Annotated in this window: 47 protein-coding genes and 1 pseudogene (1 of these 48 running past the window's edge); 19 read left to right on the forward strand and 29 right to left on the reverse strand. The window is 70.3% G+C overall.

Going from position 1 to position 57,671, the window contains the following annotated elements; translation table 11 throughout:
• Positions 1 to 88: 88 nt before the first annotated feature.
• The 3 genes from gltX to AB0D59_RS36550 form a co-directional block, all read right to left on the reverse strand.
• A complete protein-coding gene (gene gltX / locus AB0D59_RS36540; RefSeq protein WP_362574893.1) occupies positions 89 to 1,573 on the reverse strand; it encodes a glutamate--tRNA ligase in 1,485 nt (494 codons plus the stop codon).
• Positions 1,566 to 2,351 carry a fumarylacetoacetate hydrolase family protein gene (locus tag AB0D59_RS36545; RefSeq protein ID WP_362574895.1) on the reverse strand — a complete coding sequence of 262 codons (786 nt, stop codon included), beginning with the start codon at positions 2,349 to 2,351 and terminating at the stop codon, positions 1,566 to 1,568. The genes gltX and AB0D59_RS36545 overlap by 8 nt, the downstream gene beginning before the upstream one ends.
• Positions 2,352 to 2,491: 140 nt before the next feature.
• Complete coding sequence (locus AB0D59_RS36550; RefSeq protein WP_362574897.1) at positions 2,492 to 2,680, reverse strand: hypothetical protein; 189 nt, start codon at positions 2,678 to 2,680, stop codon at positions 2,492 to 2,494.
• Positions 2,681 to 3,252: 572 nt separating this feature from the next.
• Between AB0D59_RS36550 and AB0D59_RS36555 the strand changes: the two genes are divergently transcribed.
• The 9 genes from AB0D59_RS36555 (at position 3,253) to AB0D59_RS36595 (ending at position 14,661) form a co-directional block, all read left to right on the forward strand.
• On the forward strand, positions 3,253 to 7,320 hold the full coding sequence (locus AB0D59_RS36555; protein WP_362574899.1) for a nitrate- and nitrite sensing domain-containing protein: 4,068 nt from the start codon (positions 3,253 to 3,255) through the stop codon (positions 7,318 to 7,320).
• A 9-nt stretch (positions 7,321 to 7,329) separates the two neighbouring features.
• Positions 7,330 to 7,743 (forward strand): roadblock/LC7 domain-containing protein, encoded by a 414-nt coding sequence (locus tag AB0D59_RS36560; protein WP_005479910.1) that lies wholly within the window; start codon positions 7,330 to 7,332, stop codon positions 7,741 to 7,743.
• Between the two features lie 110 nt (positions 7,744 to 7,853).
• Complete coding sequence (locus AB0D59_RS36565) at positions 7,854 to 8,252, forward strand: DUF742 domain-containing protein (RefSeq protein WP_019058642.1); 399 nt, start codon at positions 7,854 to 7,856, stop codon at positions 8,250 to 8,252.
• Positions 8,233 to 8,808: an ATP/GTP-binding protein gene (locus AB0D59_RS36570; RefSeq protein WP_046729249.1), complete on the forward strand. Its 576-nt coding sequence runs from the start codon at positions 8,233 to 8,235 to the stop codon at positions 8,806 to 8,808. Before AB0D59_RS36565 ends, AB0D59_RS36570 begins: the two co-directional genes overlap by 20 nt.
• A 381-nt stretch (positions 8,809 to 9,189) precedes the next feature.
• Complete coding sequence (locus AB0D59_RS36575) at positions 9,190 to 12,471, forward strand: nitrate- and nitrite sensing domain-containing protein (protein ID WP_362574902.1); 3,282 nt, start codon at positions 9,190 to 9,192, stop codon at positions 12,469 to 12,471.
• Positions 12,472 to 12,481: 10 nt separating this feature from the next.
• Positions 12,482 to 12,895 (forward strand): roadblock/LC7 domain-containing protein, encoded by a 414-nt coding sequence (locus AB0D59_RS36580; protein ID WP_033321188.1) that lies wholly within the window; start codon positions 12,482 to 12,484, stop codon positions 12,893 to 12,895.
• Positions 12,896 to 12,991: 96 nt separating this feature from the next.
• Entirely contained in the window at positions 12,992 to 13,561 is a 570-nt protein-coding gene (locus AB0D59_RS36585) for a DUF742 domain-containing protein (protein WP_362574904.1), read from the forward strand.
• Positions 13,542 to 14,123: an ATP/GTP-binding protein gene (locus AB0D59_RS36590; protein ID WP_046729246.1), complete on the forward strand. Its 582-nt coding sequence runs from the start codon at positions 13,542 to 13,544 to the stop codon at positions 14,121 to 14,123. The genes AB0D59_RS36585 and AB0D59_RS36590 overlap by 20 nt, the downstream gene beginning before the upstream one ends.
• Positions 14,124 to 14,313: 190 nt before the next feature.
• Entirely contained in the window at positions 14,314 to 14,661 is a 348-nt protein-coding gene (locus tag AB0D59_RS36595; RefSeq protein WP_362574906.1) for a hypothetical protein, read from the forward strand.
• A gap of 68 nt (positions 14,662 to 14,729) precedes the next feature.
• On the opposite strand, the gene AB0D59_RS36600 is transcribed toward AB0D59_RS36595, so the two are convergent.
• Positions 14,730 to 14,927, reverse strand: a complete 198-nt coding sequence (locus AB0D59_RS36600; RefSeq protein ID WP_089098553.1) for an acyl-CoA carboxylase subunit epsilon — start codon at positions 14,925 to 14,927, stop codon at positions 14,730 to 14,732.
• Positions 14,928 to 14,961: 34 nt separating this feature from the next.
• Positions 14,962 to 16,557 (reverse strand): acyl-CoA carboxylase subunit beta, encoded by a 1,596-nt coding sequence (locus AB0D59_RS36605; RefSeq protein ID WP_362574908.1) that lies wholly within the window; start codon positions 16,555 to 16,557, stop codon positions 14,962 to 14,964.
• Between the two features lie 483 nt (positions 16,558 to 17,040).
• Between AB0D59_RS36605 and AB0D59_RS36610 the strand changes: the two genes are divergently transcribed.
• Positions 17,041 to 17,634, forward strand: coding sequence for a YceI family protein (locus AB0D59_RS36610; protein WP_362574910.1), 594 nt, complete (start codon positions 17,041 to 17,043; stop codon positions 17,632 to 17,634).
• Positions 17,635 to 17,741: 107 nt separating this feature from the next.
• On the opposite strand, the gene AB0D59_RS36615 is transcribed toward AB0D59_RS36610, so the two are convergent.
• Entirely contained in the window at positions 17,742 to 18,425 is a 684-nt protein-coding gene (locus AB0D59_RS36615) for a DUF899 family protein (protein ID WP_362574912.1), read from the reverse strand.
• 198 nt (positions 18,426 to 18,623) lie between these two features.
• Here AB0D59_RS36615 and AB0D59_RS36620 point away from each other — a divergent pair.
• Positions 18,624 to 18,743, forward strand: a pseudogene (locus AB0D59_RS36620) (AraC family transcriptional regulator); the annotation flags it as partial.
• Positions 18,744 to 18,948: 205 nt separating this feature from the next.
• Positions 18,949 to 19,731, forward strand: coding sequence for a serine protease (locus AB0D59_RS36625; protein ID WP_362574914.1), 783 nt, complete (start codon positions 18,949 to 18,951; stop codon positions 19,729 to 19,731).
• Positions 19,732 to 19,854: 123 nt separating this feature from the next.
• Here AB0D59_RS36625 and AB0D59_RS36630 read toward each other — a convergent pair whose 3' ends face one another.
• Positions 19,855 to 21,219: a hypothetical protein gene (locus AB0D59_RS36630; RefSeq protein ID WP_362574916.1), complete on the reverse strand. Its 1,365-nt coding sequence runs from the start codon at positions 21,217 to 21,219 to the stop codon at positions 19,855 to 19,857.
• A 41-nt stretch (positions 21,220 to 21,260) separates the two neighbouring features.
• Entirely contained in the window at positions 21,261 to 24,275 is a 3,015-nt protein-coding gene (locus AB0D59_RS36635) for a glycoside hydrolase family 3 N-terminal domain-containing protein (RefSeq protein ID WP_362574918.1), read from the reverse strand.
• Positions 24,276 to 24,401: 126 nt separating this feature from the next.
• On the opposite strand from AB0D59_RS36635, the gene AB0D59_RS36640 reads away from it, so the two are divergent.
• A complete protein-coding gene (locus AB0D59_RS36640) occupies positions 24,402 to 26,267 on the forward strand; it encodes a ricin-type beta-trefoil lectin domain protein (RefSeq protein WP_362574920.1) in 1,866 nt (621 codons plus the stop codon).
• An 80-nt stretch (positions 26,268 to 26,347) separates the two neighbouring features.
• Here AB0D59_RS36640 and cimA read toward each other — a convergent pair whose 3' ends face one another.
• From cimA to AB0D59_RS36655, 3 genes are all read right to left on the reverse strand, one after another.
• A complete protein-coding gene (cimA, locus tag AB0D59_RS36645) occupies positions 26,348 to 27,958 on the reverse strand; it encodes a citramalate synthase (protein WP_362574922.1) in 1,611 nt (536 codons plus the stop codon).
• 283 nt (positions 27,959 to 28,241) lie between these two features.
• The gene (locus AB0D59_RS36650; RefSeq protein ID WP_362574924.1) at positions 28,242 to 29,543 is read right to left on the reverse strand and encodes an MFS transporter; all 1,302 of its coding nucleotides are present in this window, start codon (positions 29,541 to 29,543) and stop codon (positions 28,242 to 28,244) included.
• Between the two features lie 37 nt (positions 29,544 to 29,580).
• Positions 29,581 to 30,102: a hypothetical protein gene (locus AB0D59_RS36655; RefSeq protein ID WP_362574926.1), complete on the reverse strand. Its 522-nt coding sequence runs from the start codon at positions 30,100 to 30,102 to the stop codon at positions 29,581 to 29,583.
• Between AB0D59_RS36655 and AB0D59_RS36660 the strand changes: the two genes are divergently transcribed.
• Positions 30,089 to 30,259: a hypothetical protein gene (locus tag AB0D59_RS36660; protein WP_362574928.1), complete on the forward strand. Its 171-nt coding sequence runs from the start codon at positions 30,089 to 30,091 to the stop codon at positions 30,257 to 30,259. The two genes, AB0D59_RS36655 and AB0D59_RS36660, sit on opposite strands and share 14 nt — an antisense overlap.
• 577 nt (positions 30,260 to 30,836) lie before the next feature.
• Here the strand turns inward: AB0D59_RS36660 and AB0D59_RS36665 are convergent.
• Genes AB0D59_RS36665 through ureA form a run of 4 tightly spaced genes read right to left on the reverse strand, consistent with a single transcriptional unit; the run spans position 30,837 to position 34,922 of the window.
• Entirely contained in the window at positions 30,837 to 31,436 is a 600-nt protein-coding gene (locus AB0D59_RS36665; protein ID WP_362574929.1) for a TetR/AcrR family transcriptional regulator, read from the reverse strand.
• Between the two features lie 18 nt (positions 31,437 to 31,454).
• The gene (locus AB0D59_RS36670; RefSeq protein WP_362574931.1) at positions 31,455 to 32,489 is read right to left on the reverse strand and encodes an agmatine deiminase family protein; all 1,035 of its coding nucleotides are present in this window, start codon (positions 32,487 to 32,489) and stop codon (positions 31,455 to 31,457) included.
• A gap of 25 nt (positions 32,490 to 32,514) precedes the next feature.
• Positions 32,515 to 34,227, reverse strand: a complete 1,713-nt coding sequence (locus AB0D59_RS36675; RefSeq protein WP_362574933.1) for an urease subunit alpha — start codon at positions 34,225 to 34,227, stop codon at positions 32,515 to 32,517.
• Positions 34,224 to 34,922: an urease subunit gamma gene (gene ureA / locus AB0D59_RS36680; RefSeq protein ID WP_362574935.1), complete on the reverse strand. Its 699-nt coding sequence runs from the start codon at positions 34,920 to 34,922 to the stop codon at positions 34,224 to 34,226. Before ureA ends, AB0D59_RS36675 begins: the two co-directional genes overlap by 4 nt.
• 247 nt (positions 34,923 to 35,169) lie before the next feature.
• Between ureA and AB0D59_RS36685 the strand changes: the two genes are divergently transcribed.
• Complete coding sequence (locus tag AB0D59_RS36685; protein WP_362574937.1) at positions 35,170 to 36,612, forward strand: cytosine permease; 1,443 nt, start codon at positions 35,170 to 35,172, stop codon at positions 36,610 to 36,612.
• Here the strand turns inward: AB0D59_RS36685 and AB0D59_RS36690 are convergent.
• The 4 genes from AB0D59_RS36690 to AB0D59_RS36705 all read right to left on the reverse strand — a co-directional run bounded on the left by AB0D59_RS36690 (position 36,560) and on the right by AB0D59_RS36705 (position 41,554).
• A complete protein-coding gene (locus AB0D59_RS36690; protein ID WP_362574939.1) occupies positions 36,560 to 37,861 on the reverse strand; it encodes a lysine 2,3-aminomutase in 1,302 nt (433 codons plus the stop codon). The two genes, AB0D59_RS36685 and AB0D59_RS36690, sit on opposite strands and share 53 nt — an antisense overlap.
• A 15-nt stretch (positions 37,862 to 37,876) precedes the next feature.
• Positions 37,877 to 38,950, reverse strand: a complete 1,074-nt coding sequence (locus tag AB0D59_RS36695) for a hypothetical protein (protein ID WP_362574941.1) — start codon at positions 38,948 to 38,950, stop codon at positions 37,877 to 37,879.
• Between the two features lie 81 nt (positions 38,951 to 39,031).
• Entirely contained in the window at positions 39,032 to 40,120 is a 1,089-nt protein-coding gene (locus AB0D59_RS36700) for a branched-chain amino acid aminotransferase (protein WP_362574943.1), read from the reverse strand.
• Positions 40,121 to 40,483: 363 nt separating this feature from the next.
• Complete coding sequence (locus AB0D59_RS36705; RefSeq protein ID WP_362574945.1) at positions 40,484 to 41,554, reverse strand: 3-isopropylmalate dehydrogenase; 1,071 nt, start codon at positions 41,552 to 41,554, stop codon at positions 40,484 to 40,486.
• Between the two features lie 132 nt (positions 41,555 to 41,686).
• Here AB0D59_RS36705 and AB0D59_RS36710 point away from each other — a divergent pair, with 132 nt between their 5' ends.
• Positions 41,687 to 43,279 (forward strand): metallophosphoesterase family protein, encoded by a 1,593-nt coding sequence (locus AB0D59_RS36710; RefSeq protein ID WP_362574947.1) that lies wholly within the window; start codon positions 41,687 to 41,689, stop codon positions 43,277 to 43,279.
• Between the two features lie 126 nt (positions 43,280 to 43,405).
• On the opposite strand, the gene AB0D59_RS36715 is transcribed toward AB0D59_RS36710, so the two are convergent.
• The 4 genes from AB0D59_RS36715 to AB0D59_RS36730 form a co-directional block, all read right to left on the reverse strand.
• Positions 43,406 to 43,537, reverse strand: a complete 132-nt coding sequence (locus AB0D59_RS36715; protein ID WP_089098576.1) for a hypothetical protein — start codon at positions 43,535 to 43,537, stop codon at positions 43,406 to 43,408.
• A 303-nt stretch (positions 43,538 to 43,840) separates the two neighbouring features.
• Positions 43,841 to 44,380 (reverse strand): GNAT family N-acetyltransferase, encoded by a 540-nt coding sequence (locus tag AB0D59_RS36720; protein ID WP_362574949.1) that lies wholly within the window; start codon positions 44,378 to 44,380, stop codon positions 43,841 to 43,843.
• A gap of 105 nt (positions 44,381 to 44,485) precedes the next feature.
• A complete protein-coding gene (gene pruA / locus AB0D59_RS36725) occupies positions 44,486 to 46,117 on the reverse strand; it encodes an L-glutamate gamma-semialdehyde dehydrogenase (protein WP_362574951.1) in 1,632 nt (543 codons plus the stop codon).
• Between the two features lie 251 nt (positions 46,118 to 46,368).
• Positions 46,369 to 47,295: a proline dehydrogenase family protein gene (locus AB0D59_RS36730; RefSeq protein ID WP_362574953.1), complete on the reverse strand. Its 927-nt coding sequence runs from the start codon at positions 47,293 to 47,295 to the stop codon at positions 46,369 to 46,371.
• A gap of 181 nt (positions 47,296 to 47,476) precedes the next feature.
• Here AB0D59_RS36730 and AB0D59_RS36735 point away from each other — a divergent pair, with 181 nt between their 5' ends.
• Entirely contained in the window at positions 47,477 to 48,736 is a 1,260-nt protein-coding gene (locus tag AB0D59_RS36735) for a helix-turn-helix domain-containing protein (RefSeq protein WP_362574955.1), read from the forward strand.
• 8 nt (positions 48,737 to 48,744) lie between these two features.
• Here the strand turns inward: AB0D59_RS36735 and AB0D59_RS36740 are convergent, their stop codons facing one another.
• Positions 48,745 to 49,812 (reverse strand): hypothetical protein, encoded by a 1,068-nt coding sequence (locus AB0D59_RS36740; RefSeq protein ID WP_362574957.1) that lies wholly within the window; start codon positions 49,810 to 49,812, stop codon positions 48,745 to 48,747.
• Positions 49,813 to 50,059: 247 nt separating this feature from the next.
• On the opposite strand from AB0D59_RS36740, the gene AB0D59_RS36745 reads away from it, so the two are divergent.
• Positions 50,060 to 50,575 carry a hypothetical protein gene (locus AB0D59_RS36745; protein ID WP_362574959.1) on the forward strand — a complete coding sequence of 172 codons (516 nt, stop codon included), beginning with the start codon at positions 50,060 to 50,062 and terminating at the stop codon, positions 50,573 to 50,575.
• A 7-nt stretch (positions 50,576 to 50,582) separates the two neighbouring features.
• Here AB0D59_RS36745 and AB0D59_RS36750 read toward each other — a convergent pair whose 3' ends face one another.
• Complete coding sequence (locus AB0D59_RS36750; RefSeq protein ID WP_362574961.1) at positions 50,583 to 51,158, reverse strand: TetR/AcrR family transcriptional regulator; 576 nt, start codon at positions 51,156 to 51,158, stop codon at positions 50,583 to 50,585.
• 98 nt (positions 51,159 to 51,256) lie between these two features.
• Here AB0D59_RS36750 and AB0D59_RS36755 point away from each other — a divergent pair, with 98 nt between their 5' ends.
• Complete coding sequence (locus AB0D59_RS36755) at positions 51,257 to 52,768, forward strand: MFS transporter (RefSeq protein ID WP_362574963.1); 1,512 nt, start codon at positions 51,257 to 51,259, stop codon at positions 52,766 to 52,768.
• A gap of 108 nt (positions 52,769 to 52,876) precedes the next feature.
• On the opposite strand, the gene serA is transcribed toward AB0D59_RS36755, so the two are convergent.
• From serA to AB0D59_RS36775, 4 genes are all read right to left on the reverse strand, one after another.
• The gene (serA, locus tag AB0D59_RS36760; RefSeq protein ID WP_362574965.1) at positions 52,877 to 54,466 is read right to left on the reverse strand and encodes a phosphoglycerate dehydrogenase; all 1,590 of its coding nucleotides are present in this window, start codon (positions 54,464 to 54,466) and stop codon (positions 52,877 to 52,879) included.
• A 228-nt stretch (positions 54,467 to 54,694) separates the two neighbouring features.
• Positions 54,695 to 55,693, reverse strand: a complete 999-nt coding sequence (ilvC, locus tag AB0D59_RS36765) for a ketol-acid reductoisomerase (RefSeq protein WP_362574967.1) — start codon at positions 55,691 to 55,693, stop codon at positions 54,695 to 54,697.
• Between the two features lie 119 nt (positions 55,694 to 55,812).
• A complete protein-coding gene (ilvN, locus tag AB0D59_RS36770; protein ID WP_123973946.1) occupies positions 55,813 to 56,337 on the reverse strand; it encodes an acetolactate synthase small subunit in 525 nt (174 codons plus the stop codon).
• Between the two features lie 21 nt (positions 56,338 to 56,358).
• A protein-coding gene (locus tag AB0D59_RS36775) for an acetolactate synthase large subunit (RefSeq protein ID WP_362574970.1) crosses the window boundary here: on the reverse strand, positions 56,359 to 57,671 show its 3' portion. The gene runs 538 nt beyond the window's last position; only the last 1,313 of its 1,851 coding nucleotides appear in the window; its start codon lies beyond the right edge, outside the window; its stop codon occupies positions 56,359 to 56,361.

Consider the following 57,671-nt stretch of genomic DNA (forward strand, 5'->3'; position numbering starts at 1 on the left):
ACGGGGCGCACGCCAACGCCGCGGGGACCACCGCCCCCACGCGGGGCGCCCCCCGCACCTCCGGGGTCCCGCCCCTCGTGCGTGGGTGTTACGCCGCCAGCTTCGCCAGGGCCGCGTCGATCCTGGCCAGCGTCTTCTCCTTGCCCAGGATCTCCAGGGACTCGAAGAGCGGCAGGCCGACGGTACGGCCGGTGACCGCCACCCGGACCGGGGCCTGGGCCTTGCCGAGCTTGAGGCCGTGGGCCTCACCGGCGGCCAGGACGGCCTCCTTCAGGGACTCCGGAGAGGTCCAGTCGGCCGACTCCAGCTTCTCCCGGGCCGTGGCCAGCAGGGCGTCGCTGCCCTCCTTCATCGCCTTCGTCCACGACGCCTCGTCGAAGACCGGCTCGGGCAGGAACAGGAAGTCGACGTTTTCGGTGATCTCCGACAGGACCTTCAGGCGGGTCTGGGCGTGCGGGGCGATCGCGTGCCACTTGGACTCGTCGAAGTCCGCCGGGGCCCAGGGGGCGAAGGGGGCCTTGAGCCAGGGGGCGCAGCGCTCCGTGAAGTCCTTCACCTCCAGCAGGCGGATGTGGTCGGCGTTGATCGCCTCGCACTTCTTGAGGTCGAAGCGGGCCGGATTGGGGTTCACGTCGGAGATCTCGAAGGCGGCCACCATCTCGTCGATCGAGAAGATGTCCTGGTCCGCGGAGAGCGACCAGCCCAGCAGGGAGAGGTAGTTGAGCAGTCCCTCGGGCAGGAAGCCGCGCTCCCGGTAGAGGTTCAGGGACGCCTGCGGGTCGCGCTTGGAGAGCTTCTTGTTGCCCTCGCCCATGACGTAGGGGAGGTGGCCGAAGGCCGGGATCTGCTGGGCGATGCCGAGCTCGGTCAGCGCCTTGTAGAGGGCGATCTGGCGCGGGGTGGAGGAGAGCAGGTCCTCGCCGCGCAGGACGTGCGTGATCTCCATCAGGGCGTCGTCGACCGGGTTGACCAGCGTGTACAGCGGGGCGCCGTTCGCGCGCACGATGCCGTAGTCCGGCACGTTGTCCGGGGTGAAGGTCAGCTCGCCGCGGACCAGGTCCGTGAAGGTGATCGTCTCGTCGGGCATTCGGAAGCGGACGATCGGGGTGCGGCCCTGGGCCCGATACGCCTCGACCTGCTCCGCGGTGAGGTCGCGGCAGTGGCCGTCGTAGCCGGACGGTTTGCCGGCCGCGCGGGCGGCCTCGCGGCGGGTGTCCAGCTCCTCCTGGGAGCAGTAGCAGTGGTAGGCGTGGCCGGCGTCGAGCAGCTTCTGGGCGACGTCCTTGTACAGGTCCATGCGCTGCGACTGGCGGTACGGCGCGTGCGGGCCGCCGACCTCAGGGCCCTCGTCCCAGTCGAAGCCCAGCCAGCGCATCGCGTCGAGCAGCTGGTTGTACGACTCCTCCGAGTCGCGGGCCGCGTCGGTGTCCTCGATGCGGAAGACCAGCGTGCCCTGGTGATGCCGGGCGAAGGCCCAGTTGAACAGGGCGGTGCGGACCAGGCCCACATGGGGGTTACCGGTGGGCGAGGGACAGAAACGGACGCGGACGGGGGAGCCGGGTGCGCTAGCCACGCTTGACAACCTTGTTGGTGAGAGTGCCGATGCCTTCGATGGTGACGGCGACCTCGTCGCCGACGTTGAGGGGGCCTACCCCTGCCGGGGTGCCGGTGAGGATCACGTCGCCGGGGAGCAGCGTCATGGCCTCGGTGATGTTGACGATCAGGTCCGCGATGGGATGGATCATCTCGCTGGTACGGCCGAGCTGGCGTTGTTCGCCGTTGACCGTGAGCTGGATCGTCAGGTCGGACGCGGTGGCGAGGTCCAGGTCCGTCTCCACCCAGGGGCCGAGCGGGCAGGCGGTGTCGAAGCCCTTGGCCCGGGCCCACTGCTTCTCGCGCTTCTGGACGTCGCGGGCCGTGACGTCGTTGGCGCAGGTGTAGCCGAGGATGACGTCCTGGACGCGCTCGCGCGGGACCTCGCGGCACATGCGGCCGATGACCACGGCCAGTTCGGCCTCGTGGTGGAGGTCCTGGGAGAACGAGGGGTACTGGATCTCGTCGCCGGAGCCGATCACCGAGGTGGACGGCTTGAAGAAGGCGAAGGGGGCGTCCGGGACCTCGTTGCCCAGCTCCCTCGCGTGCTCCGCGTAGTTGCGGCCGTAGGCGACGACCTTGTTGGGGAGCACCGGCGGGAGCAGCCGCACCTTGTTCAGCGGGACCTTCGTGCCGGAGAGCTCGAAGTCCGTGAACGGAATGCCCTTGATGATGTCGAGGACGAGTTCGTCCTGCTTGTCGCCCTCGACGGCGCCGAAGGCGACGTTCCCGTCGATGGAGAACCTGGCGATGCGCACGGGATCCTTGCGCCCCTCACTGAGCCGGCTGGAGTCTGACGCTCCAGGCTAACGCGGTAAGGGGTGGCCGCCGTGAAAACAACCCGGTGACCGGGTGAGCGAGTGAACGGCGGCCATGACCCGTGCTGACCGCTACGCGGCTACTCGGTGACCGAGGTCGTGGCCGGGATCTCCATGAGAATGGTGCGCCGCGGGTTGGCGGTCTGGGCGGGGAGGTCGAGGGAGTGCTCGGGGAGCTCGGGGGTCTGCAGTTCCTCGGCATCCTTGAGGTGGGCGAGGGTGGTGCGCCGGGGGTTGGCTATGTTGCGGAACATCATCGTCGTCTTCACGGTTGCAGTGGACCCCGTCGTGTGTGGGTTGGCAGAGACTTCCCTCTTGTAAAGCGCCAGGCTAAACATCGAATTCCCGGCGGAAGCCGCCAAGTAGCTGTGATCCCCGTGTGAGTTTGCTCACGAAGCCGAGTCCAAAACGGTCATTTCAGGCTGACAAGTCACCGCAATGAAACGGACATTGGCGAACTGAAGCTGTCATTCCGCTCCTGATCATGGCGACTGGGACACGCCCCCCGCGCCTGTGACTGGCAGGGATACGTCCTTTATGTACGCGATCGACTTCGACATCTCGTAACGTGTCACTCACACGCTGTCACGGAGGTCACAGCTCGGCTCACGGCCCTTGTTGGAGATCCTGCACTGTGCTGGAATTCCACGGACCGCCGCGGGATCGAGCCGGCGCGCAGGGGCGCAACGCAGCGCCGGGTGGCGGCGAGACAGGGGGAACCAGCGCCGGTCACACTCACGACCAACAGGGGGCGCGCATTCAGGGCGCTCCCCCCTATCAACGCCGACACCGTGTCTCTCCGTTCAGCGGAGGGGCGCCTGGTCCAGAGGTTGCGACGCTAGTGCAGGGACGTTTCAAGAGGGATGGCAGCGCTCCGGCGGAGCCGGAGGCGCACGGCGGGACCGACCGCGGTTCCTCGCCCCAGCACGCCCAGAACCCGGGCCCGGCCCAGGTCGGCGGTGACGGCGGTGAGCGCTCCGGGCGCCCCGCCGTGTCGGCGTCTTCGGCGTCTTCGGGACCTTCGGGCCCCCAGCCGAACGCCGCGCCGGCACCCACGGTCAAGCCCGCCAAGGGCCCGTCCAACCCCGGCTCGCGCATAGCCCTGCGCAACTGGCGCATCTCCACGCGCCTGGTGTCGCTGCTCGCGCTCCCCGTGGTGGCGGCGACGACGCTGGGCGCGGTGCGCATCAACCAGTCGCTCGACGACATCCAGCAGCTCGACAACATAAAGCTGCTGACGGACATGACCAAGCAGGCGACCGAGCTGGCCGTCGCGCTCCAGAACGAGCGCGACGACACGGCCGGTCCGCTGGCGCACGGTCAGTCGACGAGCAGCCTCGCGATCAAGGACCAGGAGGCGCAGACCGACCGCGCCCGCGACAACTTCCTCAACGCCTCCGAGGAAATCGACACCGCGAGCAAGGACGGTCAGCTCCAGGGCGTCCGGGACAGCCTCGTCGGTCTGGCCGGCCAGCTGGACGACCTGGCGAAGATCCGCAAGGACGCCTATCAGCAGAAGGAGAACTCGACCCAGACGGTCGAGTCCTACCACCGGCTGATCACCCAGCTGATCGACCTCTCCCAGGACATGGCGCAGGCCTCCAGCAACCCGGAGATGATCCAGCGCACCCGCGCCCTGGCGGCGTTCTCCACCGCCAAGGAGTACGCGTCCGTGCAGCGCGCCGTCATCGCCGCGGCTCTGCCCGCCAACAACACGACCGCCGGCGACCTCTCCGAGAACGACCGCCTGTACGGCGAGTCCGCCCAGGAGAGCGAGACCTCCGAGCTGACGATCTTCCGGAAGATCTACGCCGGCAACGCCGCGACCCTGCTGGAGCCGATCGAGGGGAAGAACCCCACGATCGAGGCCGCCGACACCTACGCCAAGCGTGCGCTCGGCGCCGCGAACGGTCTCAACGAGCTGAGCAAGCGGTCGTACCTCGACTGGGTGGACGACAGCTCGACCAAGATCGAGCAGATGAACAAGATCGAGCACTCACTGCTCGAGGACATGGAGCAGAAGGCCCGCGAGCTGCGGTCCTCCTCCGAGCAGGAAGCCATCCTCTCCGGTGCGCTGATCCTGCTCGTCCTCGGTGTGTCGCTGGTCGGCGCCTTCATCGTGGCCCGCTCCATGATCCGCTCGCTGCGCCGCCTCCAGGAGACCGCCACCAAGGTCGCCCAGGACCGGCTGCCCGAGCTGGTCAAGCAGCTGTCCGAGTCCGACCCGCAGGACGTCGACACGTCCGTGGAGTCGGTCGGTGTGCACTCCCGGGACGAGATCGGCCAGGTGGCCGCGGCCTTCGACGACGTGCACCGCGAGGCGGTCCGCCTCGCCGCCGAGCAGGCCCTGCTGCGGGGCAACGTCAACGCGATGTTCACCAACCTCTCGCGTCGCTCCCAGGGCCTCATCCAGCGCCAGCTCTCGCTCATCTCCGAACTGGAGTCCCGCGAGGCCGACCCGGACCAGCTGTCCTCGCTCTTCAAGCTCGACCACCTCGCGACGCGTATGCGCCGTAACGGTGAGAACCTCCTCGTCCTCGCCGGTGAAGAGCCCGGTCGCCGCTGGACCCGCCCGGTCCCGCTGGTCGACGTGCTCCGCGCCGCCGCCTCCGAGGTGGAGCAGTACGAGCGCATCGAACTGGCCGCCGTGCCGACCACCGAAGTGGCCGGCCGCGTGGTCAACGACCTCGTGCACCTGCTCGCCGAGCTGCTCGAGAACGCCACCTCGTTCTCCTCGCCGCAGACCAAGGTCAAGGTCACCGGTCACGCGCTGCCCGACGGCCGCGTCCTGATCGAGATCCACGACACCGGTATCGGCCTCTCCCCCGAGGACCTCGCGGCGATCAACGAGCGGCTCGCCTCGCCGCCCACCGTGGACGTGTCCGTCTCCCGCCGCATGGGCCTCTTCGTGGTCGGTCGGCTGTCGCAGCGGCACGGCATCCGCATCCAGCTGCGCCCGTCCGACTCCGGTGGTACGACCGCGCTGGTCATGCTTCCCGTCGACGTGGCCCAGGGCGGCAAGAAGCCCGCTCCCGGCAAGCCCGGCGCCCCGGCGTCGTCCGGCGGTCCGGCCGCCGCACAGGCAGCGGCCGGTGCGGCCGCGGCCCGGCGCGGCGGCCAGGGCGGTGCCGGCGGTTCGCTCGGCGCGGGTGCCCCCGCCGCGGCCCTCGGCGGCGGTGCCGCCGGTGCACGCGGTGGCGCCCTCGGTGCCGGCGGCCCCTCCGGCGGCGGCCTGCTCGGCGCCGGTGCGGCTCCGCGCGGCCAGGTCGGCGCGGGCCAGGGTCCCCGGGCCGCGCTGCCCGGCGCGGGCCCCAACGGCGGCGGCCGTCCCGGTGCCCCGGGCGGCCCGCGCGGCCAGCAGGGTCCGGCGGCTCCCCCGCAGGGCCGGCCCAACGGCGGCGGCGGTGCCTTCGGCGACCAGGACGCGTTCGGCAACCGGCAGGACTCCTTCGGCGGTCAGGACGCCTTCGGCAACCGGCCCCCGGTCCCGCCGCAGCGCTCCGCCTCCCCCTCCGACCAGGGCCGTCAGCCCCAGCTGCCGCCGCGCGGTGGCCCGCGGGCCGAGCTGCCCGGCGGCAACCCACAGCAGGGCAGGCCCAGCTGGAGCGACGACAACGCCCAGCCGCCGCTCTCCCGTGCCTCGCTGGACACCCCGCGCGGCCACGACGAGCAGGACCCGGCCCACACCGCGCCGATGCCCCGCATCGACGACCGGCAGGACCTGGGCGCCACCTCGCAGATGCCGGCGATCCCGCAGGGGCCGTCGTCCACCGGCGAGTTCCCGCGCCCGGACTTCAACCTGCCGAACGGCTCGCAGAACACGGGATCCTTCCCGCGCCCCGGCGCGAACGGACCGCAGAACACCGGCTCCTTCCCCCGCCCCGGCGCGAACGGACCGCAGAGCACGGGGTCCTTCCCCCGCCCGGGCATGAACGGACCGCAGGACACAGGTTCCTTCCCCCGTCCCAACGTGAACGGCTCCCAGGACACCGGTTCCTTCCCCCGCCCCGGCGCGAACGGACCGCAGGACACGGGCTCCTTCCCCCGCCCCAACGTGAACGGCCAGCAGGACTCGGGGCAGTTCGTCCGCTCCGATGTCTTCGGCGGGTCGGGCGGACCGCAGGGCGGCTCCCAGAACACCGGGCAGTTCGCCGCCCCGCAGGGCTACGACAACGGCTCCACCGGCCAGTTCGCCGCACCGTCCTACGACGGCGGCTCCACCGGCCAGCACTCCCTGCCCGGCCGCCAGAACGGCTACGCGGCCAACGGCCAGAACGGCAACGGGCAGTACGGCAACGGCCAGAACGGCTCGGGCCAGTTCGAGCGGCCGGGGACCAACGGCCGCGGCATGGAGTTCGGCGCGCCGCAGCGTCCGCCGGTCCCGCCCGCGCCGCCGGCCCGCCAGGAGCCCGAGGCGCTGCCGCCGGCCAGCGGTCCCGGTGACGGTCGTACCCCGCTGTACGACACGCTGGAGACCAACTGGTTCCACGGCGGCCAGCAGGAGCAGCAGCACCCGCAGAGCAACGGCCACGGAAACGGCTCGGCGCCGCTCCCGCCCGTTCCTGCCCAGCCGCCGGCCCCGGCCGCCGCGGCCCCCCAGCGTCCCGCCCAGGCAGCCTGGCGCACCTCCCCGAACGACGATCTCGTCCGGCAGGCGGAGCGTGTACGGCAGCCGGCGGCGGGCGGTGTCACCACCTCCGGTCTGCCGCGCCGGGTGCCCAGGGCGAACCTCGTCCCGGGCACGGCTCAGCAGCAACAGCACCACACCGGTCCGCAGGTCTCGCGTGCGCCTGATGACGTCCGCGGCCGGCTGACCAATCTCCGTCGGGGTATCGCGCAGGGACGGCAGGCCGGCACCGGCCCGCAGACCGGCAGCTTCCCGAGCCCCACTCACCAGCAGGAGCGTTAGTTGAGTCCGATGAGCCAGGCGGCACAGAACCTGAACTGGTTGATCACCAACTTCGTGGACAACACCCCCGGTGTGTCCCACACCGTCGTCGTATCCGCCGACGGTCTCCTTCTGGCGATGTCCGAAGGCTTCCCTCGTGACCGTGCAGACCAGCTGGCGGCCGTCGCGTCCGGACTCACCTCGCTGACGGCCGGGGCGTCCCGGATCTTCGAGGGCGGCGACGTCGCACAGACGGTCGTCGAGATGGAACGCGGCTTTCTTTTCCTGATGTCCGTCTCGGACGGGTCGTCCCTCGCGGTCCTGGCCCACCCCGAGTGCGACATCGGCCTCGTCGGCTACGAGATGGCACTCCTGGTCGACCGCGCGGGCGCGGTGCTCACGCCCGACCTGCGCGCCGAACTGCAAGGCAGTCTGCTCCACTGACCGCCAGGATCCAACCCGCCTCACCAAATCACCGTCCGGCCGCCACAATCCCCCCACCGGCCACGTCCGACGGCACGACTGACCGACTTGCTGTCCCGCCCGGAGGAACGATGACCCCGCCCACCGCCTCTCATGATCCGTACGCGGAGCCGTACGGGGACGAGGGCGACCAGCCGCTGGTACGTCCTTACGCGATGACCGGCGGCCGGACACGGCCGCGCTATCAGCTCGCCATCGAGGCGCTGATCAGCACGACGGCCGACCCGGCAGCGCTCATGGGGCTGCTCCCGGAGCACCAGCGCATCTGCCACCTGTGCCGTGAGGTGAAGTCGGTGGCCGAGGTCTCGGCGCTGCTCGCCATGCCGCTCGGTGTGGCCCGGATCCTGGTGGCCGACCTCGCCGAGGCCGGCCTGGTCGCCATCCACCAGCCGGGCGGCGACGAGAACAACGGTGGCGCACCTGACGTGACGCTGCTCGAAAGGGTGCTCAGTGGACTTCGCAAGCTCTGACGGAGGTCGGGCCACCACCTCCGCGAAGATCGTGGTGGCGGGCGGCTTCGGCGTCGGCAAGACCACGTTCGTGGGAGCGGTCTCCGAGATCAACCCGCTGCGCACGGAGGCCGTGATGACGTCCGCCTCGGCGGGCATCGACGACCTGACCCACACCGGGGACAAGACCACCACCACGGTGGCGATGGACTTCGGCCGCATCACGCTCGACCAGGACCTGATCCTGTACCTGTTCGGTACGCCGGGCCAGGACCGCTTCTGGTTCATGTGGGACGACCTGGTGCGAGGCGCGATCGGCGCCGTCGTCCTGGTGGACACCCGCCGGCTCGCCGACTGCTTTCCGGCGGTGGACTATTTCGAGAACAGCGGTCTGCCGTTCGTCATAGCGCTCAACGGCTTCGACGGACACCAGCCCTACACGCCCGAAGAGGTGCGCGAGGCGCTGCAGATCGGCCCGGACGCGCCGATCATCACCACGGACGCCCGGCACCGCGCCGACGCCAAGAGTGCGCTGATCACGCTGGTGGAGCACGCTCTCATGGCACGGCTGCGGTAGCACCCAAGTCGTTCATCGTGTACGGCAGTTGTCGTACGGAAACCGGAGCCGACTGTGGCCTTTGACACGGTCGGCTCCGGTGTTCATAACGTTTCGGCAGAGGAATCCGGTGGTATCGCCACGCGTCGCGGTCGCGCGGTACCGCTGCGCTCACATCAGCCCCGCCTTTTGGCGGGGCTCGCTCTTTATGACCGTTTTATCTGGGCCTTACAAGACCGCACTCCACCGCTTTCCGCTGTTTGGAAGTGCGCAGGCCCCCGTGCTGGAATGCCTGAACTGCCCAATAGTCAAAGACGTACTGAGTAGTGGTCGATGACACACCGGGCTCTGAGAGACTGCGGCACGACGACAGGTGCCCGCCGCCGAGAGGTTGTTGGTCGAGTGAGGCGAAGCAAGAACGGTCCCGAGCCGTCGGCACGGGGCAACTTCACCCCGCCGCCGCGCGCTGCGGCGCCTACCCCTGTGCCAGCCGCGGAACCACCGGCCGCGCCCGCGAAGAGCGGCGGCCGTTTCTCCCCGCGCAACTGGCGAGTGCCGACCAGGCTGAACGCGATTCTGCTCATACCCGTGGTCGTCGGCCTGGTCATGGGCGGCATCCAGGTGAAGAGCTCCATCGACACCTGGAACGAGGCCCGGGACGCGGAGAACACCGCGCGCCTGGTCCGCGCCTCCCTCAGCTACGCCGACGCCCTGTACAACGAGCGTGACGTCACCGCGGCACCGCTGCTCCTGAACAAGGACAAGTCCACCGTCACCGCGGCGCGCGCCGCGACCGACAAGGCCGCCGACGCCTTCGACGCGGCCGCGCAGAACATGCCGCAGAAGGCCGGCCTGGAGCGCCGCCTGAAGCTGTTCCGCGAGGCCGAGCCCAAACTCACAACCCTGCGTGCCGCGGCGTACACCACCAAGCTCACCGGCGTGAAGACGGAAGAGGGCTACACCCAGGTCGCCCACCCGCTGATGGAGTTCGCCAACGAGCTCGGTCTGGGCACCGGAAACATCACCTCCTACGGCCGTACGGTCTACGCCATCTCGCTCACCAAGGCGGCCCTGTCGCTGGAGCGGTCGATCGGCATGCACCTGCTGATCAAGCCCGGCCCGGACGCCGGCAACCTGGCCTCCCAGCGGGTCGCCCTCTCGTCGTACGCCTACCTCGAAGGCATCGCCGTCGAGGAGTACATCGGCGGTGGCACCGAGACGGACGCGCAGAAGCTCGCCGGTCTCCAGCAGAAGATCAAGAGCGACGGCGCGGCGATGGTCCAGCAGGCGAAGGCCAAGGACCCGAACTACGTGGCCCCGCCGTCCAAGGACAACGCGATGGTCTCGGCGCTGGCGACGCTGCAGGACACCGACCCGAGCACCCGCCAGGCGCTGGCGGCCGGGGGCGTCACCGCCGACAACTGGTGGGCGGTCAACACCCTCAAGTACAACGCCTACCGCACGATCGAGTCGGACATGGCCGACAAGGCGGTGAGCGAGGCCTCCGGCATCGCCGACGACGCGAAGACCTCCGCGTTCATCACCGGTGCCGCGGTCGTGGTCGCCCTGCTCGCGGCGTTCATCCTGGCCGGCATGGTGGCCCGCCAGATGTCCCGCTCGATGCGCCAGCTGCGCAACGCCGCCTTCGGCATCGCCGAGCAGCGCCTGCCGATGCTGGTCGACCAGCTCTCCCGCACCGACCCCGGCCGGGTCGACACCCGGGTGGCGCCGATCCCGATCACCACGACCGACGAGATCGGCGAAGTCGCCCGCGCCTTCGACCAGGTCCACCGCGAGGCCGTCCGGCTCGCCGCCGAGCAGGCCCTGCTGCGGGGCAACATCAACGCGATCTTTACCAACCTGTCGCGCCGCAACCAGTCGCTGATCGAGGGCCAGCTGACCCTGATCACCGACCTGGAGAACAACGAGGCCGACCCGGACCAGCTGGAGAACCTCTTCCGCCTGGACCACCTCGCGACCCGTATGCGCCGCAACGGCGAGAACCTCCTGGTCCTCGCCGGCGAGGAGCCCGGCCGCCGCTGGGACCAGCCGGTCCCGCTGGTGGACGTGCTGCGCGCCGCCTCCTCCGAGGTGGAGCAGTACGAGCGCGTCGAGTTGTCCGGCGTCCCGGAGGCCGAGATCCACGGCCGCGCGGTCACCGACCTCGTGCACCTGCTGGCCGAGCTCCTGGAGAACGCCACCACGTTCTCCTCCCCGCAGACCAAGGTCCGCGTCACCGCGACCCGTCTCCCCGACGGCCGCATCATGATCGAGATCCACGACAAGGGCATCGGCCTCACCGCCGAGGACTTCGCGGACATCAACCACAAGCTGGCCAACCCGCCGACCGTGGACGCCGCGATCTCCCAGCGCATGGGCCTCTTCGTGGTCGGCCGACTCTCCGACCGGCACGGCATCCGGGTCCAGCTGCGCCCCTCCGGCGAGCAGGCAGGCACCACCTCGCTGGTCATGCTGCCGGACGCCATCACCCACGGTGGTGGCGGCGAACAGCCGCTGGATCGCGAGGAGTTCACCGTCTCGCAGATCATCCCGGAGCAGCAGTTCCAGGCTGAGAGCTTCACCCCGCAGCAGCAACTCCAGCCGATGCGTACGGCGGCCGAGCTCGGCTTCGACGACAGCCGCTACGTGGAGGTGCCCGACGACATCCGCGATCTGGATCCCGTCGGCCGCTCCCTGATGCGCGAGGAGCGCCGTGCGGCCCTGGAGGCCCAGGCGCAGCCCGGACAGGCAGCGCAGTTCCCGCAGAGCCCGCAGGAGACCGCGGAGATCCCGGCGTACGCCGACGAGTTCGACCGGGGCCAGCAGGGCTACGACACCAGCGGTACGGGCTTCCAGGAGCAGCCCGCGGGCTTCGACGCCGGGCAGCAGTACCAGGAGCGGTCGCAGAGCGCGTACGACGAGCAGTACTACGCGCCGAACGGCGGCCTGCCGCGGAACGACACGTTCTCGCCGGACGCCTTCGCCGGAAACGGCGGCGGCTACCCGGAGCCCGCGTATCCGGAACCGGTCCAGGAAGAGCCCGCGGCACCGCCCGCCGCCGCCTCCGACTCGTTCCAGGGGTTCGGGGAACAGCCCTACCAGGACGACTGGCCGCAGCAGGGCCAGCAGCAGGACAGTTACCAGAACGGTTACCCGGCCCAGTACGCTCCGGAAGCGGAGCCGGCGCAGGCCGGTGACGTGGACGAGCGGAACCACGTAGGCTTCGACCGTCCGGGAGCGGCCCCCTCCGCCGGCCACAAGCTGACCGATGCCGGGCTGCCACGCCGGGGCTCCGGTGGTCCGGGCGGCCCGAACGGCGCGGGTCCCGCGCAGCAGGCTTCGGCCGCGGCTTCGGCTCCGGGGCCCTCGGCTCCTGAGTCCAACGGCGACAGCAGCTGGCGTTCGGCGAACGACGCGCGCTGGCAGCAGGCCTCGCAGCTGCGCAAGCCCAAGGCGGGCGGGGTCACCTCCTCCGGCCTGCCGAGGCGGGTGCCCAAGGCCAACCTGGTCGAGGGTGCCGCCGAGACCACCCCTCAGGGAGGCCCACAGGTCTCCCGCGCCCCGGAGGACGTCCGGGGCAGGCTGAGCAACCTGCGCAGGGGCGTCCAGCGCGGACGCAGCGCAGGCAGTGAAACGAACGGCCAGGGCTTCGGTCCTGACAGCACCTACAACCAGGAGCGTTAGTGTGAGCCCGATGAGCCAGGCGGCACAGAACCTGAACTGGTTGATCACCAACTTCGTGGACAACACCCCGGGGGTGTCCCACACGGTGGTGGTCTCCGCCGACGGACTCCTTCTGGCGATGTCCGAAGGCTTCCCCCGCGACCGCGCCGACCAGCTCGCGGCCGTCGCCTCCGGTCTGACGTCTCTGACGGCAGGCGCCTCCCGGATTTTCGAGGGCGGCAGCGTGAATCAGACGGTTGTGGAGATGGAGCGGGGGTTCCTGTTCATCATGTCCATTTCCGATGGGTCCTCGTTGGCCGTCCTGGCCCACCCGGAGGCCGACATCGGTCTGGTTGGGTACGAGATGGCCCTTTTGGTGGACCGAGCGGGCACGGTTCTTACCCCGGATCTGCGTGCGGAACTCCAGGGAAGCCTTCTCAACTAACAGTCAGACGGTGCGTTTTCGCGTCCCGGGGCCGTAAGGTTTCGGGACGCGGCTCCACAGGGATAGGTGCCCGGCACGGTCGGAGGAGGAGAGAAAGTGGCAACACCCCCAGGCGGTTCGAACAACGGCAACTGGTCGTACGGTCCTGCGCAGGGCCAGGGCGACGGTTCCGCGAACCGGTACAACTTCCCCTCCACGCCGAGCCACCGGCAGCCGTACGCACCGCAGGGCCCCGGCCCGTCGCCGTACGACCAGCCGCCGGCGCCGCGCATCCAGCCGGTACAGCCGCAGCGCCGTCCCGAGCCGGCGCCGGCCTCGGGGTCGCACAACCCCTTGGTGCGTCCGTACGCCATGACCGGCGGCCGGACCCGCCCGCGGTACCAGCTCGCCATCGAGGCGCTGGTGCACACCACCGCGCAGCCGCACCAGATGCAGGGCCAGCTGCCCGAGCATCAGCGGATCTGCAACCTCTGCCGGGAGATCAAGTCGGTGGCCGAAGTCTCGGCCCTCCTGTCGATCCCTCTCGGCGTGGCCAGGATCCTCGTCGCCGACTTGGCGGAGGCGGGCCTGGTCGCCATCCATCAGCCCGGCGGCGACGAGAACGCCGGTGGCCAGCCAGACGTGACACTGCTCGAAAGGGTGCTCAGTGGACTTCGCAAGCTCTAGCGGCGGTCCTTCCCGCTCCACCACCTCCGCGAAGATTGTGGTGGCGGGCGGCTTCGGCGTGGGCAAGACCACGTTCGTCGGTGCCGTCTCGGAGATCAACCCGCTGCGCACAGAGGCCGTGATGACGTCCGCGTCTGCCGGCATCGACGACCTCACCCACACCGGGGACAAGACGACCACCACGGTCGCCATGGACTTCGGCCGCATCACCCTGGACCAGGACCTGATCCTGTACCTGTTCGGCACGCCGGGCCAGGACCGCTTCTGGTTCATGTGGGACGACCTGGTGCGAGGCGCGATCGGCGCCATCGTCCTCGTGGACACCCGCCGTCTCGCCGACTGCTTCCCCGCGGTCGACTACTTCGAGAACTCGGGTCTCCCCTTCGTCATCGCCCTCAACGGCTTCGACGGCAACCAGCCGTACAACCCGGAAGAGGTCCGCGAGGCGCTTCAGATCGGCCCCGACACCCCGATCATCACGACGGACGCCCGCCACCGCGCGGACGCCAAGTCGGCCCTGATCACCCTGGTCGAGCACGCGCTCATGGCCCGCCTGCGCTAGCGGTCAGCCGCACGAGGGGCTCTTTCCCACCGGAAGGGGCCCCTTTGTCATACCCCGCCGACACACTGGCCGGGTCGGAGGGGGACTTGGGGATGAGTGCCGAGGCAGCGGCGTTACGACTGGGGACGACCGTGGCCCGCTCGGCGGCCCGGACCTGGCTGGGCGGCAAGCGGCGGGAGCAGGACGCCGCATGGACATGGCCGAGTTGATACGGCTGCGGGTGCCGGGCCTGCGTCTGCGACGCGGCGTCGAGCGGCAGTTCGGGGAGATGGCGGACGCGGTGTTCGACCGCCTCGCGCCGTTCCTGGACCGGGAGTTCGCGGGTCTGACGGAGTCCGGCCGGGAGGCCGTGGTCAACGGCGTGTGCGACACGTTCGCCGCCGCCGACCTGTCCGACGAGGCGATCCTGGTCACGGCGTGGATGGCTCTCGCACCGTTCCCACCACCGGCCCTTACCAGGCTCACCCTCCAGAAATGTGTCCTCCCCGACGATCCGAGCGCCCTGAATTTCCCCGGCGTGGAGGTCGACATCAGTTGACGGGCACACCACGGCCCCGCCCTCCTCAAGGGAGAAGCGGGGCCGTGGTGAAACGTCGTGCCGAGGTCTCAGTGCCAGCTGTGCGGCGCTCGGAAGCCGTTTTCGCGTTCCAGGCGGCGCCAGCCGGCCTTCGCGCGGCCTCGGTGGGTCTGCTCGGTGTCGGCGGTCGGCCGGGCGGCCGCGCGAGCCAGGAGGACCGCCGTTATGGCGGCGACTTCCTCCGGGTCCGCGTTGCCCTTCTCCACGCGAATGTCAGGGACGTTCATGGATTCAGTCTCCGTGAGAGAGGTTTCCGCAGGATTACTGCGGGGGGTTGCCGTGCTTACGCGACGGCAGGTCGGCGTGCTTGGTGTGCAGCATCGCCAGCGACTTGGCGAGCACCTCGCGGGTCTCGGCCGGGTCGATGACGTCGTCGACCAGGCCGCGCTCGGCCGCGTAGTAGGGGTGCATGAGCTCGGCCTTGTACTCCTTGACCATCTTCTGCCGCATGGCCTCGGGGTCCTCGGCCGCGGCGATCTGCCGACGGAAGATCACGTTGGCCGCGCCCTCCGCGCCCATGACCGCGATCTCGTTCGTCGGCCAGGCGTACGTCAGGTCGGCACCGATCGACTGGGAGTCCATGACGATGTAGGCACCTCCGTACGCCTTGCGCAGGATCAGTGAGATCCGGGGCACGGTCGCGTTGCAGTAGGCGTAGAGGAGCTTCGCGCCGTGGCGGATGATCCCGCCGTGTTCCTGGTCGACACCGGGGAGGAAGCCCGGTACGTCCAGGAAGGTGACGATCGGAACATTGAAAGCGTCACACATCTGAACAAAGCGCGCAGCTTTTTCGCTCGCCTCGATGTCCAGGACGCCTGCCAGCACCTGCGGCTGGTTGGCGATGATGCCCACGACCTGGCCGTCGATCCGGGCCATCGCGCAGATGATGTTCCGCGCCCAGCGCTCGTGGACCTCCAGGTACTCGCCGTCGTCGACGATCTCCTCGATCACCTTGGTCATGTCGTACGGCCGGTTGCCGTCGGCCGGGACCAGGTCCAGGAGGACGTCACTGCGGCGGTCCACGGGGTCCGTGGAGTCGACCCGGGGCGGGTTCTCGCGGTTGTTCTGCGGGAGCAGCGAGAGGAGGTAGCGGACCTCCGCGATGCAGGTCTCCTCGTCGTCGTACGCGAAGTGGCAGACGCCGGAGGTCTCGGCGTGCACGTCGGCGCCGCCGAGGCCGTTCTGGGTGATCTCCTCGCCGGTGACCGCCTTGACGACGTCCGGGCCGGTGATGAACATCTGCGAGGTCTCGCGGACCATGAAGACGAAGTCCGTGAGGGCGGGGCTGTAGGCCGCGCCGCCGGCGCAGGGGCCGAGCATGACCGAGATCTGCGGGATGACACCGGACGCCTTGGTGTTGCGCTGGAAGATGCCGCCGTAGCCGGCGAGGGCGGAGACGCCCTCCTGGATACGGGCGCCGGCGCCGTCGTTCAGGGAGACCAGCGGGGCGCCGGCCGCGATGGCCATGTCCATGATCTTGTGGATCTTCGTGGCGTGCGCCTCGCCCAGCGCGCCGCCGAAGATCCGGAAGTCATGGGCGTACACGAAGACCGTACGGCCCTCGACCGTGCCCCAGCCGGTGATGACGCCGTCGGTGTAGGGCTTCTTGGCCTCAAGGCCGAAGCCGACCGCGCGGTGCCGGCGCAGCTGCTCGACCTCCTGGAAGGAATCCGGGTCCAGGAGCAGCTCGATACGCTCCCGGGCCGTCAGCTTGCCCTTGGCATGCTGCGCCTCGGTCGCCTTCTCGCTGGGCCCCGCCACGGCAGCCGCACGGATCTCGTGCAGCTCGGCGACCCGCCCGCGCGCGTCCGTCGGCTCGCCGGTGGGCTCACCCGTGGTCTCTTCCAAAACGGTCATGTAGCGACCTTACGAAGGACACCAAGGATTACGAGACGTCGACTCCGTACAGTCTCCGACCCGTTTTCCTGGAACCACTGAACAGAACCAGAGCGACATGCAGCCGTTCCGACTGCTCAGAGGGCTGTGGCGTTGTAGGGGTGCCACAAAGGCAACGCCTGAGACGCGCCTCACATTCATGGGTGGCCCATACCACCCCTGGAGTGACGGAGCCCTCCGACCGGCGGTCCCGCGCCCGCTCCCGCTCCACTCCCTTCCGAGCCTAACCGCACCCTCGCCACACCCTCCCGCCATGTCGCGATCCGGAACAGTCGGCATTACGGTGCGTAATGAGTGCGACACGCGAACGGTTGATGTTGAAGGTTGTACGGAATAGGGCTACGGTGGGCGCCGTTGAGTTCGTTGAACGTTAAACATCAACGGTCCGCGCCTTCGGCATCCACCGCTCGTAGGCCGCGACCCGTCCCCCTCAAGGAGCACGTCATGGGTATCTTCGGCCGCAAGAACGACGACACCGCCACCGCCGCCGGCGCCGACACGGCCACGCTGACCGGCGAATACACGATCGACCCGGCGCACACCACGCTCGGCTTCGTGGCCCGCCACGCGATGGTCACCAACGTCAAGGGCAGCTTCCAGCAGTTCGAGGGTTCGCTGCACCTGGACGGCGCGGACCCGGCGAAGTCCACCGCCTCCCTCGACATCACGATGGGCAGCATCACCACGGGCAGCCCGGACCGTGACGGTCACCTGAAGTCGGCGGACTTCTTCAAGACGGACGAGTTCCCGACGATGACCTTCCGCTCCACCAAGGCGGAGGCCCTCGGCGGCGACGACTACCGCATCACCGGCGACCTCACGATCCTCGGTGTCTCCAAGCCGGTCACCATCGACCTGGAGTTCAACGGCGCGGCCAAGGACCCGTTCGGCAACGAGCGCGTCGGCTTCGAGGGCAAGGCCGAGATCAAGCGCTCCGACTGGGGCGTGACCTGGAACGCGGCGCTGGAGACCGGCGGCGTCCTGGTCTCCGACAAGATTAAGCTGAACTTCGACATCTCCGCGATCAAGAACGCGTGAGCCCACGGCGCCGGACCGCCGGCCCCGATCACGCCCGCTGAGCGCCCGCCCTCGACTCCCCTGAGGGCGGGCGCTCGGCCGTGTCCGGACGTCCTGCGTGCTGTGCCCTAGTAGTCGACGGTCGGGTACCAGTCGCCACGCCCTTGCGGGGTGAGGTCGAGGAGGTGCCAGACGGGCGTCAGCAGGTCGATGCCGCGCTCCTGGATGTCGTCGGCCATGCGCGGATGGGCGGAGTAGGTGTGGCGGACCGTGCCGTCGCCCGCACGGGTGAAGACGGAGACCGTGGAGTCCTGCGCGCCGTCCTCGTCCTCACTGCCCAGGTCGTACTTGAACGTGCTGTCACCACAGCTGAGCAGCCGCAGCCGGTGCCAGCCGCGGTCGCGGGCGTACTGACGGAGGGTGGGCGGGTCGGCGGCCGCGGCGATGACGAAGTCCGCGTTCCGGGCCACGTGGTGGGCGATGCCGTTGTAGCCGTCGATCCACATCGTGCACATCGGGCAGGCGCTGGTCTGGAGCTTGCCGTACATGAAGTGATAGACGATCAGCGGGCGTTCGGGGCCGGAGAACAGCTCGCTCAACGCGACCTCGCGGACCGGGGTGTCACCGGCGCCCAGGTCGGCGGGCCCTTCGAGGAAGACGTAGTCGTCGACGGCCGGCCCCGGCGGGAGCGCCCGCCGCAGCGCCGCGACCTCCTCCCGGCGCCGCATCAGCTCGATCTCGGCCAGCCGCAGCTCCTCGCGGGCACCGACATACTCCCCGGACTCCCCGGCAAGCCTCGTCCGCCGCACCATCGCGTCCTCCTGGAGTGGGGTCCCCCGTGGCGGTCCTTCGAGTCTTCGAGTCTAGGACGGCGCCCTCGATCGCTCCCCTTGTAGGGCCGCAACGGGCAGAGTCACAGCTCAGCGGCGATCACATCGGCTTTCGACACGCCACGACTCACGGGACTGTGATCGGGGCCGACCACGGAGGCGGAACCCCCTCATCCGCCTCGCTGTCTTCTGGGTGCCTCCCCCGCCGACCTCGACGGCGGCGCCGTGCCCTTGGGTGACCCGTGGGGCCGGGAGGCGTCCCGGATCCGCGAGCAACTCGGCGATCTCCCGTCGTGGCGGTTGCCGCTCACACGGCTGGGGGCACGGTCCTCGTAGATGTGGCCGGATCGCACCCCTTGTGTGAGCACTTACAGCGTTCCCATAATCCAGCAACAGAATTTGACGAGCTCATGCCATCACGTGGCCATTCCTTTACGGTTCCCGTGACGCCCTTTGTTGGCATGCACACGTCAAGCACGTCACACCCCCCACGGAAGGCATCACGTTGAAGAAGCTCCTCAAGGCGCTCAGAAGATGCGCGGTCGCCGGTGCGGCCGCCATCGCGGTCGTCAGCCTTCAGCCCGTCTCCCCCGCGCAGGCCGCCCCGCAGCCCGTCGTCGGCGGAACCCGGGCCACGCAGGGCGAGTTCCCGTTCATGGTCCGGCTCTCCATGGGCTGCGGCGGCGCGCTCTACACCCAGCAGATCGTGCTCACCGCCGCGCACTGTGTGAGCGGCACCGGCGCCAACACCAGCATCACGGCCACCGCCGGTGTCGTGGACCTCCAGTCGACCACCGGCCGGGTCCAGGTCAAGTCCACCTACGTCTACCGGGCCCCCGGCTACAACGGCAACGGCAAGGACTGGGCGCTCATCAAGCTCGCCTCGCCCATCAACCTGCAGACGCTGCCCATCGCCACCACCACGACGTACAACACCGGCACCTTCACCATCGCCGGCTGGGGCTCGGCCACCGAGGGCGGCGCCCAGCAGCGCTACCTCCTCAAGGCGACCGTGCCGTTCGTCAGCGACGCCACCTGCCGCTCCTACAGCGGCTACAGCGGCCTGGTCGCGACCGACGAGATCTGCGCCGGCTACGCGACGGGCGGTGTCGACACCTGCCAGGGCGACTCCGGTGGACCCATGTTCCGCAAGGACAACGCCGGCGCGTGGATCCAGGTCGGCATAGTCAGCTGGGGCATCGGCTGCGCCCGGGCCAACGCCCCCGGTGTCTACTCCGAGGTCTCGACCTTCGCCTCCGCGATCGCCGCAGCGGCGGCAACACTCTGAATCCCGCCTCGTACGCCTCGTACGCCTCGTAAAACAGCCACGACTCGTAGAACAGCCACGCCTCGTAGAACAGCCACGGGCACGGGTCCGGCGCCGCCACGCGCCGGGCTCGTGCCCCGTACGTCAGAAACCGCCGCCGAAGTCGCCGCTGTCCCCGCCGCCACCGCCGCCGCCGAAGTCCCCTCCCCCGCCGAAGTCCCCGAAGTCGCCCGGGTCGAAGTCCGCGCCCGACATGTCGCCGCCCTGGTAGCCGCCGGTGTTGAAGTCGCCGTAGCCGGTGCCGTAGTCGGCCGCGTAGGCGGGGGCTGACATCCAGCCGCCCAGGGCCGTGCCGATGAGGAGGCCGGGGAGGATGCCGCCGCCGAAGTAGCCGCCCGCCCAGGGGCCGTAGGCCGGGCCCGCGTCCCAATAGGGGCGGCGGCCGTGGTCGGTGTCGACCTCGCGGATCGCCGGGTCGCGGCCGTCGGCCAGCCGGGTGGCGTCGGCCGCGCAGACCGGGACCTCGCGGGGCGAGCCGCCGGCCGGGGTCCAGGTGGCGTCCGTGGCCGAGGGACCGTGCCGCGGGTCGAAGAAGCACGGCGGCCGGCGTTCCGGGAGCGGACGGCCCTCACGACGGGCGGCCAGCAGCGCCAGCGAGAAACGGCCGTCCTCCAGCGCCTGGGTGACCGCGCGCACGTCCTCCGGTCCCCGGGCGTCGGCCATGTACTGCTTCGCCTGCTCATAGGCGTTCAGCGCGCGCTCGTAGTCCGCGCGCATGGCGTCGTCGGCGCCCTGCTCGGCCGGGTGGAAGTCGAGCCGGTCCAGTTCCTCGCCGAAGGCGGTGATGTCCTCGTCCACGACCACCCGGAGCCGGTCCAGGGCGGCCCGCTGCTCCTCCTGGTGGCGTCGGCGGTTGCGGCGGACCAGCGCGTAGGCGCCCGCTCCGCCGGCCACGATCACCGCGCCGATCGTGATCAGCGCCGTACTGGAGACCCCGGAGCCGTCCGCGCTGCCGCCGCCCCAGCTCGAGGGTGCCTTGCCGCCCAGGTTGGTCAGGGCGCGGTCGGTGAAGTCGGTCAACTGGGTCGCCGCGCTCTCGCCCTGCACGCTGGTGACCAGGTTCTGCACGGCCGTCCGGGGCAGCACCGAGGAGTCGGCGCGGGCGTCGAAGCGGTCGCCGAGCCGGACCGCGTACAGGCCGGTGATGCCGGTGGCGGTGCGCAGGTTCGTGAAGAGGTCCTGGGTGGGGTAGCCGGCCGGCAGGACCGCGATGAACAGGGGTTTGTTCGCGTCCTTGATCTGCCGGGCCAGGGTGTCGGCCTCGGCCGTGGACAGCTGGGCGGCGGCCGCCGGGTCGACGTACACCGGGCTCTTGCGCAGGGCGTCGGCGATCGTCGAGACACCGGTGGCCGCCGTGGCCTGCGGAGCGAACGCCGTGAGGGCGATCACCAGCAGGGCCAGCAGCAGGCCTGGGAGGCTTCGGGTCCAGGTCCGTAGCACGGCCTTCATGTTTCGCAATTTACCCGAAGCCTCCCATAACCAGTCATTTCTTATGCTGCTTTGTACGCCTCCGTCAGCTTCTCCACCGCCGCCGCGTACTTGCCGGTCAGCAGCAGATGGTCGGCGTCGGCGAAGGGCTTCGACACGGCTGCCGTGATCGACTGTCCGATCTCAGCCTGCACCAGCAGCCGCGCCTTGGTGACGAGTTTCCGGCCGGCCGAGGCGGCGCCCGCCCGCTCCGCGGCCTTCGCCGCGACGCCGAGCGCCCGCAGGGTGGCCTCGCCGCCCTTCGACGGCTTGGTCAGGGTCGTCAGACCCCAGCCGTAGGGGTACTGCGGGTCGTACGAGGCGTCGCCCACGTTGATCGGCAGCTGGGCCTCGGACTTCGGCCAGGTGACCGGCAGCTGGCCGGTGAAGGCCTCCTTGCCGTAGAGCACGTCGGCCACGCCGTCGCCCTCCGTGCCCGGCAGCCAGGACGCCACCAGGGCGTCGATCTCGCCGAGCCGGTCGCCGATCAGCTGCGGGCGCCCGGAGACGATCAGCACCGCGCACTTCATGGCCGCGCACACCTTGTCCACGGCGGCCTGGTCGGCGGGGGTCAGTGCCAGGTCGTTGCCGTTGCCGACGTCTCCGACGCCCTCGGCGTACGGGGTCTCGCCGACGACGACCACACCCACGTCGTAGCCGCTGGTCGGCGCCGAGGCGTCCTTGGAGTAGGTGACGTCTCCCCCGGCGTTCTTCATGCCCTGGAGGATGGTCGTGCCCGTGGTGTGGGTGCCGGAGGCGCCCTGCCAGGTGATGGTCCAGCCACCGGTCTGGTTGCCGAGGTCGTCGGCGTTGGACCCGGCGACGTACACCTTCTGCGACTTCTTCAGGGGCAGGACGCTGTCCGAGTTCTTCAGCAGGACCTGCGACTCGGCGGCCGCCTGGCGGGCCACCGCCCGGTGCTTGGCGGAGCCGATCTTCGAGGCGCCCGAGGTGTCGGCGTACGGGTGCTCGAAGAGGCCCAGCCTGAACTTCTGGGTGAGGATGCGGGAGACCGCGTCGTCGATGCGCTGCTCGCTGACGCCGCCTGCCTGCACCTGGTCGGTCAGGGTCTTGGTGAAGTCCTGGTAGCTGTAGGGGACCATCATCATGTCGACGCCGGCGTTGACCGCCGTGCTGACGTGGGCGGCGTAGTCACCGGGGAGCTGGTCGATGGCGTTCCAGTCGCTGATCACGAAGCCGTCGAAGCCCATCCGGCCCTTGAGCACGCCGTTGATCATGTCGGCGCGGGCGTGCATCTTCACCGGTCCCTGGCCGTCGCCGAGGATGTCGAGCGAGGAGTACGAGGGCATGACCGTGCCGATGCCCCGGTCGACCGCGGTCTGGTACGGCGCCAGGTGGATCGCCTCCAGCTGCTCCCGGGTGACCTTGGTGACACCCTGGTCGATGGTGTACGACCCGGTCGTGGACGAGCCGTACTCGGTGCCGCCGTCGCCGACGAAGTGCTTGGCGGTGGCCAGGACCTTGTCGTCGTCCTTCAGGTCGCGTCCGTCGGCCCGGCCCTGGAGGCCCTGGATCATGGTCTCCATGGACTTCACCAGGGCGGGGTCCTCGCCGAAGGACTCGTAGGAGCGGCCCCAGCGCTCGTCGCGGCTGACGCAGAGGCAGGGGGCGAAGTCCCAGGGGATGCCGGTCGAGCGGACCTCGGCGGCCGTCACCGCGCCGGTGTCCTCGGCGAGCCCGGGATCGCGGGTCGCGCCGATACCGATGTTGTGCGGCATGATCGTGGCGCCGGCCAGGTTGTTGTGGCCGTGCACCGCGTCGACGCCGTAGATCAGCGGGATCTGGAACCTGGTCGCCTGCGCCCGGAGCTGGAAGCCGTCGATCATCTTCGCCCAGGCCGCGGCGGTGTTGGGCGTGGGCGTGGAGCCGCCGCCGGAGAGCAGCGAGCCGAGGTCGTAGGCGGCGACGTCACCGCCGTTGCCCACGGCTCCGCGCTCGGCCTGGGTCATCTGGCCCACCTTCTCCGCCAGGGACATCCGGGAGAGGAGGTCGGCGACCCGCTTCTTCACGGGCAACTTACTGTCCAGGTACGGCAGTCCGTGGGCGTCGACGACGACCTGCGGGGTCTCGGCGGGGGCCTTGGCGCCGGTGACGGTGAGCTTCAGCGGGATGGTCTCGGCCGATTCGCCGGACCGGTCCTTCAGCGTGCGCACCTGGATGGTCCGGGTGGCCCCGGAGACCGTGCCGGCCGGGAAGGTGAGGGTGCCGGAGACCGGGGTGTAGTCCTTGCCGGAGGCGGCTGTTCCGGTCGTGGCCGTCTCGTACGCGACGGTCACGGGCTCGTCGAGCGGGGCGGAGCCGGTGGTGCCGACGGAGACCTTCACCGCGGCCGTGCGGCCCTCCTGCACCGGGTAGACGGCCGCGTCCGTGGTGACGGAGGCGCGCAGGGCCTGGTCGGCCTTGCCGTACAACTCCACGTCGTCCATGGCGAACCGGCCCTGGAGCCCGGCGGGCAGGGTGATCGCGTAGCCCCACATCTGGGTCAGGCCGAGGACGTGGTCGATACCGCCGACCGGCTGGTAGTCCGTGCGGTAGACGAAGTCGCCGAAGGGGATCTCGATCTGCTTCCAGCCGGTGAAGTCGTCGGTGAAGGACGTCGTCCACAGCTCGGAGGCCTCGCCGCCCGCGCCGCCGTCCTTGATCTCGAAGGCGATCTTCTTGCCGTTGTCCTGGCCGTCCCACCAGAAGCGGATGCCCTTGTGGGCGGACCAGTCGTGGGCGGGCTCGGTGGCGGCGAAGTCGTGGGTGAAGCCGCCGTAGCCGCTGATGTCGTACGTCCCGGAGAGGACCTTGGCGCCCTCGGGGGCGTCCGCCCGGTCGGTGAACTGGAGGGCGGGCGGGTCGTCGCTGTCGCCTCCCCAGGTGAAGATGCCCTCGGCGGGCTGGGAGGCGAAGGGGACCTCACCCTCAAAGCGGTCGACGGGGGTCGGTGCGGGGTCGTCGGCTGCGCGGGCCGCGGACAGGGGCATCAGGGCTGCGAGTAGGGCGGTGGACACGAGCAGGGCGGTTCTTGGCATGGACCTTCCCTCGACTCTCTGGTTCACTCATGGCTCTCACAGTTCACTCATGGCTTAGATCACGACGTGAGTTAACTAACGGCTCGCACCCCCGTCAAGACATCCGTCAGGAAGGGCGATGTGTCCATGAGAACCACCCCCCACACGGTCCGGCTGCTCTTGGCCGGGCTGCTCACCGTGGCCGGCCTCAGCGCGGTCGTACCGACCGCGCACGCGGCCGGCGAGCAGGTCACCGCGTACCTCACCACCACCGACGACTCCGGCGGGCGCCATGTCACCCGCGGGCTCCAGGCGCAGACGCCGTTCGCCTTCCAGTCCGGGAGCGGCGGCAGCGGCGAGAACATCACCGTCGACGAGAACACCCGCTACCAGACCTTCACCGGCGGCGGCGCGTCCTTCACCGACACCGCGGCCTGGCTGATGAACAGCAGCGGGGCGCTGTCGGCGGCGACCCGGAACGCGACCATGCAGAAGCTGTTCTCGCCGACGGACGGCATCGGACTGTCGTTCCTGCGCAATCCGATGGGCGCCTCGGACCTGGCCCGGTACGGGTACACGTACGACGACATACCCGCCGGGCAGACCGACCCGAACCTCAACAGCTTCTCCATCTCCCACGACCTCGCGGACGTCGTCCCGCTCACCAAGCAGGCGCTCCAGCTGAACCCCTCTCTGACTGTCATGGCCTCGCCATGGACGGCGCCGGCCTGGATGAAGGACAGCGGCTCGCTCAATGGGGGCTGGCTGAAGTCGGAGGACTACGGGGCCTACGCCTCGTACTTCGTGAAGTACCTCCAGGCCTACCAGGCACAGGGCGTGAAGGTCTCGTACGTCACGCCGCAGAACGAGCCGACCTGCTGTTCCGGCTACCCGTCGATGAGCTGGAACGCCTCGGGCCTGCAGTACTTCCTCAAGAGCGAACTGCTGCCGAAGCTCCAGGCCGCCGGTCTCTCCACCAAGGTCCTCGCGCACGACTGGAACTGGGACGTATACGACTCCTACGCTGCCGCGAGCGTCGACGACTCGGCGATCCGCAACCACCCCAACTTCGGCGGGATCGCCTGGCACGGCTACGGCGGTGACATCAACAAGCAGACCACCGTCCACAACCAGTACCCCACGCTGGACGCCTTCGGCACCGAGCACTCCGGTGGCACCTGGATCGCCAACCAGCAGCGCGAGGACATGAACAACATCATCGACTACACCCGCAACTGGGCGAAGTCGGTGACGAAGTGGTCGCTGGCCGTGGACCAGAACATGGGCCCGCACAACGGCGGTTGCGGCACCTGCACCGGGCTGATCACCGTGCACAACGGGGACGGCGCGAGCGGGACCGTCGACTACACCGTCGAGTACTACACGATGGGGCACCTGACCAAGTTCGTCCGGCCCGGCGCACAGCGGATCGCCTCCACCGCGTCCACCGCCGTGCCGAACGTGGCCTGGCGCAACCCCGACGGGTCCAAGGCGCTGATCGCCTACAACGACTCGTCCGCCGCCAAGACCGTCACCATCAACTGGGGTGCCCAGCACGCCACTTACTCACTGCCCGGCAAGACCTCGGCGACCTTCACCTGGTCCGGCACCCAGGCGGGCGGCGGCAGCCAGACCGGCGCCTTCGTGGGACTCGCGAGCAAGTGCCTGGATGTGGCGGGCGGTTCGAGCACCAACGGTACGGCCGTGCAGCTCTACGACTGCAACGGCAGCACCGCCCAGCACTGGACCGTGCAGTCCGACGGCTCGGTCCGCGCGCTCGGCAAGTGCCTCGACGTGACCTCGGCCTCCACGGCGGACGGGGCGAAGGTGCAGTTGTACGACTGCAACGGCACCGGGGCGCAGCAGTGGTCGTACAACGCGTCGACGGGTGACGTGGTGAACGCGGCGGCGAACAAGTGCCTGGACGTCACGGACAACTCGTCGGCGAACGGGGCACGCGGCCAGATCTGGACGTGCACGGGATCCGCCAACCAGAAGTGGCACCTGCAATAGAGCGGTCAACAAAGCAGTCGGTAGAGCAACGAGGCGGAACGAGCCGGGGGCTGTGAGCACAGCCCCCGGCTTCACCGCTGCTACTCCGCCGGCTCCACGCCCGCCCGCAGCAGGCCGTACGTGTACGCGTCCTCCAGGGCCTGCCAGGAGGCGGCGATGACGTTCTCGGCCACGCCCACCGTCGACCATTCACCGCTGCCGTCGGACGTCGAGATCAGGACGCGGGTGATGGACTCGGTGCCGTGCTTGCCCTCCAGGATGCGGACCTTGTAGTCGACCAGGTCGAGCTTGGCCAGCTGGGGGTAGATCTTTTCGAGGGCGACGCGCAGGGCACGGTCGAGGGCGTTGACCGGGCCGTTGCCCTCCGCCGTGGCGACGATGCGCTCGCTCTTGGCCCAGAGCTTGACCGTGGCCTCGTTGGCGTGGGTGCCGTCGGGGCGGTCCTCGACGATGGCCCGCCAGGACTCGACGCGGAAGTAGCTGCGCGGCTTGCCCTCCACCTCGGCGCGCAGGAGGAGTTCGAAGGAGGCGTCGGCGGCCTCGAAGGTGTAGCCCTTGAGCTCGTACTCCTTCACCCGCTCCACCACCCGGCCGACCAGTTCGCGGTCGCCGCCGAGGTCGATGCCGAGTTCCTTGCCCTTGAGCTCGACCGAGGCGCGGCCGGCCATGTCGGAGACCAGCATGCGCATGGTGTTGCCGACCAGCTCGGGGTCGATGTGCTGGTACAGGTCCGGGTCGACCTTGATCGCGGAGGCGTGCAGGCCGGCCTTGTGGGCGAAGGCCGAGACGCCGACGTAGGGCTGGTGGGTGGAGGGCGTGAGGTTGACGACCTCGGCGATGGCGTGGGAGATGCGGGTCATCTCGCGCAGCCGGCCGTCCGGCAGGACCTTCTTGCCGTACTTCAGCTCCAGCGCGGCGACGACCGGGAAGAGGTTGGCGTTGCCGACGCGCTCGCCGTAGCCGTTGGCCGTGCACTGGACGTGGGTGGCGCCGGCGTCGACGGCGGCCAGGGTGTTGGCGACCGCGCAGCCGGTGTCGTCCTGGGTGTGGATGCCGAGCCGGGCGCCGGTGTCGGCGAGGACCGTCGCGACCACGGCCTGGACCTGGGCGGGGAGCATGCCGCCGTTGGTGTCGCAGAGGACGACCACGTCGGCGCCGGCCTCCGAGGCGGTCCGGACGACCGCCTTGGCGTACTCGGGGTTGGCGCGGTAGCCGTCGAAGAAGTGCTCGCAGTCGACGAAGACCCGGCGGCCCTGGTCCTTCAGGAAGGACACCGTGTCGCGGACCATCTCCAGGTTCTCGTCGAGGGTCGTGCGCAGCGCCAGTTCGACATGGCGGTCGTGGGACTTGGCCACCAGGGTGACCACCGGGGCGCCGGACTCCAGCAGCGCCTTGACCTGCGGGTCCTGTGCCGCCTTGGCACCGGCCCGGCGGGTGGCGCCGAAGGCGACCAGCTGGGCGTGCTTGAAGTCGATCTCCTGCTGGGCGCGGGCGAAGAACTCGGTGTCCCGGGGGTTGGCGCCCGGCCAGCCGCCCTCGATGAAGCCCACGCCGAAGTCGTCCAGGTGCCGTGCGATGGCCAGCTTGTCCGCGACGGTGAGGTTGATGCCCTCGCGCTGCGCACCGTCGCGCAGCGTGGTGTCGAAGACGTGGAACGAGTCGTCCAGCTCGTTGGTTGCCGTCTCGGTCATGGTCACTAGGCTCCTGATGTCGAATCTCGGTCGTACCGGAATGACCGGCTCCACCGTCCCTCCATGGTCCCTCGCGCTTGCCTTCCGGCTGAAGGTGGGCCGGAAAACGAAAAAACCCCTCGCGGGTGCGAGAGGTCTGCGCGCGGGTCGAGGACGACGATGGCCACCCGTACCTGGTCGTACGTGGTGGTCACTGCGGACCGGCGCGCCTGCTGCCAATAATCGTGGCGAACGAGGGCACGGGGACAGTTTGGCACAACCCGCCCCCGGTCCACCGACCGTCTCAGGATGCGGTCGTCACGGTGGATGCCTCCTGAGACCTCATCCGCGCCAGATCCAGGTCCTTCGTCTCCCGCATGGTGATGTACACCACAAGCGAGACGGCGGCACAGCCCGCCACGTACCAGTAGAAGCCGGACTCGATCCCGGCGTTCTTGAACCACAGGGCGATGTACTCCGCCGTCCCGCCGAACAGGGCGTTGGCGAGGGCGTAGGGCAGGGCCACGCCCAGGGCGCGGACGCCGGTCGGGAAGAGCTCGGCCTTCACGCAGGCGTTGATCGAGGTGTAGCCGGTGACCACGACGAGGGCGAGGAGGGAGAGGCCGAGGGCGGGCCAGTAACCGTTCGCGTGTTTGAGGAGGGTCAGGATCGGCACCGTGAGGACGGTGGAGCCGACCGCGAAGGTGATCAGCAGCGGGCGGCGGCCGATGCGATCGGAGAGGGCGCCCGCCAGCGGCTGGAGGCAGGCGAAGACGGTGAGCGCGGTGAAGGAGACCAGGGTGGCGGTCTCCTTTGACAGGCCCGCGGAGTTGGAGAGGTACTTCGTGAGGTACGTCGTGTACGTGTAGTAGGCGACCGTGCCGCCCATGGTCAGCGCGATGACCAGGAACGCCGCCCGGCGGTGCTGCCACAGTGCGCGCAGGGTGCCGCGCTCGGCGGTGTCCGAGGTGTCCTCCGCGTAGACCTCGGTCTCCAGCATGGTCCGGCGCAGATAGAAGACCACGGCGGCACCGAGCGCGCCGACGACGAACGGGATGCGCCAGCCGTAGTCGTGCAGCGCGGTGTCGGAGAGGGTGTGCTGGAGGACGATCAGCAGGCCGAGGCCGGCGATCTGGCCCGCGGTCATCGACACGTACTGGAAGCTGGAGGCGAAGCCGCGCCGGCGCGGGTCGGAGGCCTCGGTGAGGTAGGTGGCGCTGGCCGCGTACTCGCCGCCCACCGACAGCCCTTGCAGGAGGCGGGCGACGAGCAGCACGAAGGCTCCGCCGTAGCCGGCCACGTCGTAGGTCGGGGCCACGGCGATGAGGAGCGCGGACACCGACATGAGGGTGACGGTGAGGGTCAGGGCGGCTTTACGGCCCTTGCGGTCACCGACCCGGCCGAGCAGCCAGCCGCCCACCGGGCGCATGAAGAACCCGACGGCGAAGATGCCGGCGGTGTTCATCAGCTGCGCGGTGGGGTTTCCGCTCGGGAAGAACGCCCCGGCGAAGTAGGTGGCGAAGCTCGCGTACACGAACCAGTCGAACCACTCGACCATGTTGCCCGCCGAACCGACCCAGATCTTCTTCCACTGTTGTCGTCCCATGGGCCGTTCCTGCCCGGCGGGGGAACAGGAGATTCCTTTACTGCAAATGCCTGACGAAGACGTCCTGTTCGTCGTTGGTGTCCCCGTGCGGGTTGAGGGTGCCGTCGTAGGACGTGAAGGCGACCCGGCCGCCCGTGACCCCGCCCGGAGCCACCTGCCCTTCGGTGGCGACCAGAGTGCGGCTGCGGTTCCTCAAGTCGCTCATGTACAGCGGGTATGCGGAGCCCTCGTGGGTGGTGAGGGTGACATAGCGGCCGTCCGCGCTGACCGCCGCTTCCCGTCCATAGCCCTGGATACGGTCGTTGACGCCCGGGGCGATGTGGTGGACGAGCACGTTCCAGCTGTTGTCGGTGTCGGCCGGAACCAGGTGGGTGTCGGCCGATTCGAAGACGACGGTACGGCCGTCGGCGCTGAGGGCGGGGTTCAGGGACTCGCGGGTGGTGGGCGACCCGTCGGTGGAGCGGTCGATCTGGGTGCGCTTGCCGGTGCCGCGGTCGTAGAGCCAGATGTCGCTCCAGTCGTCGCCGCGCGGGCCGTTGGAGTAGGTGTACTGGTACACGATCCGGCGGCCGTCGTCGCTGACGGTCGGGGCGCCGGCGCTGCGCGGCTCCCAGGTCGGCTTCGGCAGGCTGATCCGCTCGGTGGTGTGCCTGTCGCGGTCGCGAAGGAAGACGACCGGGCCGTCGGCGTCGCTGGTGGCGGTGAAGACGGCATAGCGGGCGGTACCGCTCAGACGGACGTGTGAGCCCGGGCCGAAGCCCGCCGGAAGGCCGGTGTCCAGGCGCTCGGTGCGGCCGGTGCGGCGGTCGAGGAGGCGGAGGCCGGTGCCCGTGGTGCAGGCGAGGTGGCGGCCGTCGGCGCTGAGCGACGGGTCGGTGCCGTCGGCCGCGTGCGTGAGCCTGCCGGTCGTCAGGTCACGGACGAAGACTCCGCCGTGCGGGGCGCCGGGAAGCAGGTCGGTGGCGGTCGAGGAGAAGGCGACGTAGCGGCCGTTCCGGCTGATGACCGCGCCGGTGGACGGGCCGTCGCCGGCCGCCCCGGAGGGCGTGACACTGACCGGTTCGGTGCGCGGGGCCGGCGGGCGCGGCGGTGGCCGTCGCCCCGGTCGCGGCCAGGGCGGCGACCGCCAGCGCGGTGGCGATGAATAAGTGCCCGCGTGTGGCTGTGGACATGATTACCCCCGGAATCGTGTCGTTCCCCGTGCCCCGGCCCTGTGCCGAGGGCTCAACGGAATGCAACCGCACCGCACAACCCGGGTCAATCACCCATATTGCGTACAACCGGGTCGGAAGGTCACGTGTCCGCGAGAAGATCCGCTTCCAGGAACTCGCGTACATGGCCGAGAACCTGTGCCCGGTCCGTGCCGCGCAGCCCGATCGCCACATGGATGGAGAAGCCGTCGAGCAGGGCGCGCAGCCGCGCGGCGAAGCGGTCGGCGTCGACGGGCCGGAACTCGCCCCGTGAGATGCCCTCCGCGAGCAGGGCCACCAGGTCGCGGTGCCAGGCGCCCTCGATGGCGGCCTGGCGGTCGCGGGCGGCCTCGTCGGCGTTCTGCGAGCGGTTCCAGACCTCCAGCCAGAGCGTCCAGTGCGGGTCGCGGTGGCCGACGGGGACGTACAGGTCGACATAGGCGTCGAGGCGCTCGCGGGCGGTGCCGCGGCGGGTGAGCAGTCGGCCGCGCTCGGCGCCCAGCCGGCCCTCGCTCCACTCCAGGGTCCGCAGCAGCAGTTCGTCCTTCGAGCGGAAGTAGTAGAGAAGATGGCCGCTGCTCATGCCGACCTCATGGCCGAGCGCGGCCATGGTGAGTTTCTCCAGACCGCGGTCGGCGATCATGTCCATGGCGACGGCGAGCACGTCCTCGCGAGGCGGGGCCTGTCTGCGCCCACCGGCCATGTGCTGCTCCTCGTACCGCTAGATCTTCGGCTGCTGTTGCGTGATGCAGTGGATGCCACCACCGCCGGAGAAGATCGTACGGGCGTCCACCAGCGTCACCGTCCGCTCGGGGAAGAGGCGGCGGAAGATCCCGGCGGCCGTCTCGTCACGCGGGTCGTCGAAGCCGCAGAGCACGACCCCGCCGTTGCAGAGGTAGTGGTTGATGTAGGAGTAGTCGGCCCAGTGGCCGTCGGCCTCCAGGACCGTCGGGGCCGGGACCTCGACGACCTCCAGCGTGCGGCCGCGCGCGTCCGTCTGGGACCTGAGCAGGCCGATGACCTCCTGGGTCACCTCGTGGTCCGGGTGCGCGGGGTCCGGCTGGGAGTGCGCGACCACGACTCCCGGGCGGGCGAAGGCGGCGACGATGTCGACGTGCCCGAGGGTCCCGAAGCCGTACGGAGGGTAGTCGCCGGTGAGGCCGCGGGGCAGCCAGACGGCCTTACGGGTGCCGAGCATCCCGTGGATCTCCGCCTCGACCTCCGCGCGGCTCCACCCGGGGTTGCGCTCGGGCCCGAGCTGCACGGTCTCGGTCAGCAGGACGGTCCCCTCGCCGTCGACGTGGATCGCACCGCCCTCGTTCACCAGCTTCGAGGCGTACGTCTTCGCGCCGGCGAGGTCCGAGACATACCCGGCGATCTTCGCGTCGTGCTCCCAGCGGGCCCAGTGCTGGGCACCCCAGCCGTTGAACGTCCAGTCCACGGCGGCCAGTTCACGCCCGTCGGTGAGGAAGGTGGGCCCGATGTCCCGCATCCAGGCGTCGTCCAGCTCGCGCTCCACGGTGTCGACGCCCGGGCCGAGCAGCGCCTGGGCGGCCGCCGACTGACCGGGGCCGCAGACCATCGTCACCGGCTCGAAGCGCAGGATCGCGCGGGCCACCGAGGCCCAGGCCATCCGGGAGGCGAGGAGGTCGTCCGGGTCGTCGAAGGTGGGGTTGGGGCCCGGCCACGCCATCCAGGTGCGCTCGTGCGGGGTCCACTCGGCGGGCATCCGGAAACCGTCGGAGGCAGCAGACATCGGTGATCCTTACAGGCTGTGACGCTTAGAGGAAGTACAGGCGGTTGAGGGAGACGGAGTCGGCGGGCTCCGAACGCAGCGGCTCGCCGTCGAGGGTGACCAGGCCGGTGCGCTGGTCCACGTCGACCGCTCCGGTACGGGAGTTGAGCCGCAGGTCGGCGGGGCCGATGCCGCGGGTGCCGCGGACCGCGACCCGGCGGCGCCGGGTGGGCATCGTGTCGTTGCCCTGGTCGAGTGCGGCCTGGGCGACGAAGGCCACCGAGATGTCGGCGGGGGTCGCCCCGTGGGCCCCGAACTGCGGTCCGAGGACCAGGGGTTCGCAGGTGTCGGTGGCCGCGTTCGGGTCGCCGGTCACGCCGTACGCCGGGAAACCGGACTTGAGCACGAGCTGCGGCTTGGCCCCGAAGTACTCGGGCGACCACAGCACGATGTCGGCCAGCTTGCCGACCTCGATGGAGCCGACCTCGTGCGCGAGCCCGTGGGCGATCGCCGGGTTGATGGTCAGCTTGGCCATGTACCGCAGCACACGCTCGTTGTCGTGGCCGTCGTCCGGGGCGCCGAGTTCGGCCTTCATCTTGCCGGCCATGGCGAAGGTACGGCGGACGGTCTCCCCGGCCCGGCCCATGCCCTGCGCGTCGGACGAGGTGATGCCGATCGCGCCCAGGTCGTGCAGCACGTCCTCGGCGCCCATGGTCCCGGCGCGGATGCGGTCGCGGGCCATGGCCGCGTCGCCGGGCAGGTCGGTCTTCAGGTCGTGGACGGAGACGATCATCCCGTAGTGCTCGGCGACCGCGTCCCGGCCGAAGGGCAGGGTGGGGTTGGTGGAGGAGCCGATGACGTGGGGGACTCCGGCCATCTTCAGCACGTTGGGCACGTGGCCGCCGCCGCAGCCCTCGATGTGGAAGGCGTGGATGGTGCGGCCCTCCAGCACCCGGAGGGTGTCCTCCACCGACAGGCACTCGTTCAGCCCGTCGCTGTGCAGGGCGACCTGGACGTCGTGCTCCTCGGCGACCCGCAGGGCCGTGTCCAGGGCCCGGGTGTGGGCGCCCATGTCCTCGTGCACCTTGAAGCCGCAGGCGCCGCCCTCGGCGAGGGCCTCGACCAGCGGCGCCCGGTGCGAGGAGGAACCCCGGCCGAGGAAGCCGATGTTGACCGGCCAGGCGTCGAAGGCGTTGAAGGCGTGCTTGAGCGCCCAGGGCGAGTTCACGCCGACGCCCCACACCGGCCCGAACTCCTGCCCGATGATCGTGGTGACACCGGAGGCCAGCGAGGCCTCCATGATGCGCGGCGACAGCAGATGCACATGGGTGTCGACGGCCCCGGCGGTGGCGATCAGCCCCTCGCCGGACACGATCGAGGTACCGGTGCCGACCACGACGTCGACGCCGTCCAGCGTGTCGGGGTTCCCGGCCCGCCCGATCGAGCGGATCCGCCCCTCGCGGATGCCGATGGACACCTTGCGGATGCCGAGCACGGCGTCGATCACGACGACATTGCTGATGACGACGTCACAGGTCTCGCGGACGGCGGCGGCCTTGAGGTGCAGGCCGTCCCTGGCCGTCTTGCCGAATCCGGCCAGGAACTCGTCGCCGTACCGCTGGGAGTCGTCCTCGACGCGGATCACCAGCCCCGAGTCGCCGAGGCGGACCCGGTCGCCGGCGCGGGGGCCGTGGGTGGCCGCGTACTCGTACGGCGTGAGGCGGCGGGCCTCGGCCGGGTGCCCTCCGGGACGGCTCATCGGTCTGCCTCCTCGTCGTGAACGCCCAGGTAGCCGCAGGCGGCCGCGCGGCGCAGCGCCTCCTCGCGGGCCCCGGGCGCGTCCAGTGGCCCGTCGACCAGCCCGGCGAAGCCGATGGCGACCCGGGCGCCGCCGATCGGCACCAGGCCGACCTCCAGCGACTCCCCCGGCCCGAAGCGCACGGAGGATCCGGCGGGCACGGCGAGCCGCAGACCGTAGGCGGCGGCGCGGTCGAAGTCGAGGCGCGGGTTGGCCTCGAAGAAGTGGAAGTGGGAGGTGACGGAGACCGGGACGGTCGCGGTGTTGGTCACGGGCAGCCGTACGACCGCCTCCGGGTCGCTGTGCTCGGGCCCCGGCAGCAGCGCACCCGGCCCCTCCTCGCCCGGTGCGCCGCCCCCGATCGGGTCGGTGACCACCGCGAGCCGTGAGCCGTCGTCGAAGACGGCCTCGACGTGCACCTCGGTGACGATGTCGGCGACGCCGGGCAGCACGTCGGCCGGGCCGAGGACCGCGCGGGCCGCCTCGACGGCCTCGGCGAGCCGCCTGCCGTCCCGGGCGGCCTCGCAGACGGTGTCCGCGATCAGTGCGGTGGCCTCCGGCACGTTGAGCCTGAGGCCCCGGGCGCGGCGGGCGCGGGCCAGCTCGGCGGCTCCGAAGAGCAGCAGCCGGTCACGTTCCGTGGGGGTCAGTCGCACGTCCCGGTACCTCCTTCGCTTCCTGCGCTTAGAACACCACTCTAAATGCCCGATTACGAGAAGGGAACCATTGACATCAACGGCCAGGTCACCCACATTGAACGTCGCTCTAACTCTCAGCCGTACGTCCCAGCCGCAGGTCTCAGTCACACGTCCCAGCCGCACGTCTCAGTCACACGTCCCAGCCGCACGTCTCAGTCACACGTCTCAGCCATACGTCTCAGGTGGCCGTCGAAGGAGACCAGCCATGCCGATAGAACAGCGCGGAGTCGACACCATCCCGGACGAGGAACGCACCAGCGGGCCCAAGGACCTGGTCTCGATCCTGCTCGGCTCCAACCTCTGCCTCGGCGTGATCATCTTCGGCTGGCTGCCGCCGTCCTTCGGGCTCGGCTGGTGGGCGTCGGTGAGCGCGATCGTGGCGGGCACGCTGGTCGGCACGGTGTTCACGGCGCCGCTGGCCCTGGTCTCGCTGCGCACCGGCACCAACCTCTCCACCTCTTCCGGCGCGCAGTTCGGGGTGCGCGGGCGGCTGGTCGGCTCGGTGGTGGGCCTGCTGCTGGCGCTCGGCTACACCGCGCTGACCGTGTGGATCGGCGGCGACGTGATGGTGGGCGTGCTGGGCCGGCTGTTCGGGCTGCCGGCGGACGGGGTGTCGTACGCCGTGGTCTACGGGGTGCTCGCGGCGGCGACGGTGGCGGGCGCGGTCTACGGCTATCGCGTCCTGCTCGCCATGTCCCGGGTGCTCGCCGTCGGCATGACCGCCCTGCTGGTCCTCGGGATCTTCGCCTACGCCCCGCACTTCACCACCTCCCCGCTGCCGGACGCGGGCGGCTATCTGCTGGGCGGCTTCTGGCCGACCTGGTGCCTGGCGGCGGTCGCGGCCGGGCTGTCGGGCCCGGTCGCCTTCATCACCCTCCTCGGCGACTACACGCGCTACATCTCCCCCGCCCGGCACTCCTCCCGCCGGGTCCTGCACGCGACCTGGCTGGGCCTGATCCTGGGCCTGCTGGTGCCGCAGCTGTTCGGCACGTTCACCGCGTACGCGGCGCGGGCGGCGACGGACTACGCGGGCCCGCTGGTCTCGGCCTCCCCCGCCTGGTACCTGGTCCCGCTCCTGCTCTCCGCCTCCGCGGGCTCGGTCGGCAACGCGGGCCTGATGCTGTACTCGATGGGCCTGGACCTGGACGCGATCCTGCCCCGCGCGTCCCGCGCCCGTGCCACCTACACGGTCGCGATCGTCGCCACGGCCTGCGTCTTCGTCGGCCACTACGCCTGGAACGCGCAGTCCGCGATGACGTCCTTCGTGCTCCTGCTGACGGCGATCGGCACCCCCTGGGCGGTCATCACGCTCATCGGCTTCCTCCGCTGCCGGGGCGTATACGACGCGGACGCCCTCCAGGTCTTCAACCGCCGCTCGCACGGCGGGATCTACTGGTACCGGGCCGGCTGGAACATCCGGGCCGTGGTCTCCTGGACCCTGGGCGCGGGAGTCGGCCTGCTGGCGGTCTCACTCCCGTCGTACGAGGGCCCGCTGCTGTCGCTGACCGGCGGGGTGGACTGTTCCTTCCTGCTGTCGGGCCTGGTGGGCGGTCTGGTCTACCTGGCTCTCGCACCGCGCCGGCCGGTCGTGCCGGTCAGCCCGGTCCCAGCCCCGGCAGGAACTCGCTCGCCCCGAACGCCGGTTTGAGGTCGGTGAACCAGGTGGCGCCCTCGTCGTAGGCGGCGAAGAACGGCCGGTCCACCAGGTCCGGGTCGCGGGCCTGGATCAGGTGCAGGACGAAGACCTTCTCGCCGGCCACCTCGGCGACCCCGTCCACGCAGACCTTGCCGGGCATCGCCGACATCACCGGGCCGCGGACGGTACGGGCGAGGCCGGAGACGCGAGCGTAGGCGTCCCGGAAGACCGCGTGGCCGCGGGCCAGGGGGACGGCGAAGTAGCCCTGGGGGCCGGTATCCCGCTCCACGAACTGGTAGTAGGGGACCGCGCCCAGCGTGGTCGTCTCCTCCCACAGCTCGGCCCAGGCCTGAGCGCTGTCGTTGATCCCGGCCACCAGCGGCCCCTGGCAGCGGATCACGGCGCCGGTGTCTCGGACCCGGCGCATGGCCTCCCGTACGACGGGCGGGCGCAGCTCCTGCGGATGCGTGAAGTGGGCCATCAGCGCGAGGTGCCGGCCGCTCGCCACCACCCGCTCGAAGAGGCGGAGCAGGTCGTCGGCGTCGCGGTCGGTGGTGAAGCGGTACGGCCAGAAGGCGAGCGACTTGGTGCCGATGCGCACCGAGCGGACCGTGTCGGTCTCCAGGAGGGGTTCGACGTAGCGGCGCAGTACCTCCGTGCTCATGACCAGGGGGTCGCCGCCCGTGATCAGCGCGCTGCTCACCTCGGGGTGGGCGCGCAGATAGGCGGTCGTGGCCGCGATGTCGTCGGTGGCGATCCGCAGGTCGGCCTCGCCGACGAACTGGGGCCAGCGGAAGCAGTAGGTGCAGTAGGCGTGGCAGGTCTGGCCCTGGCGCGGGAAGACCAGCACGGTCTCCGGGTACTTGTGCTGGAGGCCGGTGAGGCGGCGGCCCTGGTGCACGGGGACGTTGGCGTCGAGCTGACCCGAGGGGTGCGGGTTGAGCCGCATGCGGATCTCGTGGGCGGCGCGCTGGACCTCGGCCCGGGGTGCCTGACGGGCCAGCAGGCCGGCCATCCGGCGGACGTCGGGCCCGGGCAGCATCCCGGCCTGCGGGAAGGTGAGCCGGAAGACCGGGTCCTCGGGCACCGCCGACCAGTCGATCAGCTCGTCGACGACATAGGCGTTGGTGCGGAACGGCAGGACCGAGGAGACCGCCCGCAGCGCCAGCCGCTGGTCGTCCGTCAGGGAGACCCGCCGCAGCAGACCGTCCAGGTCGCGGGGCGTGAAGGCGCGGAAACGGGGGTGGTGCGCTGAACACATGTGTGGCGGGGCCCTCTATTCCGTGACCAGGACCGTGGACGGCCGCAACTCCACGAAGGCGGCCGCGTGCGCATCGTACTTCTCCCCGAAGTGGTGGATGAGCCGCCGATGCAGCTCGCTCTCGTCGTCCACGACGATCACCTCGTGTGCCCCGGCCCCGGTCAGCGCCTCGCTGTACGCGCTGAGTTGGTCCAGCCGGCGGCGGGCCAGATAGGTCACGAGGTCGGGCGCGGCGACGTACAGGCGGTCGTCGAGGAAGACGAAGCGGCAGACGAACTCCCGTCTCCCGTCGGTGGCGTCGACCAGGGTGACGGGGAGCCGGGTGAACCGTTCCATCGGCTTGCCCTGCTGCCACAGTTCGTCGAAGCGCTGCTCCACGAAGGTGCCGAGCGGGGAGCGGACCGCGACCTCCAGCTGGACGCCCTCACCGGAGAGCCGGCCGACGGTGAGGAAGGAGACCAGGCAGCGCTCGTCCCAGCGGTAGAGGGTGACACCGGGGGAGGTCGAGCACAGCCGTACCTCCAGCAGGTGCCGGGAGGTGTCGTCCAGGCGGCGTGCGAACGCGTCCAGGGTGCGCAGGTTGCGCATGATGTCGCGGCGGATGTCGGCGCTCTGCTCGCCCAGTTCGCGGCCGCGCAGGATGACGGCGAGGGAGTCGGGGTCGAGCAGCAGGATCTGCACCCGAGCGCCGCTCGCGGTCGCGGATCTGACGCCGCGGAAGAGACGCTCGGAGAACTGCGGGCCGAACAGGTTGGAGAAGGTGTCGAGGACCTTCACGTTGGACGTCGAGCCGTACACCTGGGCGGCGAACCACTCGTAGTCGAGCCGGGTGTGCTCACGGACCCGGCCCTCCTGGGCCCGGGATATCAGCGGGCCGATGACGAACACGGTGACGACCACGCCGACGATGTCGGTGCCGAGGTTGAGGGCGAGGTTCTGCCCGTAGTTGTCCATCGTCGAGGCCCGCCACAGCAGCACGGCCGCGACGGCGGTGAGCAGTCCGAGCACGGTGAGGCTCTGCGGTCGGCGCGGTGTCCGTAAGGTCCGCATCAGCCAGCGCAGCCGTGGCATCGGCGACCGTCCGCTCACGCGTGCTCCCTCCCCCGTGTGGACTGAGGAGATACCCGTACGGGGGAGGCGATACGCGTCGAACGGACGGTGGGAGACCGGTCAGCCGAGCTCGTGCATCCAGCCGTGCTTGTCCGCCACCTTGCCGCGCTGGATGTCGAGCAGCGCCTCGCGGAGCTTCATGGTGACCTCGCCCGGCTCGCCGTGCGACTGCCGCCACTCGGCGCCGCTGCGCTTGACCGTGCCGACCGGGGTGATCACGGCCGCCGTGCCGCAGGCGAAGACCTCGGTGAGGGTGCCGTTCTCCGAGTCGCGCTGCCACTGCTCGATGGAGACCCGGGCCTCCTCGGACTCGTAGCCGAGGTCGCGGGCGACGGTGAGGAGGGAGTCACGCGTGACGCCTTCGAGGATCGAGCCGCTGAGGGTCGGCGTGACGATCTTGTCTCCGTACACGAAGTACAGGTTCATGCCGCCGAGTTCCTCGACCCACTTGTGCTCGACCGCGTCGAGGTAGCAGACCTGGTCGCAGCCCTGGGCGGCGGCCTCGGCCTGGGCGAGCAGGGAGGCCGCGTAGTTGCCGCCGGTCTTGGCGTCGCCCATGCCGCCGGGGACGGCGCGGACCCGGTCCTCGGAGGCCCAGATGGAGACCGGCTTGACCCCGCCGGGGAAGTAGGCGCCGGCCGGGGAGGCGATGACCAGGAAGAGGTACTCGTTGGCCGGCTTGACGCCCAGGCCGACCTCGGTGGCGATCATGAAGGGGCGCAGGTAGAGGGATTCCTCACCGCCGTGGGCCGGGACCCAGTCCTTGTCCTGCTGGACGAGCAGGTCACAGGCCTCGATGAAGGTCTCCACCGGCAGCTCGGGCATGGCGAGCCGGCGGGCGGAGCGCTGGAAGCGCTTGGCGTTCTGGTCGGGGCGGAAGGTGGCCACCGAGCCGTCGGGGCGGCGGTAGGCCTTCAGGCCCTCGAAGATCTCCTGGGCGTAGTGCAGGACGTTGGTCGCCGGGTCGAGGGGGATCGGCGCGTACGGAACGAGCTGGCCGTCGTGCCAGCCACGGCCTTCGGTCCACTTGATCGTCACCATGTGGTCGGTGAAGTGGCGGCCGAATCCGGGGCTGGCCAGGATCGCCTCGCGCTCGGCGGCGGCGAGCGGGTGCGCGGACGGCTTGAGCTCGATCGTGGGCGTCGTCATGAGTAGGTGTCCTTCGCTTCCAGGCTAGGGCCGGGGCAGCTCCGGTCTTTCGGCCGGGGGTCCGGGGGTGTCCCCCGGGAAATGCAGCACCGGTTGTAGTGATGGGCCGCGCTCACACCCGTACGGCCGGTGTCCAGACGTAGGACGAGCCGTCCTGCCGTAGGACGGCTGTCCCCTCGTAGGACGTCCGAGCATTCCCTCATAGCGCGGTTCCGCGTTCGATTATCGCGCGAGGGCCGGGATGAACGGAATCGGGGTGAATGCGGACCCGGGGATGATGGTGGCACCCGGCGGCAGGCATGGGGAAGCCGCCGGGCGCGTGTGCGACCCGGCGGCTTCGAAGTCGATCGGCAGCGCGGCGGGTCAGCCGGCTACTCGTACGGCGAGCGCGTCGCCGATCTCCGAGGTGGAGCGGGCGGGCTTGCCCGAGGGGGTACCGCCCGTGCCCTTAAGGCTACGCTCGGCGAGGTCCGCGGTGACGGCCTCCTCGATCCGGACGGCCTCCGCGTCGTAGCCGAGGTGGCGCAGCAGCAGGGCGACGGACAGGACCGTGGCCGTGGGGTCGGCCTTGCCCTGGCCGGCGATGTCGGGCGCGGAACCGTGCACCGGCTCGAACATCGAGGGGAACTCGCCGGACGGGTTGATGTTCCCGCTCGCGGCGACGCCGATGCCGCCGGAGACGGCCGCGGCGAGGTCGGTGATGATGTCGCCGAAGAGGTTGTCGGTGACGATGACATCGAACCGGCCGGGGTCGGTCACCAGGTAGATGGTGGCCGCGTCCACATGGATGTAGTCCGTGGTGACCTCGGGGAACTCCTCGGCCACCCGGTTGAAGACGTTCGTCCACAGGTGCCCGGCGAAGGTCAGCACGTTGTTCTTGTGGACCAGCGTGAGCTTCTTGCGCGGGCGGGCCTGGGCGCGGGCGAAGGCGTCCCGGACGACCCGCTCCACGCCGTAGGCCGTGTTGACGGACACCTCGGTGGCGACCTCGTGTTCGGTGCCCTTGCGGATGGTGCCGCCGTTGCCGGTGTACGGGCCCTCGGTGCCCTCGCGGACCACGACGAAGTCGATCTGCGGCTCGCCCGCCAGCGGGGTGGCGACACCCGGGAGGAGCTTCGACGGACGCAGGTTGACGTGGTGGTCGAAGGCGAAGCGGAGCTTCAGCAGGAAACCGCGCTCCAGGACGCCGGAGGGGACGCCGGGGTCGCCGATCGCGCCCAGCAGGATGACGTCGTGCCGCTTCAGCGCGTCGAGGTCGGCGTCGGTGAGGGTCTCACCGGTGGCGTGGTAACGCCGGGCGCCGAAGTCGTACTCCTTGGTCTCCAGCTTCACGTCCTCCGGAAGGACGGCGGAGAGGACCTTGAGGCCTTCGGCCACGACTTCCTGCCCGATGCCGTCACCGGGGATCACTGCGAGATCGATGCTGCGAGACATGTCGGCACCCTACTCCTCGTCCCATGGGATGACACACATTGTCCGCCATACGGACAACAGGGGGTGTCCCGTCGACGGGCGTTCACCCGTACGTGGGGCTGGCGTCGGCCTGTGCTGGGCACGGTCCCCGGTATGACTGCGCCTTCCAGGGGGAGACCCCCCGGGCTCCCCGTCCCTGACTTCGGCATCCCGCCGCAGCTCGCCGCCCGGATGAGCATGGCCGAGCAGTACGAGTATCTGCGCACCCGGCTGGTGAGCCGTCGCACCCTGGTGACGGCGGGCGCGGTGGCGGGCACGACGGCGGGCGTCGGCCTGCTGGCCGGCTGCGCGAAGAAGTCGGCGAGCCCGGCTCCGGCGACCTCGGCGGTCCGCGGTGCGGCGGTCGTGCCGTTCGGCCGCCATCTCGCCTTCGGCGCCGATCCGCGGACGCGGATGCGGATCTCCTGGCAGGTGCCGTTCGCGGTGCGGAAGCCGTTCGTGCGGATCGGGACGCGCCCGGACGACCTGGGCCGGCGGGTCGCCGCAGAGATCCGGCATCTGCACACGCCCGGGGTGCGGGGGGTGCGCCCGGTGGTCGAGCAGTACTACGTGCACGCGGCCCTGGACGGCCTCACCCCCGGTACGACCTACTACTACGGCGTCGGCCACGACGGCTGGGACCCGGCCGCCCCCGACCACCGCGCCGGCATCACCCCCTTCCGCACCGCGCCCGCGAGCCCGGAGAGGTTCGTGTTCACGGCCTTCGGCGACCAGGGCGTCAGCCAGGCCGGCAGGGCGAACGACAACGCGCTGCTGAAGCAGAACCCGGCCTTCCACCTGCACGCCGGCGACATCTGCTACGCGGACGGCAACGGCTCCGGCCGCACCTCGGACGGCTACGACGCCCGCGAGTGGGACCGGTTCCTGCGGCAGAACGACCCGGTGGCGCGCTCGGTCCCCTGGATGGTGACGACCGGCAACCACGACATGGAGGCCTGGTACTCCCCCGACGGCTACGGCGGCCAGTACGCCCGGTTCGCCCTCCCCGACAACGGCTTCGACCCGCACGGGGCGCCGGGCGTGTACTCCTTCACCTACGGCAACGTCGGCTTCGTGGCGCTGGACGCCAACGACGTGTCGTACGAGATCCCCGCCAACCTCGGCTACAGCGGCGGCCGGCAGACGAAGTGGCTGGAGAAGAAGCTGAGGGAGCTGCGGGCCGCGCCGGGCGTGGACTTCGTGGTCGTCTTCTTCCACCACTGCGCGTACTCGACGTCCGCGCACGCCTCCGACGGCGGGATCCGGGCGGCCTGGCTGCCACTGTTCACCAAGTACCAGGTGGACCTGGTCATCAACGGGCACAACCACGTCTACGAGCGCACGGACGCGGTGCGGGCCGGCGGCGTCGGCCGCGCGGTCCCGGTCGGTGGCTCGACCGACCCGACGCGGGACGGGATCGTGTACGTCACGGCGGGCGGCGGCGGGCGGGACCTGTACTCGTTCCCCTCCGGGGTCAAGGACAGCTACGAGGGGCACGTCACCCGGCACGGCGCGGTGCGCAGCTTCCACTGGACAGAGGGGCAGCACAACGTGGCGGAGACGGTGGAGTGGTCGCGGGTGCGGTACACCGGCTTCTCCTTCCTCAAGGTCGAGGCGGAGACGGGTACCACTCCGAGGCTGAGCGTGTCGGCGCTGGCGCAGAGCGGGGCGCGGATCGACCACTTCGAGATACGGCGGGGCGGCTGACACCGGGGTACGTGCCGAAGCACACCCCGGAGTACGGCGCGGCTGTCCCGGCCGCGCCGTACTCCGTGCGGGTGCGGCTCCCGGTCAAGGGGTGTTACACGTGTTACCGGCGTTTCCCAGGTGGGCTCAGTGGCCGGTCTCGCCGCCGTTGTCGCGGCGGTCGAGGGCGCGCTGGAGGGCGGCGGCGGCGTTCTTGCGCTCGGACTCGCTGGTCCGGGACACGTGGCGGACGCGGCGGCGGACGGTCGTCTCGGCCATGGGAATCGACTCCTTCGACATACACGGAGTACGGCAATGGGGGGTTGCGAGACGCCGGAAGGGGCGGGGAGCGGTGCCGCAGGGGTTGCCTGCACGGGGCCCGGCTCACGACCGCCATTCGCTTGATCGAGCGAGACGTTCGGCTCCTACAAAAGTAAAGGAGCAACCCGCTCCTGTCTGCACAATTACTTGGGCTTCCTACTATCTGAGACGGCGCACGGGGACAGACGGCTGTGACCTGGGCCTTTGACAGGCGGGGCGGACGAGACTGCCGGGACGGATGTCACCCTGGAGGCAGACGGATCACATGACGTCGCCGTCCCGCCAGTCGAAGACCAGCTCGTGAGCGGGGTCGAGGACGTCCCCGGCGAGGCCGGGCCACACGTACACGTCCTCCTCCTCGTCCGCCAGGCGCACCACCCCGTCCTCCGGGGAGGCGGCGCAGACCCGCCCGGCCCAACGCCCCCAGCCCCGGGCGGTGTAGAGCCGGGCGCCGTCCTCGCTGGCGGACAGCGCACCGAAGTCGTACGCCCGCTCGACGATCCCCTCGAGGGCCGCCAGCACCTGCCCGCCCAGACCCCGGCGGCGGGCGTCGGGCCGGACGCCGACGGCCTCGACATAGCCGACCCGCAGCCAGCGGCCGCGGTGCCTGGCCCGGCGCATGACGACCGAGCCGTGGGCGGCGAGCCCCTCCTCGTCGTGGACGAGGGCGTGCAGGCCGCCCAGACCGTGCTCCCAGTCGCTGTCGGCGAAGTCCCCGCCGAACGCCTCGTGGAGCAGGCCGCGGGCGGCCCGGAGGCCGGCGGGACCGAGATCGGCGGTATGCGCGATACGCAGAGACATGGCCCAAGTGTCGTACGGAACGGCCGGCCGGCCCGCACATGGGAACGGGCCGGGAAGCCTGCTCGTGGGTCAGGCTTCCCGGCCCGAGCTCGGGTGGGCTGCGGGTCAGCCCATGTGCGGGTAGGAGTAGTCGGTCGGCGCGACCAGGGTCTCCTTGATCGCGCGGGTCAGCGTCCAGCGCAGCAGGTTCTGCGGGGCGCCTGCCTTGTCGTTGGTGCCGGAGGCACGGCCGCCGCCGAAGGGCTGCTGGCCGACGACGGCGCCGGTCGACTTGTCGTTGATGTAGAAGTTGCCGGCCGCGTACCGCAGCTTCTCCATCGTGTACGCCGCCGCCGCGCGGTCGCCGGCGATGACCGAGCCGGTGAGCGCGTACTCGGACACTGACTCCATCTGGGTCAGCATCTCGTCGTACCGGTCGTCCTCGTAGACGTGCACGGCGAGGAACGGGCCGAAGTACTCGGTGCGGAAGACCTCGTTCTCCGGGTCGGCGCACTCGACGACGGTCGGGCGGACGAAGTAGCCGACGGAGTCGTCGTAGGAGCCGCCCGCGACGATCGTGCAGGTCGGGTCCTCCTTGGCGCGGTCGATCGCGGCCTTGTTCTTGGCGAACGCACGGTCGTCGATCACGGCGCCGATGAAGTTCGACAGGTCGGTGACGTCACCCATGGTCAGGTGGTCGACCTCGGCGGCGAACTCCTCGCGGAAGCCGGAGTTCCAGATGGACGCCGGGATGTAGGCGCGGGAGGTGGCCGAGCACTTCTGGCCCTGGTACTCGAAGGCACCGCGGGTCAGGGCGGTCTTGAGCACCGCACGGTCCGCCGACGGGTGGGCGACCACGAAGTCCTTGCCGCCGGTCTCGCCGACCAGACGCGGGTAGGTGCGGTACTTCTCGATGTTGTTGCCGACCGTCTTCCACAGGTGCTGGAAGGTCTTGGTGGAGCCGGTGAAGTGGATGCCTGCGAGGTCGCGGTGCTCGAGGGCGACCTTGGAGACCTCGATGCCGTCACCGGTGACGAGGTTGATGACGCCCTTGGGGAGACCCGCCTCCTCCAGCAGCTGCATCAGCAGGACCGCCGCGTGGGTCTGGGTCGGGGACGGCTTCCAGACCACCACGTTGCCCATGAGGGCGGGGGCGGTGGGCAGGTTGGCCGCGATCGCGCTGAAGTTGAACGGCGTGATCGCGTAGACGAAGCCCTCCAGCGGGCGGTGGTCCATCCGGTTCCAGACGCCCGGGGAGTTGGCCGGGGGCTGCTCGGCGAGGATCTGCCGGGCGTAGTGGACGTTGAACCGCCAGAAGTCGACCAGTTCGCAGGGGCTGTCGATCTCGGCCTGCTGGGCGGTCTTGGACTGGCCGAGCATGGTGGAGGCGGCGATGGTCTCGCGCCAGGGGCCGGAGAGCAGCTCGGCGGCGCGCAGGATGATGGCCGCGCGGTCGTCGAAGGACATCGCGCGCCAGGCGGGCGCGGCTGCGAGGGCCGCGTCGACGGCGTCCTTGGCGTCCTGCTGGGTGGCGTGCCGGCCGGTGCCGATGACGGACTTGTGGTGGTGCGGCTGCACGACCTGGAAGGGCTCGCCGCCGCCGAGCCGCTTCTCGCCGCCGATGGTCATCGGCAGCTCGATCGGGTTGTCGGCCAGCTCCTTGAGCTTGGCCTCCAGGCGGGCGCGCTCGGGCGTGCCGGGGGCGTAGCCGTGCACCGGCTCGTTGACGGGGGTGGGGACCTGGGTCACAGCGTCCATGGGTTACCTCTTCCGAGTGATTCCCTGGCTTCAGCCCAAGGCGACTGAAGCGGTTGCGTATGGTGAGCAGCGGTCAGGGCTTGACCGTCACGGACTCGCTGTGGCGAGCCGTGAGAAGCCCCTTCGGGGGCGGAGTCACGAGATCCGTAACTCCTGTCCACGGGTCTGCGTCCGGCTCAGCCGGCCGCAGGGCTGCGGCTGTTGGCCTCCGAAACTCCTCGGCGACCGACAGCCGTGGCTCATCCAGCGCATCACCCCTTGCTGATCATCGAACGGACGAAGAAGCGCAGGTTCGCCGGCTTCTCCGCGAGCCTCCGCATGAAGTAGCCGTACCAGTCGGTGCCGTAGGCGGTGTAGACCCGCATCCGGTGGCCCTCGGCGGCCAGCCGCAGGTGCTCGTCACCGCGGATGCCGTACAGCATCTGGAACTCGTACTCGTCGGGCTTGCGCCCGGCACGCCGGGCGAGTTCCTGGGCTATGGAGATGAGGCGCGGGTCGTGGGAGCCGACCATCGGGTACCCCTCGCCCTCCATGAGAGTCCTGAGGATCCGCACGTAGGCCTTGTCGATCTCGTGCTTCTGCTGGTAGGCGACCTCGGCGGGCTCCTTGTAGGCGCCCTTGACCAGGCGGACCCGGCTGCCGGCCTCGGCGAGGCGGCGGGCGTCGGCCTCGGTGCGGAAGAGATAGGCCTGGATGACACAGCCCGTCTGCGGGAAGTCCCGGCGCAGTTCCTCGTGGATGGCGAACATCGAGTCGAGGGTGGTGTGGTCCTCGGCGTCGAGGGTGACGGTCGTACCGATGGCGGCGGCGGCCTCGACGACCGGGCGGACGTTCGCGAGGGCCAGCTCGTGGCCGCCCTCCAGCGCCTGGCCGAACATCGACAGCTTCACCGACATCTCGACGCGCTCGCCGAGGCCCAGCCCGCGCAGCCGGTCGACGAGCGCCAGGTAGGCGTCCCGGGCGGCGGCTGCCTGCTCCGGGGTGGTGATGTCCTCGCCGACGACGTCCATGGTCAGCTCCAGGCCGCGGCCGGTGAGCTCCTCGACGATCGGGACGATGTCGTCGACCGACTCACCGGGGATGAAGCGGTCGACGACCTGCTTCGTCACCGGGGCCGCCGAGATAAGGCGTCGCATCCGGTCGCTGCGCGACGCGGCGAGAATCACGGGACCCAGCACGGGGCACCTCCACAACACATGCCAGAACGGCCGCGATCCGACGATGTGGATACGGCACGGAGAACCACCGTGAAAGTTAGGGATCTCTTGGATCGTGAGCCATCGACAGCTGTCACGCATCCGTGCCGCAGATCTCAGACAGATGTATGAAGGCGTCCGTGAATTGCGGGAGAATGCCCGGGTGACGTCGGAATTCAAGGGTGACTACCAGGAGCTGGTCGACGAGATCTCCGAGCTGCTGGGCGTCCCGGCTACCCTGGAGAACCGCGACTTCGAGCTGCTCGCCTTCGGGGCGTACGACAGTGAGGGCGACCTCGATCCGTCGGCGCTGGACCCGGTCCGGGCCCGCTCGATCCTGACCCGGCGCTCCACGGCGGCGGTCCGCACCTGGTTCGAGGGCTTCGGCATCACCCGGGCGACCGGACCGGTCCGTATCCCGCCGACGCCGGAGGCGGGGGTGTACCGGGGAAGGATCTGCCTGCCGGTACGCCATCGGGGTGTCGTCCTCGGCTATGTCTGGCTTCTCGACGACGATCCGGGTCCGACGGACACCCAGCTGGCCGCCGCCATGGGAGTGGCGGGGCGGATCGGCGCACTGCTCGCGGACGAGGCGCAGGCGGGGGCGGGGCTGGGCCGGGAGCTGCGGGCGGTGCTGGTCGCGGAGCGTGGCTGGCAGCGGGACATGGCGGTGGCCGAGTTCCGTACCGCCCTCGGCGCCCGGGCGGACGGTCCGCACACGATGGTCTGCGTCGCGCCCTGGCCGTCCGCCGACCCGGACGACGCCCCGTCCCCGCGCACGGTCCCGCACGCCACCGCGCTGTGCACGCTGCCGTGGGGGGCGACGGGGCACAGCCTCGCCGTCCTGGTCCGGCTGCGCAGCACGGACACGGCCACCCCTGCCCTGACGGCTGCCGCGCGGCTGCTCAAGGAGGCGGAGGAGGCCCGGGCCGCCCGCCCGGGCTCGGCACGCGGGGCCGGGGCGCGCACGGCCGCCGCCGTCGCCGCCGGGTTCACGGGCGCGGCGGCCCAGGGGTGCGCCGCGGGGGTGGGCGAGGCCCGGGCCGGCCTTGCCGAACTGGGCACGGTCTGGCAGGAGGCCGCCGCGGCCACCCGCGCCGCGCTGGCCGAGCCCCGGTTCGGGCCGGTCGCCGAGTGGGCGCACATCGGCCCGTACCGGCTGCTGACCGCGCTACCGCCGGAGGCCTCCCACGACCCGGCGGTGGCCGTCCTGCTCACCCCGGCCCACCGGGAACTGGCCCGTACCGCCGAGGCGTACCTGGACTGCGCGGGCCAGGCGGGCCGCACGGCCGCGGCCCTCGGCATCCACCGGCAGACCCTGTACTACCGCCTGTCCCGCGTGGAACAGCTCACCGGCCTCGACCTGGACGACGGGGAGGACCGGCTGCTGCTGCACATGGCGCTGAAGGGGGCGCGGCTGTAACCGCCCGCCTACTTGCGGCCCTTGCCCGGGGCCTTGCTGTAGCCGCTGACGCCGTCCGCGTAGGCGACCGCCCCGGCCTGCCGGGAGGCCGTCGGCATCGCCACGTCGTCCACGTTGCGGACCAGCTTGATCTTGCCGAACAGCTCCTCGGGCACCACGAGTTCGTCGGAGCCGTGGAAGGTCATCACCGGCTCGCCACCGGCCGAGCCGCCGCCCTCGAAGGCGAACCCGTCCTCCGATTCGTCGTACTGCTCTCCGACCGGGACATCGTCGGCGACATAGACGGCGACCAGGAACTTCCCCCACATCCTGGCCTCCTTCTTCGCTCCGGAGGTGCCGGGGGACTTCCCGCCGGGCGGTCCGACGACCGGGGCGACATAGAAGCCGCGGCCCTTGCCGATGCCGTGGCCGGTGGCGATCCGGGCCACGTCAGGGCCGTCGATGATCAGGCCGCCGACGTTCTCCGCGTTGGTGCCGTGGAAACCCACCAGCCGGTAGCCGGACAGCGTCCGGCTCAGCGCCCGCTGCTCCTCGGCGATGTCGTTCTCGGGCATCTCGCGCCGGAACTCCGCGGGCTCCGCCATGCCGTACTCGTCCGTGTCCCAGTGCCCCGCGTCCCAGTCCTCGCCCGTCTGGGACGCGGTCTCCGACTCCTCGTCACTGCTGCTGTCGCTGTCCCGCCGGGTCGGGCCGGAGCGGAAGAACCCGCCGTCGCTGTCGCTGTCGCTGTCGCTACTGCTGGCGGTCGTCGCCGTCCGTGCGACGACCGCGCGGACCGCGGCCCAGACCGCGCCATGGCCGACGGCCCCTCCGGACGTCTCCAGCCGGGCCAGCACCCGGCGCAGGATGTCGGGTTCGGCGTAGTTCTTCGGCGCCGGACGCGTCGGGTGACTCATCAGCCACACCAGCAGGTCGGAGGCGGAGCGGACGGTCGTGGCACCGTCGTCGCCCTGGATGACCAGTTGCTTCCCGTCGGTCTGGCGCTGCACGGACGGCCCGTCCTGCCCGGGAGACCGTCCGGTGCGGCGGAGCATCTCCACGACGGCGGCGTTGCCCGCCGTGTGCCGAAAGTCCATCAGGCCGGGCGACGGCGACCGCTCCTGACGGACGGACGGCCGGACCGGCGAACGCTCCTTCCCGGTCTCTCGCGCACCAGTGTCGCCGTGAGCATGCATGGGGTACCTTCCGCCGGGATCAGAAACGGTTCTCCTGACGTCGATAGCCGTCGGCGCCGGGGGGACACCAGTTCCCGCAGGGCAGCACGGGGTGCCCGATCAGGCAGCGCGGCGGACATGGAGGGCATGGGTGGAGGGCATGGCCGAGATGAGCGGACGTCCCAGGTCACGCCGTCGGCCGGGTTGCCTCGCAGCCGTACTGCTCGTCCTCGCGGTGGCGGCCGGCGGGGCCGTCTGGATGCTGCGGGGCGAGCTGTTCCCTCCGTTCGGCGACGACCGGGCCTGTGCGGGCAGCGACCAGCGGCTGCCGGACCCGATCGGCGTCCGGGGCACGCCGCTCCCTTCCGATGCCTCTGACGTCCACTACTTCACCCGGAACGGCAGCGCCGTGGTGTCCTTCCGGAGCGGGCTCCTGTCGGACTACCTGCACAGCGCGGGCATTACGCCGGAGGGCGAGGACCTGTTCGACAAGAGCCGCGGCAGCGTCGGCGTCGCCGACGAGCCGTACCGGCTTCCGGACGGCCTGTGCGGTTCCGGCCTGCGGACCCCCGTCTGGTACTACGACCCCGTCGACGGCGTCAGCGTGACCGTCGAGCGCTCGCCGCTGTTCGGCGACCACCTCCGCTTCCCGGCCCGCGCGGTGGTCACGTACGGCCTCGGCTGACGCCCGGTCAGCTCCGAGTCGCGGCCTCGACGATCTGGCGCAGGCCCTCGGTGAGCGCGTCGCCGTCGGGGGCGGTCTTCGGGTCGAAGGTCCACTGCGAGATGAGGCCGGACATCAGGGTCATGTAGAAGCGGCCGAGGGTGTCGGCGGTCTCGTCGGAGACCTCCTCCTCCGGTACGCCCATCAGCAGCGAGGTCAGCCCCCGGCCGCCCTCGCGCTGGGCACTCGCCAGCTGGTCGCGCACTTCCGGCAGCTGATCGCCCATCGTCACGATCTCCACGCTGAGCCGCCACATCGAGCCGGGCCCGCGCATGCTGTCGACGATGTTCGACCACACCTCGCGGAACCGCTCGAGGGAGCCGGGCGCGCCGGTGAGCCCGCCGTCGCCGCCTTCGAACGACATCTCCTCCACCAGCGCGAGGTAGGCCCGCGCGAGCAGCGCGTCCTTGGAGCCGTAGTGGTAGCCGATCGAGGCGAGGTTGGTCCCCGACTCCTTGACGATGTCGCGCGCCGTCGTCCGCGCGAACCCCTTCTCCAGCAGGCAGCGCTTGGCGCCTTCCAGCAGATCCTCACGGTGTCCCATGCGGATCAGCCTACCCCGGGATCCATACAACCGTCCTAGACGCGTGACTTATACAAGCGTTCTAGACAAGCGTTTAAGACGTCCGTACATTCCTTGGCATGACGAACCCGACGAGCACGACCTCGAGCACACCTGAGACCAACTCCCTTGCCGGGCGCCGTGAATGGACCGCGCTCGGCGTGCTGATGCTTCCGCTGCTCCTTGTCTCGATGGACGTCTCGGTCCTCTACTTCGCCCTCCCGGCGATCGGCGCGGACCTCCGGCCGAGCGGCACCCAGCAGCTGTGGATCCTGGACATCTACGGCTTCGTCCTGGCCGGCCTGCTGATGACGATGGGCGCACTGGGCGACCGCATCGGCCGCCGCCGTCTGCTGCTGCTCGGCGCCGCGGCCTTCGGCGGTGCCTCGCTGCTCGCCGCGTACGCCGACAGCGCCGGAACCCTGATCGCGGCCCGCGCGGTCCTCGGCATCGGCGGTGCGACCCTGATGCCGTCCACGATGGCCCTGCTGCGCACGATGTTCACCGACCCCGGCCAGCGCGCGAAGGCGATCGGCCTGTGGTCCGGCGTGATGACCGGCGGCATCGCACTCGGCTCGGTGATGAGCGGGATCCTCGTGGAGCACTTCTGGTGGGGCTCGGTCTTCCTGGTCAACCTGCCCGCGATGGTGATGCTGCTGGTGCTCGGCCCGATCCTGCTCCCCGAGTCCAGGAACCCCTCCCCCGGCCGCTTCGACTGGCCGAGCGTCCCGCTGTCGATGGCCGCCGTGCTCCCGGTGATCTACGGCGTGAAGGAGATCCCCTCCGAGGGCTGGCACCCGCTGTACGTCGTCTCGATCACCGTCGGCCTGCTCTTCGTGGCCCTCTTCGTCCACCGCCAGCGCACCGGCACCTCCCCGCTGATCCCGCCGGCCCTGCTGAAGGGGCATGGCTTCACCCCGGCGCTGGTCCTGAACCTCGTCGCCTCGCTCGCCATGATGGGTTCGGCGATCTTCACCACGCAGTATCTGCAGGCGGTGCTCGGCAAGAGCCCCCTGGAGGCCGCGCTGTGGAGCCTGCTGCCCTCGGTCTTCATCGGGGCCGCCGGTCCGCTCACGGCACAGCTGGTCCAGCGGGGCGTCGACCGGGGCTATGTGGTCGCCGGCGGCTTCACGGCCATGGCGGGCGGGTTCGTCCTGCTCGCCCTCGTCGGCACCGACTCGCTGTGGCTGGTGCTGACCGGGGCCGGAGTGCTGGCCTGCGGGATGGTCGCGATCATGTCCCAGCTGACCGACCTCGCGATGACCGGCGCGCCGGTGGAACGGGCGGGCACGGCCTCCTCGCTGCTGGAGACCAGCACGGAGTTCGGCGGGGCGCTCGGCATGGCGGTCCTGGGGTCGATCGGCACGGCCGTCTACCGTCACCAGATGCCGGCCACGGCCCCGGCGGAGGCCCGCGAGACGCTGGGCGGCGCGCTGGCCACGGCGGGCCGACTGCCGGGGCCCGCGGGAGAGACCCTGCTGCGGGCCGCACGGGAGGCGTTCACCAGCGGGATGCAGGGGGCGGCGATCGCGGGGGCGGTGCTGCTGGTCATGGCGGCGGTGGGGGCGGGGGTGACGCTGCGGAGGAAGTGACCACGCAAAACGCCGGACGGGCTGGTTTCCCAGCCCGTCCGGCGTTTGAGGACGAGGCCGTTCAGGCCGAAAGCGGGGGCCTGGGGGCGGCAGCCCCCGGACGGCGCCTCAGACCAGGTTCACCGAACGAGCCGACGTCGCGCCGATCTCCGCCTCGACCTCGGCCAGCACGCCGGAGGCAACCGTGTCGTCGACGGTCAGCACGGCCAGCGCCTCGCCGCCCGCGATCGACCGGGCGACCTGCATGCCGGCGATGTTGATGCCGGCCTCGCCGAGGATGCGGCCGACGGTGCCGACGACGCCCGGCCGGTCCTCGTAGCGCAGCACCAGCAGGTGGTCGGCGATCGCGAGGTCGACGTCGAAGTCGCCGACCGCGACGATCTTCTGGAGGTTCTTCGGGCCGGCCAGCGTGCCGGAGACCGAGACCTCCTCGCCGCTGCCGAGGGTGCCGCGCACGGTGACGACGTTACGGTGGTCGGCCGACTCCGAGCTGGTGGTGAGGCGGACCTCGACACCGCGCTCCTGCGCGAACAGCGGGGCGTTGACGTAGGAGACGGTCTCGGCGACGACGTCCTCGAAGACACCCTTGAGCGCGGAGAGCTCCAGCACCTTCACGTCGTGCTGGGTGATCTCGCCGTAGACCTCGACGTCGAGGCGGACCGCGACCTCACCGGCGAGCGCGGTGAAGATACGGCCGAGGCGCTCGGCCAGCGGCAGACCAGGCTTGACGTCCTCGGCGATGACCCCGCCCTGGACGTTCACCGCGTCCGGGACCAGCTCGCCGGCGAGGGCCAGGCGGACCGACCTGGCGACCGCGATGCCCGCCTTCTCCTGGGCCTCGTCGGTGGAGGCGCCGAGGTGCGGGGTGCAGACGACCTGGTCCAGCTCGAAGAGCGGGGAGTCGGTGCACGGCTCCTTCGTGTACACGTCGAGGCCGGCGCCGGCGACCCGGCCCTCCTTGAGCGCCGCGTACAGCGCCGCCTCGTCGACGATGCCACCGCGCGCCGCGTTGACGATCCGCACCGCCGGCTTGACCTTGCGCAGCGCCTCGTCGCCGATCAGACCGACCGTCTCGGGGGTCTTCGGCAGGTGCACGGTGATGAAGTCGGAGACCTCGAGCAGCTCGTCCAGCGACAGCACCTTGACGCCCATCTGCGCGGCCCGGGCAGGCTGGACGTAGGGGTCGTAGGCCACGACCTTCATGCCGAAGGCGGACATCCGCTGGGCGACCAGGGCGCCGATGCGGCCGAGGCCGACGACACCGAGGGTCTTCTCCGCGAGCTCGACGCCGGTGTACTTGCTGCGCTTCCACTCGCCGTTCTTCAGCGCCGAGTTGGCCTGCGGGATGTTGCGGGCGGTGGCGAGCAGCAGACCGCAGGCGAGTTCGGCGGCGGTCACGATGTTGGAGGTCGGTGCGTTGACGACCATCACGCCGGCCTTGGTGGCGGCGGAGACGTCGACGTTGTCCAGGCCGACGCCGGCTCGTGCGACGACCTTCAGCTTCTTCGCCGCGGCGATCGCCTCGGCGTCGACCTTGGTGGCGGAGCGGATCAGGATCGCGTCCACGTCGGCGATGGCCGGGAGCAGCTCGGCTCGGTCTGCTCCGTTGGTGTGCCGGATCTCGAAGTCCGGGCCCAGCGCGTCGACGGTGGCGGGCGACAGCTCTTCAGCGATGAGTACGACAGGTTTCGAGCTCACGTGAGTCCTCACATGTCCAATGCGGACGGCCGTCCCGACGGCCGCTGGCGGTGGAGGGGCTTGCCGCGTGGAGACGCACGACGCTGTGGGCCTGACGCGTATGTAGTACGGCAGTGTAGTGGCGTGGTGGTGGTCGTCCTGCGCCTCTGCGGAAGGATCACCCGTCCGAGATTCGACGGGGTGGACAACAGGGCCGGAGCGTGCCGCTCCGGCCCCGTCACCTGGGGCTCACGCCTCTTCGTTCACCCACGACATCAGCTTGCGCAGCTGCTTGCCGGTGGTCTCCAGCAGGTGCTCGGAGTCCTGCTTCTTGTACTCGTTGTACTTCTTCAGACCGCCGTGGTACTCGTCCATCCAGTTGTTGGCGAAGGTGCCGTCCTGGATCTCGACGAGGATCTGCTTCATCTCGGCCTTGGTGGCGTCGGTGATGATCCGCGGACCGGTGACGTAGTCGCCCCACTCGGCGGTCTCGGAGACCGACCAGCGCATCTTCTCCAGGCCGCCCTCGTACATCAGGTCCACGATCAGCTTCAGCTCGTGCAGGCACTCGAAGTAGGCGATCTCCGGCTGGTAGCCCGCCTCGACCAGGGTCTCGAAACCGGCCTTGACCAGGGCGGCCGTACCACCGCACAGGACGGCCTGCTCGCCGAACAGGTCGGTCTCGGTCTCCTCGGTGAAGGTCGTCTTGATGACGCCGGCGCGGGTGCCGCCGATGCCCTTGGCGTAGGACAGGGCCAGCGCGAAGCCGTTGCCGGTGGCGTCCTGCTCGACGGCCACGATGCAGGGGACGCCGCGACCCTCCTCGTACTGACGGCGCACCAGGTGGCCCGGGCCCTTCGGGGCGACCATGCAGACGTCGACGCCGGCCGGGGGCTTGATGAAGCCGAAGCGGATGTTCAGGCCGTGGCCGAAGAACAGGGCGTCGCCGTCGTTCAGGTTCGGGGCGATGGACTCCTCGTAGACCTGGGCCTGGATCGGGTCCGGGACGAGGATCATGATGACGTCGGCCTCGGCGGCGGCCTCGGCCGGGGTCACCACGCGCAGGCCCTGCTCCTCGGCCTTGGCCTTGGACTTGGAGCCCTCGTGCAGACCGACACGCACGTCGACACCGGAGTCACGCAGCGACAGGGCGTGGGCGTGGCCCTGGCTGCCGTAGCCGATGACCGCGACCTTGCGGCCCTGGATGATGGACAGGTCGGCGTCAGCGTCGTAGAACAGCTCGGCCACTTTGGGTTCTCTCCTTGGTGTGCAGATGTTGCGTCCCACCGTATGACGGCGGGCGGAAGGGAAGTTTCGCGGTCTCGGCATACGGGCGGCCGACGGCCGTCGGCCGCCCGTTTCCAGCCTTACGCAGATCGGTCGAGTGCGCGCAGCGACCGGTCGGTGATCGAACGCGCGCCGCGGCCGATCGCGATCGTGCCGGACTGCACCAGCTCCTTGATGCCGAACGGCTCGAGCATCTTGAGCATGGCGGTCAGCTTCTCGCTGCTGCCGGTGGCCTCGACGGTGACGGCCTCCGGGGAGACGTCGACGGTCTTGGCGCGGAACAGCTGGACGATCTCGACGATCTGGGAGCGCGTCTCGTTGTCGGCGCGCACCTTCACCAGAACGAGTTCCCGCTGAACGGCCGAACCCGGCTCCAGTTCGACGATCTTGAGCACCTCGACGAGCTTGTTGAGCTGCTTGGTGACCTGCTCCAGCGGCAGGGCTTCGACACTCACCACGATCGTGATGCGGGAGATGTCGGGGTGCTCGGTGACCCCGACGGCCAGCGAGTCGATGTTGAAGCCCCGCCGGGAGAACAGCGCGGCGATCCGGGCCAGGATGCCCGGCTTGTTCTCCACCAGAACGGAGAGCGTGTGCTTGGACATGGTCTTTTACGTCTCTCTCGCTCAGTCGTCTTCGTTGTCGCCGAAGTCGGGGCGGACGTCCCGGGCGGCCATGATCTCGTCGTTGGAGGTGCCGGCGGCGACCATCGGCCACACCATCGCGTCCTCGTGGACGATGAAGTCGACGACGACCGGGCGGTCGTTGATGGAGTTCGCCTCTTCGATGACCTTGTCGAGGTCGTCCGGGGACTCGCAGCGGATGGAGTAGCAGCCCATGGCCTCCGACAGCTTGACGAAGTCGGGGACCCGGGTGCCGCGGGCGTCCGGGTTGACGTCGTCGGGCCCGGAGTGCAGGACCGTGTTGGAGTACCGCTGGTTGTAGAAGAGGGTCTGCCACTGGCGGACCATCCCGAGGGCGCCGTTGTTGATGATGGCGACCTTGATCGGGATGTTGTTCAGGGCGCAGGTGGTGAGCTCCTGATTGGTCATCTGGAAGCAGCCGTCGCCGTCGATCGCCCAGACGGTCCTGCCGGGCTGGCCGGCCTTGGCGCCCATCGCGGCCGGGACCGCGTAGCCCATGGTTCCGGCGCCGCCGGAGTTCAGCCAGGTGGCGGGCTTCTCGTACTGCACGTAGTGCGCGGCCCACATCTGGTGCTGACCGACGCCCGCCGCGAAGATCGTGCCCTCGGGGGCGAGCTGCCCGACGCGCTCGATGACCTGCTGCGGGGAGAGCGAGCCGTTGTCGGGCAGGTCGTAGCCCAGCGGGTACGTCTCGCGCCAGCGGTTGAGGTCCTTCCACCAGGCGGTGTAGTCGCCCTGATGGCCCTCGCTGTGCTCCTTCTGCACCGCCTGGATCAGGTCGGCGATGACCTCGCGGGCGTCCCCGACGATCGGCACGTCGGCGGCGCGGTTCTTGCCGATCTCCGCGGGGTCGATGTCGGCGTGGACGATCTTGGCGTGCGGGGCGAAGCTGTCCAGCTTGCCGGTGACGCGGTCGTCGAAGCGGGTGCCGAGGGCGACGATCAGGTCGGCCTTCTGCAGCGCGGTGACGGCGGTGACCGCACCGTGCATGCCCGGCATTCCCACGTGCAGCGGGTGGCTGTCGGGGAATGCGCCGAGCGCCATCAGGGTGGTGGTGACGGGCGCTCCGGTGAGTTCGGCGAGGACCTTCAGCTCGGCGGTGGCACCGGCCTTGATGACACCGCCGCCGACATAGAGGACGGGCCGCTTCGCGGCGGTGATCAGCCTGGCGCCCTCGCGGATCTGCTTGGCGTGCGGCTTGGTCACCGGGCGGTAGCCGGGCAGGTCCATGACCGGCGGCCAGGAGAAGGTGGTCTTCGCCTGGAGGGCGTCCTTGGCGATGTCGACCAGCACCG

The sequence above is a fragment of the Streptomyces sp. NPDC048417 genome (genome assembly GCF_040651615.1).
GTDB lineage: Bacteria > Actinomycetota > Actinomycetes > Streptomycetales > Streptomycetaceae > Streptomyces.

Bases quoted from the DNA above. Each gene is read 5' to 3' on its own strand.
- AB0D59_RS36755 (WP_362574963.1), top strand. From the start codon at position 51,257: ATGACGAACCCGACGAGCACGACCTCGAGCACACCTGAGACCAACTCC.
- cimA (WP_362574922.1), bottom strand. From the start codon at position 27,958: ATGACCGAGACGGCAACCAACGAGCTGGACGACTCGTTCCACGTCTTC.
- AB0D59_RS36700 (WP_362574943.1), bottom strand. From the start codon at position 40,120: ATGACGACGCCCACGATCGAGCTCAAGCCGTCCGCGCACCCGCTCGCC.
- AB0D59_RS36640 (WP_362574920.1), top strand. From the start codon at position 24,402: ATGAGAACCACCCCCCACACGGTCCGGCTGCTCTTGGCCGGGCTGCTC.
- AB0D59_RS36750 (WP_362574961.1), bottom strand. From the start codon at position 51,158: ATGGGACACCGTGAGGATCTGCTGGAAGGCGCCAAGCGCTGCCTGCTG.
- AB0D59_RS36610 (WP_362574910.1), top strand. From the start codon at position 17,041: ATGGGTATCTTCGGCCGCAAGAACGACGACACCGCCACCGCCGCCGGC.
- AB0D59_RS36615 (WP_362574912.1), bottom strand. From the start codon at position 18,425: ATGGTGCGGCGGACGAGGCTTGCCGGGGAGTCCGGGGAGTATGTCGGT.
- AB0D59_RS36690 (WP_362574939.1), bottom strand. From the start codon at position 37,861: ATGTGTTCAGCGCACCACCCCCGTTTCCGCGCCTTCACGCCCCGCGAC.
- AB0D59_RS36675 (WP_362574933.1), bottom strand. From the start codon at position 34,227: ATGAGCCGTCCCGGAGGGCACCCGGCCGAGGCCCGCCGCCTCACGCCG.
- AB0D59_RS36560 (WP_005479910.1), top strand. From the start codon at position 7,330: ATGAGCCAGGCGGCACAGAACCTGAACTGGTTGATCACCAACTTCGTG.
- AB0D59_RS36665 (WP_362574929.1), bottom strand. From the start codon at position 31,436: ATGGCCGGTGGGCGCAGACAGGCCCCGCCTCGCGAGGACGTGCTCGCC.
- ilvN (WP_123973946.1), bottom strand. From the start codon at position 56,337: ATGTCCAAGCACACGCTCTCCGTTCTGGTGGAGAACAAGCCGGGCATC.
- AB0D59_RS36600 (WP_089098553.1), bottom strand. From the start codon at position 14,927: ATGAACGTCCCTGACATTCGCGTGGAGAAGGGCAACGCGGACCCGGAG.
- AB0D59_RS36745 (WP_362574959.1), top strand. From the start codon at position 50,060: ATGAGCGGACGTCCCAGGTCACGCCGTCGGCCGGGTTGCCTCGCAGCC.
- AB0D59_RS36740 (WP_362574957.1), bottom strand. From the start codon at position 49,812: ATGGACTTTCGGCACACGGCGGGCAACGCCGCCGTCGTGGAGATGCTC.
- AB0D59_RS36650 (WP_362574924.1), bottom strand. From the start codon at position 29,543: ATGGGACGACAACAGTGGAAGAAGATCTGGGTCGGTTCGGCGGGCAAC.
- AB0D59_RS36670 (WP_362574931.1), bottom strand. From the start codon at position 32,489: ATGTCTGCTGCCTCCGACGGTTTCCGGATGCCCGCCGAGTGGACCCCG.
- AB0D59_RS36710 (WP_362574947.1), top strand. From the start codon at position 41,687: ATGACTGCGCCTTCCAGGGGGAGACCCCCCGGGCTCCCCGTCCCTGAC.
- AB0D59_RS36685 (WP_362574937.1), top strand. From the start codon at position 35,170: ATGCCGATAGAACAGCGCGGAGTCGACACCATCCCGGACGAGGAACGC.
- AB0D59_RS36565 (WP_019058642.1), top strand. From the start codon at position 7,854: ATGACCCCGCCCACCGCCTCTCATGATCCGTACGCGGAGCCGTACGGG.
- AB0D59_RS36630 (WP_362574916.1), bottom strand. From the start codon at position 21,219: ATGAAGGCCGTGCTACGGACCTGGACCCGAAGCCTCCCAGGCCTGCTG.
- AB0D59_RS36595 (WP_362574906.1), top strand. From the start codon at position 14,314: ATGGACATGGCCGAGTTGATACGGCTGCGGGTGCCGGGCCTGCGTCTG.
- AB0D59_RS36580 (WP_033321188.1), top strand. From the start codon at position 12,482: ATGAGCCAGGCGGCACAGAACCTGAACTGGTTGATCACCAACTTCGTG.
- AB0D59_RS36715 (WP_089098576.1), bottom strand. From the start codon at position 43,537: ATGGCCGAGACGACCGTCCGCCGCCGCGTCCGCCACGTGTCCCGGACC.
- AB0D59_RS36635 (WP_362574918.1), bottom strand. From the start codon at position 24,275: ATGCCAAGAACCGCCCTGCTCGTGTCCACCGCCCTACTCGCAGCCCTG.
- AB0D59_RS36705 (WP_362574945.1), bottom strand. From the start codon at position 41,554: ATGTCTCGCAGCATCGATCTCGCAGTGATCCCCGGTGACGGCATCGGG.
- AB0D59_RS36720 (WP_362574949.1), bottom strand. From the start codon at position 44,380: ATGTCTCTGCGTATCGCGCATACCGCCGATCTCGGTCCCGCCGGCCTC.
- AB0D59_RS36605 (WP_362574908.1), bottom strand. From the start codon at position 16,557: ATGACCGTTTTGGAAGAGACCACGGGTGAGCCCACCGGCGAGCCGACG.
- pruA (WP_362574951.1), bottom strand. From the start codon at position 46,117: ATGGACGCTGTGACCCAGGTCCCCACCCCCGTCAACGAGCCGGTGCAC.